At 40.5% G+C, this 46,244-nt stretch carries 38 protein-coding genes, 2 rRNA genes and 2 pseudogenes; 19 read left to right on the plus strand and 23 right to left on the minus strand.

The features are described 5' to 3' along the window. Together BJN41_RS10005 and tyrS are read right to left on the minus strand one after the other, a co-directional pair. A 16S ribosomal RNA gene (locus tag BJN41_RS10005) occupies nucleotides 1–189 on the minus strand; the annotation flags it as partial. 1,440 nt (nucleotides 190–1,629) lie between these two features. Further along, nucleotides 1,630–2,862 carry a tyrosine--tRNA ligase gene (tyrS, locus tag BJN41_RS10010; RefSeq protein ID WP_167562406.1) on the minus strand — a complete coding sequence of 411 codons (1,233 nt, stop codon included), beginning with the start codon at nucleotides 2,860–2,862 and terminating at the stop codon, nucleotides 1,630–1,632. Between the two features lie 63 nt (nucleotides 2,863–2,925). Here tyrS and BJN41_RS10015 point away from each other — a divergent pair, with 63 nt between their 5' ends. Continuing rightward, nucleotides 2,926–4,053, plus strand: coding sequence for an anhydro-N-acetylmuramic acid kinase (locus BJN41_RS10015; protein WP_070154965.1), 1,128 nt, complete (start codon nucleotides 2,926–2,928; stop codon nucleotides 4,051–4,053). Nucleotides 4,054–4,181: 128 nt separating this feature from the next. On the opposite strand, the gene erpA is transcribed toward BJN41_RS10015, so the two are convergent. The 3 genes from erpA to BJN41_RS10030 form a co-directional block, all read right to left on the minus strand. Further along, nucleotides 4,182–4,517, minus strand: coding sequence for an iron-sulfur cluster insertion protein ErpA (gene erpA / locus BJN41_RS10020; protein ID WP_004969742.1), 336 nt, complete (start codon nucleotides 4,515–4,517; stop codon nucleotides 4,182–4,184). A gap of 133 nt (nucleotides 4,518–4,650) precedes the next feature. Further along, the gene (locus tag BJN41_RS10025) at nucleotides 4,651–5,658 is read right to left on the minus strand and encodes a putative solute-binding protein (RefSeq protein ID WP_070154967.1); all 1,008 of its coding nucleotides are present in this window, start codon (nucleotides 5,656–5,658) and stop codon (nucleotides 4,651–4,653) included. Nucleotides 5,659–5,840: 182 nt separating this feature from the next. Continuing rightward, nucleotides 5,841–6,857, minus strand: a complete 1,017-nt coding sequence (locus BJN41_RS10030) for a putative solute-binding protein (RefSeq protein ID WP_070154970.1) — start codon at nucleotides 6,855–6,857, stop codon at nucleotides 5,841–5,843. Between the two features lie 387 nt (nucleotides 6,858–7,244). On the opposite strand from BJN41_RS10030, the gene abc-f reads away from it, so the two are divergent. Next, nucleotides 7,245–9,185 (plus strand): ribosomal protection-like ABC-F family protein, encoded by a 1,941-nt coding sequence (abc-f, locus tag BJN41_RS10040; protein ID WP_019836218.1) that lies wholly within the window; start codon nucleotides 7,245–7,247, stop codon nucleotides 9,183–9,185. A 428-nt stretch (nucleotides 9,186–9,613) separates the two neighbouring features. Here abc-f and BJN41_RS10045 read toward each other — a convergent pair whose 3' ends face one another. The 6 genes from BJN41_RS10045 to dnaA all read right to left on the minus strand — a co-directional run bounded on the left by BJN41_RS10045 (nucleotide 9,614) and on the right by dnaA (nucleotide 17,605). Beyond that, nucleotides 9,614–10,246 carry a hypothetical protein gene (locus BJN41_RS10045; RefSeq protein ID WP_227515233.1) on the minus strand — a complete coding sequence of 211 codons (633 nt, stop codon included), beginning with the start codon at nucleotides 10,244–10,246 and terminating at the stop codon, nucleotides 9,614–9,616. A gap of 567 nt (nucleotides 10,247–10,813) precedes the next feature. Further along, complete coding sequence (locus BJN41_RS10050; RefSeq protein WP_019836216.1) at nucleotides 10,814–11,176, minus strand: hypothetical protein; 363 nt, start codon at nucleotides 11,174–11,176, stop codon at nucleotides 10,814–10,816. Between the two features lie 161 nt (nucleotides 11,177–11,337). Beyond that, the gene (gene gyrB / locus BJN41_RS10055) at nucleotides 11,338–13,806 is read right to left on the minus strand and encodes a DNA topoisomerase (ATP-hydrolyzing) subunit B (protein ID WP_019836215.1); all 2,469 of its coding nucleotides are present in this window, start codon (nucleotides 13,804–13,806) and stop codon (nucleotides 11,338–11,340) included. 45 nt (nucleotides 13,807–13,851) lie between these two features. Beyond that, a complete protein-coding gene (gene recF, locus BJN41_RS10060; protein WP_019836214.1) occupies nucleotides 13,852–14,934 on the minus strand; it encodes a DNA replication/repair protein RecF in 1,083 nt (360 codons plus the stop codon). Between the two features lie 37 nt (nucleotides 14,935–14,971). Continuing rightward, nucleotides 14,972–16,120: a DNA polymerase III subunit beta gene (dnaN, locus tag BJN41_RS10065; protein ID WP_019836213.1), complete on the minus strand. Its 1,149-nt coding sequence runs from the start codon at nucleotides 16,118–16,120 to the stop codon at nucleotides 14,972–14,974. Between the two features lie 108 nt (nucleotides 16,121–16,228). Beyond that, a complete protein-coding gene (dnaA, locus tag BJN41_RS10070; RefSeq protein WP_026438000.1) occupies nucleotides 16,229–17,605 on the minus strand; it encodes a chromosomal replication initiator protein DnaA in 1,377 nt (458 codons plus the stop codon). Between the two features lie 659 nt (nucleotides 17,606–18,264). Between dnaA and rpmH the strand changes: the two genes are divergently transcribed. From rpmH to BJN41_RS15985, 6 genes and pseudogenes are all read left to right on the plus strand, one after another. Beyond that, nucleotides 18,265–18,399: a 50S ribosomal protein L34 gene (gene rpmH / locus BJN41_RS10075; RefSeq protein ID WP_070154974.1), complete on the plus strand. Its 135-nt coding sequence runs from the start codon at nucleotides 18,265–18,267 to the stop codon at nucleotides 18,397–18,399. Nucleotides 18,400–18,430: 31 nt separating this feature from the next. Continuing rightward, nucleotides 18,431–18,823, plus strand: coding sequence for a ribonuclease P protein component (gene rnpA, locus BJN41_RS10080; protein ID WP_070154976.1), 393 nt, complete (start codon nucleotides 18,431–18,433; stop codon nucleotides 18,821–18,823). Between the two features lie 9 nt (nucleotides 18,824–18,832). Next, nucleotides 18,833–19,153, plus strand: coding sequence for a membrane protein insertion efficiency factor YidD (gene yidD, locus BJN41_RS10085; RefSeq protein ID WP_019836211.1), 321 nt, complete (start codon nucleotides 18,833–18,835; stop codon nucleotides 19,151–19,153). A 5-nt stretch (nucleotides 19,154–19,158) separates the two neighbouring features. Beyond that, on the plus strand, nucleotides 19,159–20,922 hold the full coding sequence (yidC, locus tag BJN41_RS10090; RefSeq protein WP_070154978.1) for a membrane protein insertase YidC: 1,764 nt from the start codon (nucleotides 19,159–19,161) through the stop codon (nucleotides 20,920–20,922). Between the two features lie 91 nt (nucleotides 20,923–21,013). Beyond that, nucleotides 21,014–22,369 carry a tRNA uridine-5-carboxymethylaminomethyl(34) synthesis GTPase MnmE gene (gene mnmE / locus BJN41_RS10095; RefSeq protein WP_070154980.1) on the plus strand — a complete coding sequence of 452 codons (1,356 nt, stop codon included), beginning with the start codon at nucleotides 21,014–21,016 and terminating at the stop codon, nucleotides 22,367–22,369. 434 nt (nucleotides 22,370–22,803) lie between these two features. Next, nucleotides 22,804–22,986 (plus strand): annotated as a pseudogene (locus BJN41_RS15985) (DUF1622 domain-containing protein); the annotation flags it as partial. 103 nt (nucleotides 22,987–23,089) lie between these two features. Here the strand turns inward: BJN41_RS15985 and BJN41_RS10105 are convergent. Then, a pseudogene (locus tag BJN41_RS10105) lies at nucleotides 23,090–24,290 on the minus strand (MFS transporter). Between the two features lie 141 nt (nucleotides 24,291–24,431). Here BJN41_RS10105 and BJN41_RS15990 point away from each other — a divergent pair. Together BJN41_RS15990 and BJN41_RS10110 are read left to right on the plus strand one after the other, a co-directional pair. Continuing rightward, nucleotides 24,432–24,563: a hypothetical protein gene (locus BJN41_RS15990; protein WP_264754239.1), complete on the plus strand. Its 132-nt coding sequence runs from the start codon at nucleotides 24,432–24,434 to the stop codon at nucleotides 24,561–24,563. 116 nt (nucleotides 24,564–24,679) lie between these two features. Next, entirely contained in the window at nucleotides 24,680–25,381 is a 702-nt protein-coding gene (locus BJN41_RS10110; protein WP_070155012.1) for a DsbC family protein, read from the plus strand. Nucleotides 25,382–25,549: 168 nt separating this feature from the next. On the opposite strand, the gene BJN41_RS10115 is transcribed toward BJN41_RS10110, so the two are convergent. The 4 genes from BJN41_RS10115 to BJN41_RS10130 all read right to left on the minus strand — a co-directional run bounded on the left by BJN41_RS10115 (nucleotide 25,550) and on the right by BJN41_RS10130 (nucleotide 29,212). After that, a complete protein-coding gene (locus tag BJN41_RS10115; protein ID WP_070154982.1) occupies nucleotides 25,550–25,807 on the minus strand; it encodes a GlsB/YeaQ/YmgE family stress response membrane protein in 258 nt (85 codons plus the stop codon). A 195-nt stretch (nucleotides 25,808–26,002) separates the two neighbouring features. Next, nucleotides 26,003–26,530 carry a hypoxanthine phosphoribosyltransferase gene (hpt, locus tag BJN41_RS10120; RefSeq protein WP_070154984.1) on the minus strand — a complete coding sequence of 176 codons (528 nt, stop codon included), beginning with the start codon at nucleotides 26,528–26,530 and terminating at the stop codon, nucleotides 26,003–26,005. Between the two features lie 216 nt (nucleotides 26,531–26,746). Further along, a complete protein-coding gene (guaD, locus tag BJN41_RS10125) occupies nucleotides 26,747–28,087 on the minus strand; it encodes a guanine deaminase (RefSeq protein WP_070154986.1) in 1,341 nt (446 codons plus the stop codon). Nucleotides 28,088–28,246: 159 nt separating this feature from the next. Continuing rightward, nucleotides 28,247–29,212: a TerC family protein gene (locus BJN41_RS10130; RefSeq protein WP_019836202.1), complete on the minus strand. Its 966-nt coding sequence runs from the start codon at nucleotides 29,210–29,212 to the stop codon at nucleotides 28,247–28,249. A gap of 404 nt (nucleotides 29,213–29,616) precedes the next feature. Between BJN41_RS10130 and BJN41_RS10135 the strand changes: the two genes are divergently transcribed. Continuing rightward, entirely contained in the window at nucleotides 29,617–29,898 is a 282-nt protein-coding gene (locus tag BJN41_RS10135; protein WP_070154989.1) for a GNAT family N-acetyltransferase, read from the plus strand. Nucleotides 29,899–29,902: 4 nt separating this feature from the next. Here BJN41_RS10135 and BJN41_RS10140 read toward each other — a convergent pair whose 3' ends face one another. Then, nucleotides 29,903–30,241: a hypothetical protein gene (locus tag BJN41_RS10140; protein WP_070154991.1), complete on the minus strand. Its 339-nt coding sequence runs from the start codon at nucleotides 30,239–30,241 to the stop codon at nucleotides 29,903–29,905. A 210-nt stretch (nucleotides 30,242–30,451) separates the two neighbouring features. On the opposite strand from BJN41_RS10140, the gene BJN41_RS10145 reads away from it, so the two are divergent. Next, the gene (locus tag BJN41_RS10145; protein ID WP_070154993.1) at nucleotides 30,452–30,925 is read left to right on the plus strand and encodes a BLUF domain-containing protein; all 474 of its coding nucleotides are present in this window, start codon (nucleotides 30,452–30,454) and stop codon (nucleotides 30,923–30,925) included. 1,137 nt (nucleotides 30,926–32,062) lie between these two features. On the opposite strand, the gene mpl is transcribed toward BJN41_RS10145, so the two are convergent. Further along, nucleotides 32,063–33,433 (minus strand): UDP-N-acetylmuramate:L-alanyl-gamma-D-glutamyl-meso-diaminopimelate ligase, encoded by a 1,371-nt coding sequence (gene mpl / locus BJN41_RS10150; protein ID WP_070154995.1) that lies wholly within the window; start codon nucleotides 33,431–33,433, stop codon nucleotides 32,063–32,065. A gap of 240 nt (nucleotides 33,434–33,673) precedes the next feature. On the opposite strand from mpl, the gene BJN41_RS10155 reads away from it, so the two are divergent. The 4 genes from BJN41_RS10155 to BJN41_RS10170 all read left to right on the plus strand — a co-directional run bounded on the left by BJN41_RS10155 (nucleotide 33,674) and on the right by BJN41_RS10170 (nucleotide 37,852). Then, nucleotides 33,674–34,015 (plus strand): DMT family protein, encoded by a 342-nt coding sequence (locus BJN41_RS10155; protein WP_019836196.1) that lies wholly within the window; start codon nucleotides 33,674–33,676, stop codon nucleotides 34,013–34,015. Between the two features lie 224 nt (nucleotides 34,016–34,239). Next, nucleotides 34,240–34,752 carry a 5-(carboxyamino)imidazole ribonucleotide mutase gene (gene purE / locus BJN41_RS10160; RefSeq protein WP_004969800.1) on the plus strand — a complete coding sequence of 171 codons (513 nt, stop codon included), beginning with the start codon at nucleotides 34,240–34,242 and terminating at the stop codon, nucleotides 34,750–34,752. Between the two features lie 14 nt (nucleotides 34,753–34,766). Then, the gene (locus tag BJN41_RS10165) at nucleotides 34,767–35,888 is read left to right on the plus strand and encodes a 5-(carboxyamino)imidazole ribonucleotide synthase (RefSeq protein WP_070154997.1); all 1,122 of its coding nucleotides are present in this window, start codon (nucleotides 34,767–34,769) and stop codon (nucleotides 35,886–35,888) included. A 677-nt stretch (nucleotides 35,889–36,565) separates the two neighbouring features. Next, a complete protein-coding gene (locus BJN41_RS10170; protein ID WP_070154999.1) occupies nucleotides 36,566–37,852 on the plus strand; it encodes a lytic murein transglycosylase in 1,287 nt (428 codons plus the stop codon). Nucleotides 37,853–37,922: 70 nt separating this feature from the next. On the opposite strand, the gene BJN41_RS10175 is transcribed toward BJN41_RS10170, so the two are convergent. The 5 genes from BJN41_RS10175 to BJN41_RS10195 form a co-directional block, all read right to left on the minus strand. Next, on the minus strand, nucleotides 37,923–38,300 hold the full coding sequence (locus BJN41_RS10175; RefSeq protein WP_162164695.1) for a hypothetical protein: 378 nt from the start codon (nucleotides 38,298–38,300) through the stop codon (nucleotides 37,923–37,925). A gap of 140 nt (nucleotides 38,301–38,440) precedes the next feature. Further along, complete coding sequence (locus tag BJN41_RS10180; protein ID WP_070155001.1) at nucleotides 38,441–39,355, minus strand: matrixin family metalloprotease; 915 nt, start codon at nucleotides 39,353–39,355, stop codon at nucleotides 38,441–38,443. A gap of 226 nt (nucleotides 39,356–39,581) precedes the next feature. Beyond that, nucleotides 39,582–41,519, minus strand: a complete 1,938-nt coding sequence (dnaK, locus tag BJN41_RS10185; RefSeq protein ID WP_070155003.1) for a molecular chaperone DnaK — start codon at nucleotides 41,517–41,519, stop codon at nucleotides 39,582–39,584. Between the two features lie 121 nt (nucleotides 41,520–41,640). Next, nucleotides 41,641–42,213: a nucleotide exchange factor GrpE gene (gene grpE, locus BJN41_RS10190; RefSeq protein ID WP_264754240.1), complete on the minus strand. Its 573-nt coding sequence runs from the start codon at nucleotides 42,211–42,213 to the stop codon at nucleotides 41,641–41,643. Nucleotides 42,214–42,728: 515 nt separating this feature from the next. Further along, a complete protein-coding gene (locus BJN41_RS10195; protein ID WP_070155007.1) occupies nucleotides 42,729–43,208 on the minus strand; it encodes a hypothetical protein in 480 nt (159 codons plus the stop codon). 219 nt (nucleotides 43,209–43,427) lie between these two features. Here BJN41_RS10195 and BJN41_RS10200 point away from each other — a divergent pair, with 219 nt between their 5' ends. The 3 genes from BJN41_RS10200 to BJN41_RS10215 form a co-directional block, all read left to right on the plus strand. After that, the gene (locus tag BJN41_RS10200; RefSeq protein WP_070155009.1) at nucleotides 43,428–44,501 is read left to right on the plus strand and encodes an alpha/beta hydrolase; all 1,074 of its coding nucleotides are present in this window, start codon (nucleotides 43,428–43,430) and stop codon (nucleotides 44,499–44,501) included. A 536-nt stretch (nucleotides 44,502–45,037) separates the two neighbouring features. Next, nucleotides 45,038–45,607 (plus strand): peptidylprolyl isomerase A, encoded by a 570-nt coding sequence (locus tag BJN41_RS10210; RefSeq protein ID WP_019836810.1) that lies wholly within the window; start codon nucleotides 45,038–45,040, stop codon nucleotides 45,605–45,607. A gap of 435 nt (nucleotides 45,608–46,042) precedes the next feature. Beyond that, nucleotides 46,043–46,244 (plus strand): 16S ribosomal RNA (locus tag BJN41_RS10215); the annotation flags it as partial.

Raw genomic sequence — 46,244 nt, forward strand, 5'->3', positions numbered from 1 at the left:
TCTCCCGTAGGACGTATGCGGTATTAGCATCCCTTTCGGAATGTTGTCCCCCACTAATAGGCAGATTCCTAAGCTTTACTCACCCGTCCGCCGCTAGCTCAGTTACCGAAGCAACCTCGCCCGCTCGACTTGCATGTGTTAAGCCTGCCGCCAGCGTTCAATCTGAGCCATGATCAAACTCTTCAGTTAAAATCATTTCGAGTTTTATAAGTAAAACTCTTAAACTTGGCTCATCAATTTTCTGACTTAAATTTCGCTCAAATAAACTTCGAGTAATTTAAACCAATCAATCAATGAAATAATTTCGATCAATCAATCAGTAAAAATCCACACAAGTTGTTCTTCATAATCTCTTAATGATCTTAATTTCTACCTCGTCAGCAGAAATTTTAACGCAAAACACTTCTAACAACTTAACCCTGTAAGCTAAGTTCGTAGGCTGTTTCGCGTCGGGATGAGTGCATTCTAGGGGATTTCAAAATCTTTGCAAGCCCCAAATTAGAATATTTTTCACGTATGTATTTTTTTTCTACAAAAATGCTTGGTTTTTTAATTTTTTAGCTATTTTTTCATCAAATTTAAATAAAAACTCCAATCTACAAAGTAAACAGAACTTTTTCATCCATACTTTTGTGGACTCAAATCGGTCAAGTTTTGCAGGCTGTAATCAACGATTGCCAATGTATACAATTCTTTTTGTCTTGTGACATCTAAAAATTTTACATTTAAGTGGCTTTGTTGCACAAAGATTTCATAATTATATGATTTTAAAAGTTTTGATTATTTTTGATCCAGAATTAAATTTATTTAAATCATATGCTTACACATTTATGCAACAAAGCCCATTTCAGTTAAAAGTGCTTTTTGCATGATCCCCAATCATATTGATACATACGGCGTGCATTTATCATTTATTTTATACCTATGTAGTGGTTTTACCGCGAATTAAAAGTTGGTGCTCAGCATTTGAATTAGCGGGTTCTAGTTGACCAGCCTACTTCTCTATTCAACAAATATGGTTCGATGCATCTATATGCACCACTTACAAGAGGGTTTTTCTTATAAAAGTAGCCTTAAAATTCAAATCAGGTTTTAAAAACTTCAATAGACTTCTTGCGTTCGTTAAATTTTTAAATAGCTGAAAGCCATATTTTATGAGGTTTAGGCAATTCAAAAAATTAGATAAATCTATACTTTCGAAAAATTTCTTAATAATGTCTTTATAAAACAAAGAGAAGGAACTTTATATTTTACCTTTAGATATAAACTACCACAAAACCAAAGGCAAAAAAAAGAAAGAGATCTCTCCCAAAATCTCTCCCTCGGAGTTGAATCTATATGCGATCCATATATCGTTATTATAGTTATACGAAAAAAAAGAGTCCCTTGGGGAAGGGACTTGTAAATTGTGGAGCTATAGTTATAAGTACCCTCTAGATCTGTTTTGTACACTGTGTCTAGATGGGTAAATCTTATACATAACTGAGCAAAATTGCAAGATGTTTGGCAAAATTTAAGTGTTGTTTTTATAAGTTTTTTTTTGAATTTACTTATTCATATAATAAATATACCAAACAGAAAATAAAAGCAGACCGAAGCCTGCTTGTATTTCAATCACTTAGAATAGTCCTAGTCCGTGAATGTAACTTTGGCAATTGCTTTTTTACCTGCCTGAATAATATGCGTTGCATTTTCTTTGATCGAAAAACTTGCATCGACTACATTCCAATCTACTTTCACTGCGCCACGCGCCACAGCATCTTTGGCTTGTGCAGCATTTTTAGTTAAACCCGCAGCACGTACAATAGAAGCAATAAATAATTCACCGCCAAATTCAGCACGCGAAATCGTGACTTCTGGCGTACCTTCAGGTAATTCACCTTCGGTAATGATATTACCCGCACCTTTATGGGCATTGACCGCGGCTTCGCTACCATGGAAACGCTCAACCAATTCGAGTGCCAAAATCTTTTTGATTTCTTGAGGATTCCGACCTTCTGCCATTTCTTTAAGCAACACTTCAATTTCATCCATCGATTTGAAGCTGAGTAATTCAAAATAGCGCTCAATCAGACTATCTGGCATGGACAAGACTTTTTGATACATCGCACCTGGTGCATCAAATACGCCAATATAGTTGCCTAAAGATTTAGACATTTTATTCACGCCATCTAAACCTTCAAGAATTGGCACAGTAATACAAACCTGCGCTTCCTGATCATAACGACCTTGCAAAGTACGTCCCATCAACAAGTTAAAGGTCTGGTCTGTACCACCCAACTCTACATCGGCGTGTAATGCCACTGAGTCATAACCTTGTACCAACGGATACAAAAATTCGTGAATCGCAATCGGTTGCTGGTTGTTATAACGCTTGGTGAAGTCATCACGTTCCAACATACGCGCTACGGTTTGCTGCGATGCCAATTGAATTAAATCAGCTGCAGTTTTCGTTGCAAACCATTCTGAGTTAAACACCACTTTGGTTTTATTTGGATCAAGAATTTTAAAAACTTGTTCCTGATAAGTTTTGGCATTTTCTAAGACTTTTTCACGTGACAACGGCGGACGTGTTGCACTTTTACCCGTTGGGTCACCAATCATGGCGGTGTAATCGCCAATCAAGAAAAAGACTTCGTGACCTAAGTCTTGGAATACTTTTAATTTATTGATTAATACCGTATGCCCCAAGTGTAAATCAGGTGCAGTCGGGTCAAACCCCGCCTTAATTTTTAAAGGACGATTCTCTTTTAATTTCTTTAGAAGATCTTCTTCAGAAATAATTTCATGCGTGCCTCGTTGAATGAGAGCAAGTTGTTCTTCAGCCGGCAGGAAATTTGACATCACGAAATCCAAACACATCAGTTATTCAATTTGTGCGATATACTAACACTTTTTCAGCATATTGCAGGCTATAGAATAACCATGACAGCGATCTATATTGGGGTAATGACGGGCACAAGCATGGATGGTGTCGATCTTGTTGCTGCTTCTTTTGATCCACTGCAACTCCACGCTACCCTGACTTTGCCGTTTGATCCCGATTTACGCGACGAACTTATGGCACTAACATTGCCAGGTGACAATGAAATTGACCGCATGGGTAAGGCAGATGTGGCTTTAGCCACCATGATTGCACATGGTATTAACAGCCTGATTGAAAAAAATAAACTGGATAAATCTCAAATTAAAGCGATTGGTTCGCATGGCCAGACCATTCGTCATCGTCCTGAACATGCTTTTACTTTACAAATTGGCGATCCGAACATCATCACTGAAATTACTCAAATTCCTGTAATTTCTGATTTTCGTCGTCGTGACATGGCTGCAGGTGGACAAGGTGCGCCTTTGGTGCCCGCGTTCCATCAAAATTTATTCCAACATCCCAGTATCCATCGGGTAATTTTAAATTTAGGTGGTATTGCCAATGTCAGTTTGTTGCCCGCAGGACAGCCCGAAGCAGTGTCAGGTTTTGACACTGGACCTGCCAATATTTTAATGGATGCTTGGTGTGAGCGTTACACAGGTCAGCCGTATGATGAAAATGGCAATTGGGCGGCGTATGGTCATCCTATTCGCAGCTTGTTAGACCGTTTGCAAGCCCATGCTTTTTTCTCTAAAGAACCGCCTAAAAGTACAGGTCGCGAAGACTTCAACTTGGAATGGTTAGATGAACAGGTTGCCGATTGGCGCAATGATGTAGAATATGACGAGTTAGAAGATAATCCTGAAAATATCCAAGCCACTTTATTAAAACTCACTACACGAGCAATTAAAAAAGCTATTTATCGTTCAGGCATGGATACAGGCGAAGTCTATGTTTGTGGTGGTGGTGCCTATAATTCTTATTTGCTAGAACAATTGCGTTGGCGTTTGCGTAAACATCAATGGACAGTACAAAGCACAGCCGATTTAGGATTAAACCCGACATGGGTCGAAGCCACCGCCTTTGCTTGGTTGGCAATGCGTTTTTGTCAGCAAGTAAGTGGCAATTTACCTGCGGTCACAGGGGCAAAAGGTGATCGTATTTTAGGTACTATGACTTTGGTTTAAGGATGCACTTTTCAACCAAGCCATGAACAAAAAAGCCTTTCCTATTCTATATAGGAAAGGCTTTGATCATTTTGAGTGCATCAATCTACTTTTTCAGATGCTGATACTCAAAAATATTTAAATCACACTTAGATTGAGAATGAAGACCCACACCCACAAGTGGTGGTTGCATTCGGGTTTTGTACCACAAAACGCGAACCTTCCAAGCCTTCAATATAGTCCACTACTGAGCCAACTAAATATTGATAGCTGAGAGAATCGACCAGCATTTTTACATCGCCATTCACAAATTCTGCATCATCTTCATTTTGGCTTTCTGCAAAGTTAAAGCCATAAGAAAAGCCTGAACAACCGCCACCTGTCACATATACACGTAGCATTAAGTCTTGATTACCTTCACTGTCACGCAATTGGCGAACTTTTTTAGCAGCGTTGTCGGTGAGCTCAAGTGCTTGGGCATTCATGATGGATTTTCCTCAGGTACAATTCAGATGTCTTTTCTGCAAAAAGACCACTTATCAAGTATAGCATACTCAATATTGGGACGGTGATGCAGAATTAAAGTGAATTCTGAGTAATTACCTCAAGATTCTCCAATTATTTGTAATTTTCGTCCTGCAAACCACATTCAAAATTGGTTGGCGCTTGTTTACAACGGAATTGCCATAATAATTTCATCATGCGTTTGTCATAAACACCACGTTTGGTTAAGTCAATACGCGATTCACGCATCATTTTCTGATAACCTGGCTGATCTGCTGCAGGCACTTGCATCCAATATTTTGCAGGAATATCAGCTTTCATTTTACCAAGAATACCAAAGGCACGTGGTAACTGCCCTTTGACCCAATCACGTGATTTCTGACCAAATCCTGCAGGGAATTTATCTGGGCGGATAATAATATTACCCGTGACTTGTAAAATTGGATAATTCACAATCGCACCTTTAGTACCTAAACCTTTATGGAGTTCCAAAGGGCGGAATACCGCAGCGGGCGCACCTATAATATCAACCTGACCATTGTTAAATTTACTGCCAAAATTGGTGACATCGGCACTGACTGCTTGCGCACCAATTTGCTGTACCATAATTTTTTGAGCTTGGTCATAATCTAAAACCGCAATTTTTTTTCCTGCAGCTTTGGCGACACTATTAATACTGCGGTCATTCACCATCAAAAAGGCATCACCCACAGGAATGACACCTGCAACTTCATACTGACCATTGCGCATATATTTGGCAAAAGCAGGACTTGCCAAACCTTGCATGACTTTGACTGCCAGTTTTAAATCTGGAATTGYGCCAATTGCATCCAATGAGCCTGTAAAATGGTTAAACTGACGACCACGCATGCCCGTCACACTAATACCATCACATTTTCCTGCTTTAAAATCTTMTGCAATCACGCCTTCGTTTTGACCTACGCGTAACTCAATCTCTGCACCCCAGTTTTTGGCCGCCAATTGATAGTCTTGCATTAAGTTATAGACATCACCGTTTTTACCGACCAAATCGAATACACAGACCACTTGTTTGGCCTGCGCTGCACTAGCGGCTAAAGACAAGCCTGCACCGAATAATAAAGCTTGCGTCCATTGTTTCATTTTATAGTTCCTTCCATTTTTTATTTTTCTGGGCAAAATTGATGCAAACCTTCAATTTTGCATCACTGTTCTTTTATCAAGCTCAGATTAGCGAATTTTAATCTCTGACTGATAGGACTCAATTGACGAATCTTTCAATATAAAAAAACCTAGAAATCTAGGCTTTTTTATTAAAAATCAATCTATTCACCACCTAGTGAACATTCAAAATTGGTTTTTTCGACAGAACAACGAGCGCGTTTTAACACACTCATCATGGCAGGGTCATAAATGCCGCGTTTAGTCATATCCATACGGCCATCACGTAGCATTTTTTGATATTTGGTTTTATCTTCTGCGCTTAAGTTCATTTTATATTTGGCTGGAATTTCACCTTCTAAACGATTAATCATACTCATCGCCTTAGGTAAGTTTTTTACAAACCAATCTCGTGATTTTTGCCCAAAGCCCGCAGGGAATTGTTCAGGACGAATTACAAAGTCTGCGCTCACTTGTAATACAGGGAAATTAAACATTGCCCCGTGATTACCTAAACCTTTGTAGATTTCTAAAGGTTTGTACGCATAGGCAGGTGCACCGACCATATCGACCTGCCCATTGTTAAATTTCGCCACAAAGTTAGAAACATCAGAAATGACGGCTTGCGCACCGACACGCTGCACCATAATTTTTTGTGCATCATCATAGCCTAATACCGCAAACTTTTTTCCTGCTGCTTTTTCAATCGAATTGATATTCTTGTCGCGCACAAAAATGAATGCCGAACCTAAAGGTGAAATACCTGCAACTTCATATTTCTTGCCACCTAAAGTGGTGACCATTTTCGCTGCATTGCGTTTGTCTAAAGCAAAACTGATGGCACGTTGTGCAATCGCATTACTTGGTGCACCACCTAAAGCATCAATTGACCCTGCAAACTTATTGTATTGACGGGCACGCATGGCAGTCATAAATACCCCATCACATTTGCCTGCTTTAAAGTCATTGTCTGCGACAGCTTCATCCTGACGTGGAATTAAATTGACTTCTGCACCCCAGCCTTTTGCTGCTAGCGCCCACTCTTGTGCCATCTGAAAAGATTCACCTGACTTACCCAGTAAGTCAAAGACACATACATCTACTTTTGCTGCTTGCGCCTGAGCACTGAAACCGATCGCTGCGAATGCACTCAATGTTGCGCTGACCCATATTTTTTTCATTGTTTCGATCCTTCTACAGATTTTTTTATTTTTGAGTGTCCGTACACGAAACAAATATTAAGCAAGTTCAAATTAAAAAAATAGAGCATTTACTCGAATTTCATCTGTCAATTCTGCCAAAACCTTATACTGCCTTATTTAAGCGATCATTTTTATTTCATAATTCACTTATATTTTATAGATTTAGATCAAAATAAAGATCATTTCCAACATGCACGTATTTTGTGCTTGTTTACAAAGTCATAAAAAAAGCCTGTTGCTGGATTATAATTTTTAAGCATTACAAAAGAGATTTTTCGCAAATCGCAAATAAAACTAGGCTTATTTTTGTTTTCTGCTGGGCTTCCATTAGAATATGCCCAACTTTTGTTGTGACCAGTAAACACCATGATTCAACTTGACCAAGTTTCTTTACGCCGCGGTGGACGTGTTTTATTTCAAAAAGCGTCTATGCAAATCCATCCAGGCTGGAAAGTCGGTCTTACAGGCGTTAATGGTGCAGGAAAATCCAGTTTATTTGCTGCGCTTTTGGGCAGCTTAACCCCAGACGAAGGTACGCTAAGCCGTCCGCAAGGCTGGACTGTGGCGCACATGGCACAGGAAGTTAAAGCATTGGATTTGCCTGCGATTGATTTTGTGCTGTCGGGTGATGAAGAATACTGGAACATTCAACAACAACTACAACATCCTGAACAATTAAATAATGATCAACTTGCGCATTTGCATGGTCGTTTTGATGAAATTCATGGCTATACCGCACCTGCCAAAGCCGCACAACTCATGGCAGGTTTAGGTTTTATGGCACATCAAAACAGCTTAGCGGTCAGTAGTTTTTCAGGTGGATGGCGCATGCGTTTAAATTTGGCGCGCACCTTAATGAGTCGCTCCGAATTATTATTACTGGACGAACCCACCAACCACTTAGACTTAGATGCAATTTTATGGTTAGAAGACTGGCTCAAAGCCTATGCGGGAACGTTGGTACTGATTTCCCATGACCGTGATTTTTTAGATGCCATTACCGATCATATTTTACATATTGAAAATAGCGAATTGACTTTATATACAGGCAATTATTCAACCTTTGAAACCACCCGCTGTGAACGTTTGGCACAACATCAACAAGCGTATGAAAAACAATTAGAAACTCGTGCACATTTACAAAAATATATTGATCGCTTTAAAGCCAAAGCCACCAAAGCACGGCAGGCACAAAGCCGTATCAAGCAATTGGAACGCATGCAATTGCTTGCCCCTGCGCATGTAGATACCCCGTTTACCTTCAGTTTCCGTGAACCCACCAAAATGAGTTCTCCATTACTGACCTTGGAACACGTCAGCATTGGTTATGCCGATAAAGTGATTGCCAGCAAAATTAACTTACAAATTACTCCGATCAGCCGTATTGGTTTATTGGGGATGAACGGCGCAGGTAAATCCACTTTAATTAAATCCTTAGTGGGAGAATTGGCGTTATTGTCAGGTACTCGCAAAGCCTCAGAGTTGCTCAATATTGGCTATTTTGCGCAGCATCAAATGGATGCTTTGGATGATACTGCCAGCCCGATGCTACAACTATCACGCATTGCCGATAAAAAAATCAGCGAAGCCACTTTACGCGCCTTTTTAGGCAGTTTTGGCTTTAGTGGTGAACGTATGGACACACCTTGTGAAAGTTTTTCAGGAGGTGAGCGTGCACGTTTGGCTTTGGCTTTAATTGTCTGGCAACGCCCTAACGTACTGATTTTGGATGAACCGACCAACCATTTAGATTTAGATATGCGACATGCCCTCACCATGGCTTTACAGGATTATGAAGGTGCAGTGGTATTGGTGTCACACGAACGTCAATTAATTGCCAGTGTCTGTGATGACTTACTCTTGGTTCATGCAGGACAATGCACAGAATTTGAAGGCGATTTACAAGATTATGCCCAATGGTTACGTCAAGCCCGTGCAGACATGCTTAAACAAGGCTCATCTAACACAGCTCCATCCAATCCAAGTCCAGTGATTGAAAACAAAACTAACCTTGCCAAAGTAGATAAAGAAGCGCAACGTAAACTGGCAGCACAACGCCGTGAACACACTCGCCCTATTCGTAAAAATATTGAAAAACACGAAGCGCAAATTGAAAAAATCCAACCGCGTCTGACTGAAATTGAAACCGAACTGGCAGATCCTGCCCTATACGATGCCAACCGTAAAGATGATTTGCTCAAACTCATGAATGAACAAAATGATCTGAAAACCAAATTGGCACAGGCAGAAGAACACATGCTTGAATTGATGATGGAATTGGAAGAACTCGAAAGCAGTTTTGAATAACCATATCGATGAGATTTAACCCTATACAAAATAGGGTTAAATCTCATCATATTGGATAGAAGATACATTGTGTATGTTGCATAGTCATAAACCACATTCGTAACAGCTTTAATCTTTAGTTTAGCTTCACAATCACCATACCAAAAAAACCCTAGTCATTATTTTCACATGCTGAAATCTTTACTCGCCCTGTACTTGTTAAAAACTTCGATAACTCGCTAAGTTAGAGCTTATTGTAGATGCACAAATTGCAGCAGCCGCAGCCATAAAGACTTGTTGCGCGGCACGACTGGAGTATCAGATCCCTCAATCAAACGAGTTTCAGTAGAAACGATTTCCGAAAAATTTAATGATTTTGGTAGCTGAATCGTAGTCTTAGTATTAGCACCTTTATTCACTTCGGCTAACTTAATCTTGAGGTTATTACTTCACTTGATATAAGGGTATATATCAAGCATTGGAAATTTCTTACCTACGTTATGCTCAGCAATAGTGAATAGTTGAGGTTGAGCCAAGAATTTAGATGGAAAAGTAATGGTACTTTTACTATTCAAATTAATTGACTGATTAAACTTTGGATCAATTAGATAATATTTTAGTTCAGGGTTAAAAGGTAACGAAGTACTTGCTACTGGAAAATAGCGCAATACACCATTTCCTTTATTAGTTTTATCTAAAACAATATATAAATTTTKTCCTTGATATTCAGGATCAATTTTTACTGCTTCTTTAAACTTTAAATCACCTTCAATTGACTGTTTAGCTGTAGTCGGTTCAAAGAAAACTTCTCTAATTTTTTCATTCTTTGGAATGAATACATCTGCTATTAGGTGCCCTCTAGTGGTACTGCTATTTACAACAGGTACATCCTTATTAACCTCAGCTTTCCAACAAGCAGTTGCTGAACATAAAGTGAAATTAGAAATACTAATCTCTCCAGCATCATTATTACTAGAAACTGTTAGGTTAACCCTCAAGCGAGACATACTATCTTTTTGAACACCTTTAAATCCTTCTAGGTTTTGGGGTGTAAACGTAGGTGAAACAGCAAAAACAGACATCGATGATACAAGTAAACTCAATGCGAATCGTTTTTTCATTTTTTTCAATTAGTTAATTTAAAAATTAAATATTAACGTTTTTTATTTAATATTTCCTTTAGTGAATGTAATTTAGATCGTTAGCTGCCAATTCTCATTCCATAACTCTTTTTAGGCTCATTTATTTCTTGAATTTGGACACTTGCATTTCTAGTGCTTGCAATTGCTTGGTCAAGGTTGCGTTGTGACATGAAGTCCTGTAACTGATCGCTCAAGATGTTTACATGCCGTCTCTGTGTTTGTTTATTTTTACTTATCAATCCCGCAACATACTACAGTTGTATGAAACTACCTACCCATAATAAAAATATGCCCACATAGCCACCAAGCAAGAAGTTTTGAATTTAAAACTCAGCACAACTTTTAAATTCAAAAATCTGAAATTTAAATTTAAAAGCAAAAACTCGGTTATCCACAGCTCAAACCAACAGTTATTTTAAATTCAAAACCCAAATTAAAGCCAAATCAGCTCATTCTTTCATGGTTATTTTGAGTCATTGAATCTCACTGATTCACAGAAAATCGCTGCTATTCAGCAGCCACTTTTTCCTTACTGATACATAATTCTTGTATTTTCCAGCCCTGAAGATATCGCCAGATTTCTTGAATATACCCTTGATCATCCGCCAAACCAATTTGAATCCGACAGTTAAGTTGCTCACGATCGAACTCATATTCTTCTGATTCAACATTCGGTTTGATCGGTTTCCAGACGCCATTGTTTACTGCATGCTGAATATTGGCATAACGTGTTTCACGATTTTCCACGCGTGATTCTGCTGTATAAACAACTTTAAAATCTTCATCTTCATAGTGTGCTAACAGCTCCACATTGCCAGTAAAAAAGGCATTCACCCACGCATCACGTGCTTGTTCTAATTGATTATCCATCTTAATGATTCCCCTGTATTTTTGGCTTAATGTGGCTCAGCATGACAGAACAATAAGTCAGTTTTATAAAAGTTATTTGGATGAATCATGACAACAACAAAAGCCAAACACAAAAAAGCACTCCGTAGAGTGCTTTTGGTTATGCGGATGATTTTGACGAATTAAGCATCAATATCTGCATTTAAGGCATTTTCTTCAATAAAGGCACGACGTGGTTCTACATCATCGCCCATTAAGCAAGAGAACATGCGGTCTGCTTCAATGGCATCATCAATGGTGACTTGCAACATATTGCGGTTTTCTGGGTCCATGGTGGTTTCCCAAAGCTGTTCCGCGTTCATCTCACCTAGACCTTTATAGCGCTGAATCATCATGCCGCGACGCGAGTCTTGTAAAATGTGTTGCCACACTTGATGGAAATTGTTGACAGTAATTTTACGTTCACCTTTTTCCAAGTATGCACCTTCTTCAAGCAGCGTAAACCAGCTTTTTGAATTCTTCAGCAAACGTGCATATTCAGCTGAACCTAGCAAACCTGTGTCTAGCAAATAAGTATGTGGCAAGTTGTGCACATATACCGTGATTCGTGGCCAATACGTTGCAGATTTTTGACCATCCGCATCTTCTTTTTCAAACTGTTCGATGCTTAATTCAGGACGCAAACTTGGCTGTAATCGTTCAATGCTTTGACGTAATTGCTCGCCCCATTGTTGCACATAGGCCTGATCTGCTGCTTGATCAATTTTAAAGGCATCTAGCTCCAATAAACCATCCAACAGACTTGCAGGATAACGCAGCGTTAAACGACTCAAACTCTTTTGTGATGTTTGATAATCAGCAATCACTTTGGCTAAAGCCTCGCCACGAATTGCAGGTGCATCAGCACTCACATGCAACTCCAGTTCATCAATCGCATTAGAAATTAAATAGGTTTCTAAAGCATCGTTATCTTTGATGTACTGTTCCTGCTTGCCTTTTTTCAGCTTATACAATGGTGGCTGTGCGATATAAATATGACCGCGCTCGACCAATTCTGGCATTTGACGGAAGAAGAAGGTCAAGAGCAAGGTACGAATATGTGAACCATCTACGTCAGCATCGGTCATGATGATGATTTTGTGATAACGCAGTTTGTCTGGGTTATATTCTTCACGACCAATACCACAGCCCAAAGCAGTAATTAAAGTACCTACTTCTGCCGATGAAATCATCTTGTCAAAACGGGCACGTTCCACGTTGAGGATTTTACCTTTCAGTGGCAAAATCGCCTGCATTTTACGGTTACGACCTTGTTTAGCCGAACCACCTGCCGAGTCACCCTCGACTAAATATAATTCAGATAATGCTGGGTCTTTTTCCTGACAGTCGGCCAATTTACCTGGCAAACCTGCAATATCTAGAGCACTCTTACGACGCGTCATTTCGCGGGCTTTACGCGCTGCATCACGGGCACGTGCTGCATCAATAATTTTACCCGCGATAGATTTTGCAGCTTGTGGATTTTCCAACAAATATTCGGAGAAAGATTTATTCATGGCCTGCTCAACAGCAGGTTTCACTTCACTCGACACCAATTTTTCTTTGGTTTGTGATGAGAATTTTGGATCTGGCACTTTGACCGACACAATCGCGGTTAAACCTTCACGTGCATCATCGCCTGACACCACAACTTTTTCTTTTTTCAGGATATTTTCGCTTTCCATGTAGTTGTTTAACCCACGGGTTAGCGCAGCACGGAAGCCTGCCAAGTGCGTTCCACCATCTTTTTGTGGAATGTTATTGGTAAAGCAACGTACGTTTTCCTGATAGGAATCATTCCACTGTAAAGCAACTTCTACGGTAATTCCGTTTTCAGCCTGTGTCGTGAAATGAAAAATCTCATTCAGATGGGTTTTGCCTGCATTGATATATTTCACAAATTCAGACAAACCGCCTTCATAGTCAAAAATGTGTTCTAAATTGACACGTTCATCACGCAGTACAATACGCACGCCCGCGTTTAAGAAAGACAATTCACGCAAGCGACGCGCCAAAATATCCACATTAAAAATGGTTTGGCTAAAAGTTTCAGCACTTGGCCAAAAACGCACAGTCGTGCCTGATTGATCAGTTTCGCCGACCACTGTCAGAGGATATTGCGGATCACCATGACGATATTCCTGTTGGTGAATTTGACCCGCGCGTTTAATCGTTAATTCAAGTTTACTCGATAAAGCGTTGACCACTGACACACCCACACCGTGCAAACCGCCCGACACTTTATAGCTGTTGTCATCGAACTTACCACCTGCGTGCAGAATCGTCAGAATAACCTGTGCCGCAGAAACACCTTCTTCTGGGTGAATATCAGTTGGAATACCACGACCATTGTCAGATACACTAACAGATTCATCTTCATGGATAGTCACCAAGATTTCATCACAATGACCCGCCAAAGCTTCATCAATAGCGTTATCGACTACTTCGAACACCATGTGATGCAAACCTGTACCATCATCTGTATCACCGATATACATGCCTGGGCGTTTACGAACAGCATCTAGGCCACGCAATACTTTGATACTAGAGGAATCATAAGCCTTTTCAATGGTTTGTTCTGTAGTAGAGGCAGATTGATCTTCTGAACTCATGGTTTCTCCCTAGTGAAAAATAGGTCTATCCAAAGATAAAAAAAATTATTGCTCAACAGCCTGCACCGTTCCGTGATCGACCTGAAATAAGCGATAAGGAATCGACAACGCTTGTAAGTGTTGTTGCACGGATTGATGATCTAAAGTGGTAATAAAAACTTGACTACCCAATTGGCTTAATCGTTCAATTAAACGTTGTTGTGCGCTTAAATCTAATTCTGCTGTCAGATCATCTAATAATACCACAGTTTCCTTATTAGACGCATGCAGCATTGCAATCTGTGACAGTTTTAATGCCATAATCAATAGCTTTTTCTGCCCACGTGACAGCACCACATCAGCATCGCCTATTGGGGTTTTTAAGCGTAAATCGGCACGGTGTGGCCCATATTCGGTATAGCGACGTTCCACATCTTTTTGATGATAATTGCACAAATCATTCAGCAAACCTGTTTCGGTATGAAAGCCCGCGCTGTATTCCAAACTAATGTGTAAATCAGGCAGTAAATACTGTAAATCTTGCGCAAAAAATTGCTGCCATTGTTCCACCGCTCCTAAGCGCTGCTGATGCAAAATCTCACCATAATCACTGAGCATTTTATTCCACGGTTCTAAGTCTGACAGACTTAAATGTCGCTGTGATTTAAGCAGACTATTACGCTGTTTTAAGGCACGTGAATAATATTGCCAAGCGTGATAAAACTCTGGTTCCACGTGGAACATCAACCAGTCCAGTAGTTGTCGTCGTGGTTTTGCACCATGATCAATAATATCGGTACTGAGTGGATCAATATGCTGTAAAGGCAAAATTTTAGCCAATTGCCCTTGGGTTGCAACAGGGTCACCATTGACCTTAATCAACTGCTCACCCGATGCCATTTTTTGCATACCAATTTTTTCAGTCAAAGACTGGGCAAATACAATCGCATCTTGGCTGCTGTTCTGAATGTAATTTTTAGGAATATGGGTGCGAAAAGAACGCCCTGTCGCCAATAAATGAATCGCTTCTAAAATCGAGGTTTTACCTGAACCATTTGGCCCATAAAAGACGTTAAACGGCTGCAACTCATGAAGTGCAACCGCTTTTAAGTTCCGAACACGCTCGATATGTAAACGCGTAATATGCATGATTCAGCTAGATTTAATCTTGAAATAAACTGCTCACTTAAACACGCATTGGCATCACAACATAGGTTTGATCTTGATGTGCTGGATCTTGTACCAATACCGATTGGTTGGCTTCGGTCATGGTCATCAATACATCATCGCCATCCAATGCCCCTAAGACGTCCAATAAATACTGTGCATTAAATGACATTTCCAACGGTGAATCGGCATATTGAATCGCTAAATCTTCAATTGCTTCATCTTGTTCCGGGTTATTGGCACGTAATTGTAAGGTGTCCGCACTAAAATTCAGGAATACGCCACGCAATTTTTCATTACTTAAAATCGCCACACGCTGTAAAGATTGTTTAAATACATCATGCGCGATCAGCACGTTTTTATCACCACCACGTGGAATCACACGGCGATAATCTGGGAACTTACCATCAATTAATTTAGTGGTAAAACGCACGGTAATTTCTGCTTGTTCTTTGTCACGGCTTGGGGTGCGAATGGTCACATTCAACAATTCACGCCCAATTAAAAGTGCMAGTTGTTCATCTTCAATGCTCAGCAAACGCTGTAATTCAGCCACAGCTTTACGCGGCACAATGGCTTGAATTAATTGTGTGGCGGTCGAAGAAGCCGCTGTTTCACACAAGGCCAAACGGTGACCGTCTGTGGTCACAGCGCGCAATTGATTTTCATCAATTTCTAGCAAAGTACCAGTTAAATAAAAGCGTACATCCTGCACTGCCATAGCAAACGCGGTTTTTTCAAACAAACGCTTCAACTCACGCTCAGTGACGGTCACTTGCGTGCCTTGAGCATTTTCTGTGGCCAATAATGGATAATCTTCTGCAGGCAAAGTGCCTAACACAAAGCGGCTATTGCCTGATTTTAAAATACAACGTTGATCTTCAGTGATTTGCAAATCAATCAAAGCTGCGCTTGGCAAAGATTTACAAATATCCATCAGTTTACGTGCAGGCACTGTGGTTTCCCCTGCCTGTAAACATGCCCCTTCAGTCAGATTCGTACTCGCAACCAACTCCACTTCCAAGTCAGAACCAGTAATGGTTAAGGCTTGCTCAGTCACCTGAACTTTGACATTGGATAAAATATTTAAGGTATGGCGACGTTCAACCGCTCCTACGACATGTGACAGAACATTCAGTAAGCTTTCTTTCGCGATTTTTAAACGCACGGTGCATTCCTCTAACAACTGAAGATTGGAGTATAAAATAGGTTTTTTAGCAGTGTACTATGCGGCAAAAGCCGCTGCATGGCAAGAACAGAATTTGAGCAAATTCGGTCAACTTTGCAACAATCGTTGTAGGTTTTTATAGTCTTCGTTAAAGATCGGATCTTCTTCACGCAGGCTTTGTACTTTTTCACAGGCATGCATCACGGTACTGTGATCACGCCCACCGAACGCCATACCAATTTCAGGGAAACTGTCACCTGTCAGCTCACGTGCCAAGCCCATTGCCAACTGACGTGGACGCGCATAAATACGGGTACGTTTTGGCCCCACCAATTCTTTGAGTGGAATGCGGAAATATTCACTCACTACCCGCTGAATATTTTCGGTACTGATGGTACGCGCGCGAATTGCCAAGACATCTTTTAGAGATTCACGCACCACATCTAGATCAATTGGGGTGCCTTTAAAACGGGAAATTGCCACCACTTTATTGAGTGCGCCTTCAAGTTCACGCACATTAGCCACCACTTGCTGGGCAATAAATAAAGCACAGTTACGTGGTAAATCCACGGCGCTGCTTTCGGCTTTTTTTAATAAAATTTCAATTCGGGTTTCAATATCTGGCGGTTCCACCCCGACTGATAAACCCCAAGAAAAACGTGACACCAAACGTGCATCCAATTCGGTTAATTCCTTAGGATAACGGTCTGAAGTCAATATGATTTGTTTAGATTCGTCCAATAAAGCGTTAAAGGTGTAGAAAAACTCGACCAAACTGGCTTCTTTACCCGCCAATAAGTGAATGTCATCCACCAATAACAAATCTAAAGAGCGGCAGTTTTTCTTAAATTCTTCGACTTTCCCCTGTTGCAAAGAGCTAACAAAATCCTGCACAAAACTTTCTGCTGTCATATACATGACCCGTGCATTCGGTTTGGCTTGCAACAACGCATTGCCCACTGCTTGCATCAAGTGAGTTTTACCCAAACCTGTTGGGCCATACAAAAATAAAGGGTTGTGCTGTGAAGCCCCCAATTGGGTCAATACCTTGCGACAGGTTTCCGCAGCCATTTGGTTAGAACGACCTTCCACAAATAAGGAAAAGGTAAATAACGGATTGAGTAGGCGTTTACGGCTTTTTGCAGAACTTTCTTCTTTTTCACGTTTAGGCTTGGCCAAAGGCGCAGGGCTAGATTCCAGCGCAGCAGTGGTGGTCGCAGGTTGTTCACTGGCCGATAAAATCGCACCTGGGCGCGAATCGACTAAAATTTCGACCTTACGCACGCGCCCCTCAGACAACTGCTCTGCCAAAATGGTAATCAATTCCAGATGATGTTCTTGAATGTAACGCGTCCAATAAGGATTAGGCGCATAAAGTTTTAGTGTATCTTCAACTTCTTCTGCCACCAATGGGCGAATCCACATTGTAAAGACATTTCCAGAGAGCTCTTGTCGCAAGCGATTTAAGCAGTCCGTCCAAAGCATGTGAAACCCCTATCTAATCCATTTTTAAATTTAAAACGTCTCTCGACCGCCTGAGCGGGTCGCCATTCTAACCAAGTTATCCACATCTGTCATGACAAAATCAGCAAAATCGCTCAAAAAAGGAATCATCAAACCTGAATTTAAATTTAAAACGCGGTGTGGATAAGTTTATCCGCAAGGTGTGGATAAAATATAGCACAAAGTTATCCGCAAAGTATTAAAATCATAGAAACATAGATATCCACAATTCAAAAATTTGTTTTATAAGAGAAAAAGTGAGTTTTCAACAGAAAAATGCGTCTCTAATAGTAATAAATTTAAATTTATAAATTTGAATTTATTTATAAGATCCGTTGCAACTGTGGATAATTCAATCTGAGTTTAAATTTAAATTCAAAACAGGATTTTTAAAATTAAACAGAATGAGCTTGTGGATAATTGTGTGAATAATACTGTTAATAACTTATTAGTCAAGCATAAACAATCATTTATCTTGTGTATACTTTAATTTGTATGGTCAACCAGTCAATTGAGCGAAAACTTGTTAAAAAGAAAAATTTAGGCTTATTTTGCAAGAAACCGTGTTTTTCATTGACAGCTCAAGCAATGAGCACTAAAATCGCGGACCTTTATAGAAAGATCATTTTTGGAGTTTCGATATGAAACGTACATTTCAACCATCTGAATTAAAGCGTAAGCGCGTTCATGGTTTCCGTGCTCGTATGGCTACTAAAGCTGGTCGTCAAGTATTGGCTCGCCGTCGTGCAAAAGGTCGTCACAGCTTAACTGKTTAATACAGTCACGCTGAATCGACTCTTGGGTGTTATGACAACACTTTATGGCTTCAGCACAGAGTTGAGATTACGCTGTGCTGCCGATTATAAAGGTGTGTTTGATGGTGCGCTTTTTAAAGTGCATCAACCCCATTTCTTATTTCTTGCAAAACATTCCGAACTGCCGAATAGCCGTTTGGGTCTTGTCGTTGCAAAAAAGAAAGTGCGTCGTGCACACGAACGAAATCGAGTAAAACGACTTGCTCGCGAAAGTTTTCGCTTACACCAACGGCAATTAAATGACTTAGATATTGTGGTAATGCCCAAAGTTGGGGTAGATACGGTATCTAATGCGGAATTGCATCAGCAATTACAATTTGCTTGGCAGAAGTTACAACGTCTAGCCAAAAAGCATTCAAAAATAGCTCCCTCCCCACAAAAGTAGAGATGGCCAATGGTACGTTTACTGCATTGGTTGATACGTTTCTATCAGATCGCGATTAGTCCTTTATTGGGACCGCGCTGTCGCTATATTCCAACATGTTCTCATTATTCTTTGGAAGCAGTGCATACGCATGGTGCTGTTCGTGGTGTGTGGCTGGCTACAAAACGTATTTGTCGTTGTCATCCGTGGGGTGGTTCGGGCTATGATCCAGTCCCGCCAAAAGTCATTCGTTTTATTTCATTTCAGCAAATAGATTCTCAAACGCATCACATTACTGTACCCTTTCGTGATCGTTTATTGAACCAAAATCACTCTAACCACTTGGGGTAATAGATATGCAACAATGGGCCAGGTTTGCAATTCTCGGGGCCATGTTTGTCGTCGCATATTTGCTCATTTTGGCGTGGCAAAAAGATTATGGAAATGCTGAAACAGCACCGCAGCAAAAAACTGCCGTTGTTTCTCATGAAGTATCTGCAGATTTGCCGAATGGCCAAACGGCTACAGCAGCTTCTGATGTACCGCAAGCAAATATTCCTGCACAGCAAACAACCGATGCCACAGCWCCTGTAAGTCAGCAGCTTATTTCAGTACAAACTGACCTTTATCATCTTTGGATCAATCCAAAAGGTGGTGATATTGTTCGTGTTGAATTACTCAATCATGACAAAAATAAAGACAGTGACGATCCTTTCGTCATGCTGGAAAGCGATGCTAAGCGCACCTATGTCGCGCAATCTGGGTTAATCGGGCTGAATGGTCCAGACAGTAGCCGTAATGGCCGCCCAAGCTATGAAATTGAAAAATCAACTTATAGCTTAGCCGATGCCAAAGAAAGCAAAAATAAAGCGGGTGAAACAGTTAAAACTTTAACTGTCCCAATGGTATATAAAACTGCCGATGGTGTAGAAATCATCAAAACCTTTAGTTTTACTGAAGGTGAATATCCTGTGGTGGTGAATCACAAAGTGATTAACCGCAGCAGCCAAAACTGGCAAGGTCAGATGTTTGGTCAGCTGAAACGGGATAATTCAGACGATCCTGGCAAGTCAGATCAAGGTATTTTTACCTTGGGTACTTTCCTTGGCGGCGCATGGGGGACACCTGAAGAACACTACAACAAGTTGAAATTTGACAATTTTAATGATGAAAAATTGAATGTTGAAGCAACTGGCGGTTGGGTGGCAATGGTTCAGCATTACTTCGTGAGTGCTTGGGTTCCGGGTCAGTTAAAATTGACCCAGGCCGATGGTCAACCGTATGCAGCGAAGTTGGAATCACGTAAATCTAGCGATGAAATGAACATCATTGGCTTTACCTCACCAACCATTAATGTGCCTGCAGGTACCGTGGCAGAAGTTGATGCGACTTTCTACTCGGGTCCAAAAATTCAGTCTGAATTGAAAGACTTAGCGACAGGTTTGAACCAAACTGTGGATTATGGCTGGTTATGGCCAATTGCAAAATTATTGTTTATTGGTTTGCAATTCTTCCATGGCTTAGTGGGCAACTGGGGTTGGTCAATCATCTTATTAACCGTTCTTGTCAAACTTATTCTTTGGCCGTTATCGTCTAAGAGCTATCGTTCAATGGCGAAAATGCGTGTGATTGCGCCAGAAATGCAGCGCATGAAAGAAGAATTTGGCGAAGACCGTATGCGTTTCTCGCAAGAAATGATGGCACTTTATAAACGTGAACAAGTGAATCCACTGTCAGGTTGTTTGCCATTGTTACTACAAATGCCAATTTTCCTTGCCTTGTACTGGGTATTGATGGAATCGGTAGAGTTACGCCATGCACCGTGGTTAGGTTGGATTCAAGACTTATCGGCAATGGACCCTTGGTTTATCTTGCCATTATTGATGGGTGTGACCATGTATGTTCAACAAATGTTGAACCCACAGCCAACAGATCCAATGCAGGCAAAAATCTTCCGCATTATGCCTGTGGTATTTACCGTATTCTTATTGTTCTTCCCTGCAGGTCTAGTTCTGTACTGGATTGTCAACAACTTGATTACGATTTTGCAGCAAAGCTTGATCAACAAAAGTGTTGAAAAAGACCGCGCTAAACGAGAAGAGGCAACTCCAGTCAATTAAGTATGGCTGAGCTGCTGAATAAATCCGCTTAAGATGGTAATCTTAGGCGGATTTTTCTTTGCATATATTTTGAAAGTTTTAGGTGAATTTTATGTATAACCGCAGCACCATTGCCGCAATCGCGACTCCACCTGGCCGTGGTGGTGTGGGGGTGATTCGCCTGTCGGGACCAAAAGCCTATGCGATTGCCGCAGCATTGACCCAAAAAGACTTACCCAAAGCGCGTTATGCAGGTTTTCGCCAATTTTACGATGCTGCCAATGAAGTCATGGATGAAGGGTTGGTGATTTGTTTCCCAAATCCTAATTCATTTACTGGCGAAGATGTGGTGGAACTACAAGGGCATGGCGGCCCAGTGATTCAAAATGCCTTATTGGCTCGTTTACTGGAACTCGGTGCAACGGCTGCCAAAGCAGGTGAATTTTCGATGCGCGCCTTTGAAAATGGCAAGCTAGATTTGGTACAGGCCGAAGCCATTGCCGATTTAATTGATGCCACCTCACAAGCCGCTGCGCGTTCTGCTGTACGTTCCCTGCAAGGGGCTTTTTCTACTAAAGTGAATACTGTGTTAGAGCAGTTAATTCACTTACGTTTGCATGTTGAAGCTGCCATTGATTTTCCTGAAGAAGAAATTGACTTTTTGGCCGATGGGAAAATCCTCAATTTGCTAGATGAAGTTGCTGCTTCGGTGACTGCTGTGCAACAATCTGCGCGTCAGGGACAATTGTTGCGTGAAGGTTTACAAGTGGTGATTGCAGGCAAACCCAATGCAGGTAAATCTTCCCTACTTAATGCCTTGGCGGGCATTGAACGTGCGATTGTGACCGATATTGCGGGTACTACACGTGACGTATTGCATGAAAAAATTACCCTAAATGGATTACCAATTACCCTGACCGATACCGCAGGTTTACGTGAAACAGGTGATATTGTGGAGCAGGAAGGGATTCGCCGCGCGATCAAAGAAATTGAACAAGCAGATTTATTGTTATTGGTTTATGACTTGAGTCAAAACGAAGATCCATTGCAATTGGCACAGCATTATTTTGCTGAATATATTGAACCGAAGCGCTTAATGTTGATTGGCAACAAATGTGATTTAACGGGTGTAGAAGCTGCAATTTCAGATTTTAATGGTTTTAGACATATTACGGTGTCGGCCAAGCAAGAAACAGGTGTTCAATCGCTCATAGAGGCGATTACAGCGCATGCAGGCTTTCAACCTGAAGAAGATACCTTTATTGCACGTACTCGTCATTTAGACGCAATGAAGCGCACGCAGCAGTATTTAGCTGAGGCACGTGAGCAATTGGTGGTCTATCATGCGGGGGAATTGGTGGCCGAGTCGTTACGTCTTGCGCAGAATGCTTTGGGTGAAATCACTGGCGACTTCTCTGCAGATGATTTGTTGGGAAAAATTTTTGGATCCTTCTGCATAGGAAAGTAATCTAAGATTGAGCCAATATTCCAATAAGTTCTAATAAGTTCCAGTGAGAATTAAATAGCATTAAGTTTTAATAACTTAGTGCTTTTTTATTTTTCTGGTATTTACTATATATTGTTAAAAAACATCACTTTGCATATTGTTTTAGTCTCCTTTTCATCATAAGCGCTTGTTCAAATCACCTAAGTCTTTTTAAACCGCAGCATTTAAAGCTATGATGAGAAAATAATCAAAGATTGGCGCTCAATAAAATCCTAAAAGCATGAGATGAAATCTCTGATGGAGATTTTTGGATGTTTGAACTGGTTTTTTTACGTGAAATACTTATTTCTTCGGTTCATTTTCTGCAATTGTCACTTGAAACCATTTCTGTGATGATTGGTCTACTTAAAACTTTATTGGTGCTGGTTTAGTTAAAATCAGGGCGTACTGCACGTTATTGTTTTGGGGATTGGCTTGCGACGGCGCTTGAATTTCAGTTGGCTGCAGACATTTTAGCCACTAACTTAGATCCAGATTTAGATAGCCTGATTAAATTGGCGATCATTGCTGTCATTCGGACTTTTTTGAATTATTTTTTGATCAAAGAGGTAGAGCATCAAACCATCAACGAAAAATAATGGTTGCTAAGTTTGAGATCAAAACAAAAGAATAGTTCCATTTCTCTACAAGGTTTGAATAAGCTCGGTTGATCCAAACCATATCCTGATTTTAGTTTGTCGTTTAGATGAAACTTGATCCTAAAATAGGTTTGTTCTGCAACTGTCGATACCAAATAATGATGTAGCCACACAATAAGCAGATGGCTGTACAAAAGCTAAGTACAGCAGTGGTTAACCCAAAATGATCAGCCAGATAACCCACTGCAATAATTGGCAGAATTGTGCCTAAATAGCCCACAAATAAATAGGTTGACATCACTGCAGCGCGATTCTGTAGATTGGTCATGCTATGGATTAAGCCAAAAGCGCCAATCAATGCTAACCCGTGTCCTATTCCTAGCAGTAGATCACTGACAAAAAATAGAAAACTCCAGTGTAAATACATACATAAACCGAGTACCAATAAACTGAATAACAGTAAATACAGCCCAAAATTTAGGCATTTTTGTGCAGGAATGGCTTTGGAAAAATACTGTACTAATGCTGAAATTAGCAAAATACAGGTGATAGCCAAACCACTGACCAAAGGCCCGTGCCATGGAATAATCATTTGCACAAAAGATGGAGAGAGTGAAGCAAATAAACTAAATGCAGCAAAAACACAGAATGCGGTTAAACCCGTAATGTAAAATTCTGCATGAAAGCGTGGTTCTGGGCGTTCTAATTTTGGGGCAATCGAGAAGGCTTGTGGCGTAAATTCAGGTGGTGCTAAACCTAACAATCCAATAAAACATAGTACTGCACCCAAAATGACTGGAATATATGGACTAAACAAAGGCGCTGCTGAAAATTGCGCCACACCGCCACCGAGCAAAGGACCTAAGCCAAATCCAATTGCGGTAATGACTGAACTGAGCTGTGGTGCATGCGCTTTATGTGATTTAGGGATACTCCACATTAAGCCAATTAACGCCGATGTGGTCATTAGACCTGAAGCAATCCCAATCACAAAACGCCCCAAAGCAAGCCAAAGCGGATTGGTGGCAAACATCGACAGAATCAGTCCGAGAGTGATGATTATTAAACCCAGTTCTAGGGTTTTTAAAAAGCCGATACTGTTGCTGGTACGCCCTAAAAAGAGCAAGGTGGCCAAACAACCGAGCATATAAGACACAAAAATAAAGGTGATATGGCTTGGTAAAAGCTGCCACACTTCCTGATAAATTGGGTACAGGGGGGCTTGCAAGTGCTGTGCCCATCGTGCCAATAATCAGAGCAAGACCGATCATCACAAAAGGATGCCAAGGATGAGAATGAGTCATAAAAAACTCGATTGATGGCTAAACTGTTGAGCTTAGCTCTCAAAAAGTGAGAAATATCACTCAGTGTAAAGACAAGTCTTGAATGTGGTCAAGCCTATTTGTGGTTAAGCATAGCGTTTCTGTAACTTCATAAACTCTATCTTGGCATTGGAAACTGTATACGATTTAGACGCAGATCAAGTCTGCACCGCCCTCGCCATTCATGAAGAAATCGTCCTTATTTCTTTAGAAATTAATCCACCATCAGGCTTGAATGTTCCACGTGAAACCTAAAGCGATGCGTGACTCAATGAGTTGTAGCAATTGGGTAATTTGGGCTTAGAAATACTGAATTCTGTACAACTATTAGCTTAGAATCAGGCTAAATTTATTTTATTTAGATGAAACATATGATTAGACAATTGAGTTTAGCTGTCTTCATGGGATTGTGCAGTGCGGTGAGCATGGCAGATGTTGCAACGGTTAGTAAAAATGTCAAACAACAGCATCCGCAACTGAAATTAGACAATATTCAAGCCACAGAAATGAAAGGTATTTATAGTGCCTCTATGGATGGTCAAGTGGTGTATTTGAATGAAGATGCGCAACATATTTTGGCGGGTTCAATGATTCGTTTAAAGGATCAGCATAACCTGACCAAAGATTTATTAATCCAACAAAATAGTGTCGATTGGAAAAAGTTACCGTTACAAGATGCAATCAAAAGTGTGCGAGGTACTGGAAAACGACAGATTGCGATCTTTTCTGACCCAAATTGCCCATATTGTAAACAGCTTGAGGCTGAATTAAAAAAGCTGAATAATATTACTATTTATACCTTTATTTTGCCGTTAAAAGCGCATTCTGTTGCGCCGTCTAAACAGGTATATTGTGAGAAAAACCCTGCTCTTGCTTGGGAAAACCTGATCACAAAAGCGCAATTGCCTACCAGTCAAAGCAGTTGTGCCAACCCTGTGGAACGCAACATGGCTTTAGCGCATCGTTTAGGTGTAAGCGGTACGCCTGCGATTATTTTCTCGAATGGCTTTAAAGTCATGGGCGCATATCCTGCGGCACAAATTGAACAGATTTTTAAAGAATTCGATCTTTAAGAACGGCTATTTTGATCTGATATTGGCAAATACAGTTATAACATGTATCTCAGAGCAAACCTGAAATTCGTGATTGCAAAGTAGATCTAAAAAACCGCCTCAAATTTGGGCGGTTTTTTATTGAGAGAAGATATTTGTCTGAAAAAATTACAGGAGTTAATATAGGATTTAAGCACGAGATTTTTTCGTAAAAATATTATAAATAAACAGAATAATCAGCGCACCAATGATGGAAGCAATAAAACCTGCGGCAGAACCATCACCATATAATCCCATCATACGACCTGCATAGGTTGCTAATAAAGATCCTGCAATCCCAAGTAAGGTGGTGACAATAAACCCTGCTTTATCATCTCCAGGATGAATTGCACGGGCGATTAAACCTGCAATAAAACCCACCACAATTGCGACTATTAATGACCACATGAGCAGCTCCTTGTTATCTTTGTTTATGTTTTACATCATGTTTCAGACTTATCTTTGCCGAAAAATCGCAAGGAAAATAGTCGAATAATGCTACAGCATGTTGTGTTTTTGTCCTGTTAGATAGATGAAGTGCAAATTGTAGCCATAAAAAAAGTGATCTGAAACGATCACTTTTTAAAGCGTGGCGTGTTTGCTTTATAAGCCAATTTCGCCAATAAATGGAATATGACGATATTTTTGGTCATAATCTAAGCCATAACCGACAATGAATCTATCTTCAATTTCAAAGCCCATAAATTTAACTTCAAGCTCAATTTCACGGCGTGATGGCTTGCTAATTAAGGTACATAGCTCAATTGAATTTGGTTCACGGGTTTGCAAAATTTCCATGACTTTATTTAGGGTGTTGCCCGAGTCGATAATATCTTCAACTACCAAGACATCTTTACCGCGAATTTCACCATCTAAATCTTTTAAAATTTTCACATCACGTGATGATACAGTGCCCCCGCCGTAGCTAGATACAGTCATAAAATCTAGTTCATGCGGCTTGTGAATGGTGCGGCATAAATCTGCCATGAACAAGACAGAGCCACGTAATAAGCCAATTAAAACCAACTCTTTGTCGCTATTGGCATAGTGAGCATTAATTTTTTGACCAAGTTCCTGAACTTTTGTTTGGATTTCTTGTGCAGAAATCAAAACCTGCATTTCAACTGTCATGGGTAGATACCTAAAAAGCAAAAATAAAAAAGGTGTTGACCTGCAACACCTCAAAATATGCTTAATTTTAATATATCTTGCGTGATGTTGCACGTGCTTGCATGGTTAAAATAGCATCATTTTTGTGCAGAATGAGAATCTGAGCGTAACAACAAGGTACAACCGAGTATCAGCATTGCCCATCCTATAGCTTTCATATACGTGGGTTGTGCAGGTTTAGCCACCTGTTGCTGAGTTTTGATCGGGTTGGTAGTAGGCACGTTGTCCATAAATATAGGTCGCATGAATATTACGGTCATCTGCTAAAGTAATGAGGGCAAATAGTGCATCTTCAAGATGTTTGGCACGTTGTTGTCGTAAGCGTTGTAAAGCTGTGGCATTTAAATCGAGCACTACAAAATCGGCTTCTTTGCCTACTTTAAAATTACCTAGTTTATCGTCTAAGTCCAAAGCTTTGGCAGCACCTAATGTGGCGTGATACAACGCTTCAAAAGCAGAGAGTTTTGCCCCTTGCAGTTGTTGCACTTTATAGGCTTCATTGAGGATATGCAGTACATTAAAAGAAGTGCCTGCGCCAATATCTGTACCTAAACCGACCTTCACCTGTCGCTCCCAAGTTTTATGTAATGGGAATAAACCGCTGCCTAAAAATAAATTGGAGCTTGGGCAAAAGGCAATTGCAGAATCGGTATGATGCAAACATTGCCACTCATGCTCTTCTAAATGCACACAATGCGCAAAAACCGAACGTGAACCTGTTAAACCATAGTGATGATAAACATCTAAATATCCATTTTGCTCTGGAAATAATTGTTTGACCCATGCAATTTCATTGTGATTTTCACTTAAATGGGTATGCACATAAACATCGGGATATTCGGCTTTAAGTTGCCCCGCCCGTACGAGTTGTTCAGGGCTAGAAGTGGGTGCAAAACGTGGGGTAATCGCGTAGAGGTTACGTCCTTTTCCATGCCATTTTTCAATCAAGGCTTTAGAGTCTTTATAGCCTGTGTCTGCGCTATCACACAATGCTTCGGGCGCATGCCGATCCATCAGCACTTTGCCTGCAATTAAGCGCATTTGATGTTGTGTAGCCGCCTCGAATAACGCATCTACCGATTCAGGATGTACCGTACAAAACACCAAGGCTGTGGTGGTGCCATTTTTAAGTAATTCCTGCACAAAAAATTGTGCAATCTGATCGGCATAGGCTTTATCTGCAAATTGCAGTTCAGTCGGAAAAGTATAAGTATTCAGCCATTCCAGTAATTGTTCACCATACGCGCCAATCATTTCGGTCTGTGGAAAATGAATATGAGTGTCGATGAAGCCAGGCACTATGAGATGGCCAGGATAGTGCTGGAACTCTGTGTTGGCGTTTAGCTGTGCCTGCCCTTCTTGCCATGAACCAAACCACTGAATTTTGCCTTGTTCACAAATTAACAAGCCATCCCCTATATAACGGACTTGTTCTGAAATTTGATCGGCTTGGCTGACGCAGTTTTTGAAATCAAGAAAGCGACCACGAATTGCGGTGCGTTGTACAGGAGATGGCATAAATAACCTACATTTTTCATTTTTTCAAGAGATTGTACCTTAAATGTAGCTTGCAGCAGTACGATAAAATTTATCGTACGGTAAATTAAAACTTAGCGTAATGAATACAAAAAGCCTTCTCGAAAGAAGGCTTGCAACGATGATGAGGAATGTTAAATTTTATAATGTGGTTTCATGGTGTTTACGACTATGTCGAATTGATAACCACGCAGTGATTGTCAGTACAAGTACAATAAAGCCGAGTGAAATCCAGATAGGCATGTGGAACACATCTAACATCAGCATTTTAAAGCCAATAAATAGCAGAATTAAACCCAGTCCATACGGCAAATAATGCATTTTAGTGGCTGCTCCTGAGAGCAAGAAAAACATGGCACGTAAGCCCAAAATAGCCATAAGATTTGCGGTGAGTACAATAAACGGATCGGTAGTCACCGCAAAAATTGCAGGGATGGAATCCACGGCAAAAATAACGTCAGATGCTTCGACCAAAATTAAAACTAAAAATAATGGCGTTGCCCAAAGTACACCATTTTGGCGAACAAAGAATTTGTCTTGTTGTAGTGTTGGGGTGATCCGCATGTGTTTGCGTAACCATTTCAATAATGCCATATCTTCAATATTGCTGGCTTCTTGTTCTGGGCCTTTTAAGAATTTAAAGCCTGTATACACCAAAAATGCGCCAAAAATATACAAAATCCAAGAGAATTCTTGTATGAACCAAGCCCCAATAAAAATAAAAATGGTTCTGAGAATAATTGCGCCCAGTACGCCGTAGAGTAAAATTTTACGCTGTAAGCCCGGTGGAATGGCGAATGCGGCGAAGATCATCATCCACACGAATACATTATCTATCGCCAGTGATTTTTCCAGTAAATAACCCGCAAAGTATTCCATGACTTTGGTATTGGCGACTTCTAGCCCAACGCTGTGTTTAAGATAAAGCCATAAACCGCCACCAAATAAAGCTGCCACACTGACCCAGGCGATACTCCAATACGCAGCGGTTTTGACTTTGACCGATTCGCCTGCTTTTTGTTTAAAGCCTAAGAGGTCGATAGCGAGCATGACTGCAACAATTGCAAAAAAGACTAGGTATAGCCATAAATTGCCGATAGATTCCATAAAATCTCCCCCATCAGACAACTGGCCACAAAAAAACCTTGACCTATTGTCAGATGATTTCAAACATCTGTAACAACATGATCAAGGTCTTGCCTACATAGCGCGCACTTGAATCAACAAGTAGGTCACTATGCTCAGCGTCCGACTTTTTGCAAAGTGTAATGACGAAACGCTGACACGTTAAAATTATATTTTAACGCTTGGAGGAGGCTACTCCCCTTGTTCAACATAATTTGGGATTAGGACGTTGCCTAAATCTGCGTAAAGCATTACATAATTTTAAATGTTGTGCAATTTATTTTGCACGGTAAATCACTTTAATTTGTATTGTACAAATTCAGCACAATACTTCGTCAAGATTGTGGCAAATTGAAAAAAATAGATTTAGTTTGATAGGTGGACTTATGCAAATTCAACATCAACAAACCCAACGTGGTGGCGAGTTTTTTATTGAGCGAGATGGTCGGCATATCGCTGAAATTACTTATCAATATCAAGATGATCACACTATTTTAGCAGATCACACTTGGGTCGATTCGACATTACGTGGTCAAGGGGTTGCCCGTCAACTATTAGATATTTTGGTCGCCTTTGCACGTGAAAAGCAGCTAAAAATTGTGCCTGTTTGCTCTTATGTTGAGACGGCATTTGAAACGGATACACAATATGCCGATGTTGTGGCTTAAAAAATTATTTTTTAATCGCTATGGTTGAGCTGACCTGTTTTTCTACAAACACTTTTTTAAAGTAGATCAACAGGTAAGGTATTGCATACATTCCAATCAGCATGCTGAATAAGAAGAATTTCAGCATCACCGAATCATTCAGTGCAATACATAAACCACTGATAAGCGCAATACAAAACCAGTGGAAAAAAAATGAGCTCACCCACTGCTTTAAACTTAGCCCTAATACAAAAGATGAAATGAGTATATTTGTTTCTTCATTCAGACCTAAACGGTGAAAGCCAATCAGCATGCAAAAATAAACAATTAATAAAAATGATGTGGTAAGCACGTGTTTGAGCATGACTTTCTCCAAAACTAAACCAAAACCGTACTTTCAATGCAATGTATGTTAAAAGATGCTACACATACACCATAGTGGTAAACGTAGGGTTGAATTGTCAGTCATAAATTACAATTGATTAAAAAATAATCAAAACCACAAAATAATGAGTGATTATTTGAGTCTATTATCTTAATTTCATGACTACTTTTACATTAACAAGAGTGTGATATGTTAATCAGGTTGTGTTACGCGAGTACCCGATCAGAGCATCAAAATGATTTACTCCAAGAAATCAGTGATATTTTGGCAACAGCTCGTCAATTTAATGCTGCACAACACATTAATGGGGTACTTTATTATGCTGAGGGTCATTTTTTTCAGTGTTTAGAAGGTGAACAACAGCAGCTCGAGCAATTATTTGAGCGTATTCAACAGGACCCGCGCCACCGTGATGTCTTTCGCTTCCCTGACCAAATACTTGAGCATGTCCATTTTTCAGAATGGTCTATGAAATATGTGCATAGACATAGTCAAATTTCGAGTTTATTTAAAAAGCTCGGCTTTGATGTTTTTCTACCACATCGTTTGGATGAAAAGACGGTACAGCAATTTTTAGCTTTACTTTTGGATTTAGAACAAACCATCTTGCCTGAAAAATCTCAACGGGGTTATAAAAATAGAGATTATTCAAACTTTTTCTGAATTTAGTTTGTAGGGCATTAGGGTCATTTGCCTCTATCTATTGAAAACGGTTTAAATGTTAAAAAGCCAATCTACAGCATGCAGATTGGCTTTTTTATCATGCAATAAAGTCAAGATTATTTGTCATTAATTATCACTTTCAGGGCTTTTTCATTTGAACTATGTTTAAACATATCATAGGCTTTTTCAAATTCTGAAAATTAAAATGGTCTGTTGCTTATTTTTCTCAAGGCAATTTAGCTGAACAGCAATTTTTTTAGCAGCATGGCTGTCGTATATTGGCATTCACCTAACCCGTGGTGATGGTCAAGATTTTAATCCAGAGTTTGTTTAACTCAAAATTTACGACTTGCCCTTTGTGCGCCACATTGGCAATATGTCTGCCTGCTTTGACGACATTTTGTCAAATATTCCAAGTTGCTTCGGCACTGATAGTTCCATGGCGCAGTCTACTCCACGACCACCTGTAATTTCTAAAATACGTTAAACCGCATCTTCTTCTGCCTAGGTATCATCAATGTTATATCCCATGATCTATCCACCTTCATTTTGGAGTGTGCATAGAGGTGTTTTTGACAGTTTTCACATGTACTACAACGGCTGGCACAAGAAATGACGCCCCATGTCGCCTTTTTTTGAAATTTTTGATTGCTGAACCAACTTCTTCAACCATCCCGATGCCTTCGGGACCTAAAACATAGCCATCAAATTGCCTCACTTGGCAATTACAGTGTCTTGAAATTCTGGGTTTTACCTTGCCAAATGCCTCAGTCAGTACTGCAAATTGTAGTTTTGGTTAGCAATCAAGTCATCTATTGATTGTAAAATTTCTGGACATAGGTGTTCTTCAAAATCAATATGATGGGCGCCGTGGTAGACCGTGGCATTCATTGTATTTGAGATGGTGACTATATTTGTTAGTAATGGTGATGAAAGACATCCAGCAGCCAAGCTGTTGCAATTGCGATACTCGCAGGAAGTTATCTTTCTAAAGTAATAGATCAAGATAATAAGTTACTGAGCAGTATATTTATTTTTAAAAATTATAATATATAAATTTATAATTAATATAGGAATCCCCTAATTTTTGCTAAAAACAGGGGATTTTGAAAGAGATTTCACGTGGTTGAAGCGACTTTAAGCCGTGTGTTGCAAAGCTTGAATGAGTTTTTGATGTAAACCACCAAATCCACCATTTGACATAATCACCACTGCATCGCCCTCACCTGCTTGGCTCACGATTTTTTGAATAATTTCATCCAACGTATTGGCCACCACTGCATGATTGCGAGCAGCCGCAACCACAGGCTGTAAATCCCAGTCTAGACCTTCAGGTTGATACCAAATCACAGCATCCGCCAAACGTGCCGAATCCGCCAAGCCTTCTTTATGACTGCCCATGCGCATGGTGTTGGAACGTGGCTCAATAATCGCCCAAAGCTTACGTTCACCCAAACGCTTACGTGCGCCGTCCAGTGTGGTTTCAATTGCGGTTGGATGGTGGGCAAAGTCATCATAGACTTCAATGCCGCGTATGGTGCTTAATAACTCCATACGGCGTTTCACCCCACCAAAATTGGACAGTGCTGTACATGCGGTTTCGATTGCAACCCCAACATGCTCTGCTGCGGCGATGGTTGCTAAGGCATTGGCGACACTGTGCTGTCCGGTCATATTCCAGCGCACTTCACCTTGTAGCACACCATTTTTCAGGACTTTAAAATGTGAACCATCTGCTGCAAGTTGTTCTGCATACAGTTCCGCTTGTGAATCTGCATTGAGCGAAGTACGTAGCACAGGTGTCCAACAGCCCATTTCTAACACTTCATCAATATGGGTTTCTGTAATTGGGGCAATAATGCGCCCTTCACTTGGGATGGTACGCACCAAATGATGGAATTGTTTTTGAATTGCGGCCAAATCATCAAAAATATCGGCATGGTCAAATTCAAGGTTATTTAAAATGGCGGTTTTAGGGTGGTAATGTACGAACTTAGAGCGTTTATCAAAAAATGCAGAGTCGTATTCATCAGCTTCGACACAGAAATATTTACCTGCACCCAAACGTGCACTTTCACTAAAGCCTAAAGGAACGCCACCAATTAAAAAGCCTGGTTCCAAGCCTGCCTGATCCAAGACCCACGCCAACATGGTGGTGGTGGTGGTTTTGCCATGCGTACCTGCAACGCCCAGTACGTGCTTGCCTTGCAAGACATGATCGGCCAAAAATTGCGGGCCAGAAATATACGGTAAACCTGCATTCAGCATATATTCAACCGCATCAATCCCACGTTTCATGGCATTGCCCACAATCACCAAATCTGGATGCGGCTGTAAATGACTGCGGTCATAACCTTGCATTAAAGTAATGCCTGCATTTTCCAGTTGAGTCGACATTGGTGGATAGACGTTTTGGTCTGAACCTGTGACGGTATGTCCTAAATCGCGGGCCAAAAGTGCCAAAGAGCCCATAAATGTGCCACAAATACCCAAAATATGCAGATGCATTCCGCCTTACTCCACTGCTTTTATAGACACATCACGTATTTTTGTGCTGTTGTCGTGATTAATTTGATTTGAAGCAACGATAGCAAGGGTTTTGGCGAAAAGATAGTGATTCTTGTATCTCATTTCAGAGATTTTTCAGTGCTGAATTTGCGCCAAAGGATGTAAAAAATTTCTGCTTTTGCATTTTTCATGGCAAATAGCTCGTAAAATAAAACTGAATTTTTAAGTTAGTACGACACAATGTCTTCAGCACTTTTACTTTTGGTGATTGCAAACTGTTTTATGACCTTGGCGTGGTATGGCCATCTCAAGTTTTTACCGCATGATGCTCCGCTGTGGCAGGCAATTTTATTCAGTTGGGTGATTGCCCTGTTTGAATACAGTTTGATGATTCCAGCTACCCGTTTGCTGGCGCAACATGGCTGGGCAGTTGGTCAAATGAAAATTACCCAAGAAGTTGTGACTTTATTGGTGTTTGTACCGTTTATGATTTTTCTATTTAAGCAACCTTTTAAACTGGATTATTTATGGGCAGCTTTATGTTTATGTGGCTGCGTGTATTTTGTGTTTCGTGCACCTTAAAGATGAGTTTTACTTCACTTGAATAGCTTTAGGTTCCCCTATTTTGTTTGACTGTTTTCAATTCTTTAAAAATAACCTGATAAAAATAATCAAAAAAGTCGCTTGAGTCGCCGTGTTCAATTTTAACAAGTCGAAAAATCAGTCTATAATGTGGAGTTCTTATTCAAGCTTGGCTTTCTCGCCTGAATTTCTCTTTCCTTAGTTTCGTTTCTGGAATATTTGTAATGAACGCGGCCGCTGCACAAGACGCTCCTCTCGTTGGAATTATCATGGGTTCTCAATCGGATTGGGCAACTCTCGAACACACTGCCAATATGCTGAAGCAGCTTGGTGTCCCATTTGAAGCGGAAGTCGTTTCTGCACACCGTACCCCAGATCGCTTATTTGAATATGCTGAACAAGCGCGTGATCGTGGCATTCAGGTGATTATTGCAGGCGCTGGTGGTGCCGCACACTTACCAGGTATGTGTGCAGCTAAAACTGATTTACCTGTTTTAGGTGTGCCAGTGAAATCTTCAATTTTAAATGGTGTCGATTCATTACTTTCAATTGTGCAAATGCCTGCGGGTATTGCGGTAGGTACATTGGCGATTGGTCCTGCGGGAGCAACCAATGCGGCAATTATGGCAGCCCAAATTTTAGGTTTAACCCGTCCAGAGATTGCACAAAATGTTGTCAATTTCCGTGCCGCGCAAACTGAGAAAGTTTCAAGCAACAATATTCCAGGTCAGGCTTAAGCGGGACAATTACTATGGATAAGACCATCGGTATTTTTGGTGGCGGTCAATTGGGTCGCATGATGGCACAAGCGGCTTTACCCTTGAATATTCAATGTACCTTTTTTGAAGCCAGTCCAGATTGCCCAGCGGCAACCTTGGGTCAGGTTTTTGCCAGCAAAAGCGAAAATAGCCTACAAGATTTTATACAGAGTGCCGATATATTCAGCCTTGAGTTTGAAAATACTCCGTTGGCTGATGTTGATGTATTGATTAAGCACAAAGACTTGCATCCACCACGTCAGGCTTTGGCAATTGCCCAAAACCGCTTGCTGGAAAAAGGCTTATTTGATGAATTGGCGATTCCTGTTGCGCCGTATCAAGCGGTCAACTCGCTGGAAAGTTTACAGGCTGCTGTAGCTGAACTCGGTCTGCCAATTGTGCTAAAAACCGCAACAGGCGGCTATGATGGCAAAGGTCAGTTTGTACTGCGCAGTGCAGATCAGATTGAACAAGCTTGGGCTGAATTAGGCCCTGCAGGCAGCTTGATTGCAGAAAGTTTTGTAACTTTTTCACGTGAAGTATCTATTATTGCGGTGCGTGGTCAAAATGGTGAAGTTAAAACTTGGCCCTTGGCAGAAAACCATCATCACAACGGTATTTTATCGCACTCGATTGTACCAGCACCAAACAGCGCAGACTTACAGCCTGTGGCGCAAGACTACATCACTCGCCTGCTCAATCACTTAAATTATGTTGGTGTATTAACGCTAGAGCTATTTGTCACTGACAAAGGCTTGTRTGCMAAYGAGATGGCACCWCGTGTGCATAACTCAGGTCACTGGTCAATTGAAGGYGCKGTRTGTTCRCAGTTTGARAACCATATWCGWGCTGTWGCAGGKTTACCGTTAGGCTCAACTGAAGTGGTACGTCCAACGGTGATGGTCAATATTATTGGTCAGCATCCCAAAACTGAAGATGTGTTGGCATTGAATGGCGCACATTTGCATTTGTACAATAAAACTGAGCGTGAAGGCCGTAAAATTGGGCATATTACTTTAATGCCGAATGATGCCGCTGAATTGACAGATTTATGCCGCCAATTGGCAAAAATTTTACCAAATCCATTGGCGCTCAGTGCTGATATGAGCTTGTAAATTTAAAAATGACACCAAAGCGCTCATCACGATGAGCGCTTTTTTATACTTTCACGTTTTTATTCTGCCTATTTTTAAGGTGTTCTACCGTTAATCTGTCTAGGATTGACGCTGCACTTTTAGGTTGATTAAGATAGATCAGGCTGAATAAGCAACCATCACCGTAGCAAAGCAATACTTAAAATAAAAATGCGCACAAGTCTGATGGGAAACAGATGATAATTATGAATTCAAAACTTTAAATTCAAATAGCGCGTTTTAAATTTAAAGCGATGCTTCAACTTTGAATTTAAATATCAGAAATGAATTTAAAGATAGATCTGCAGTTTTGAATTTAAATAAAGTAGCGGCTCTTTTGATCTTTAAATTTAAAAAGCTACTTTTAAATTCAAAGTAATACATCATAAATATGCAGTGAATGTCGTGTTTTGTGGATAACTTGGGTTGGTTTAATTTGAATTTAAACTTTTAAATTTAAAAGTCTTATCATGTGTTGTGATTTTGAATTTAAAAATGTGAGATGCCGTACTTGTGGATAAGTGTTTTAAATTTAAAATGAGAAAATGAATTTAAAACTGTGTAAATGAATTTAAAGTTACAGATTTTCATCTGATCTCTGTGGCTGAAGGTGTTATGGTAAAGCCAAGATTTAAATTCAAAACACATCAAAGGGTATTATGCATCGTTTCGCTGTGATTTTTGCGACAGCTGCCATGGCAGCTACTCAGGTTCAGGCAGAACTGATTATCAATGGAAAATCTGTCACCGTAACACCAACGGTCAGTACATCTGCAAATTTTCAACCACAAAACCATTTTCAAAGTTGTTTGGCCAATTTACGCAGCCAAGCCATTGCCAAAGGGGTGAGTGGCAGCAGTTATGATCGCTATACTCAAAATCTCAGCCCAGATTATTCCGTCATTGAGCGTTTAAATTACCAACCTGAATTTTCTACGCCAATCTGGGATTATCTCTCAGGCTTGGTCGATGATGAGCGCGTGCAGGCAGGACAGCAGAAATTGGCACAGCACCGTGATGTGCTCAATCGTGTTGCAGCAGCCTATGGCGTACCTGCAGAAACCGTAGTGGCGGTTTGGGGTGTAGAAAGTAACTTTGGTGCGATTTCAGGATCCTATCCATTATTGCAAGCGCTAGGTACCTTGAGCTGTGAAGGACGMCGTCAAAGCTATTTCCGAGGTGAGTTTTTTACCACCATGCGTTTATTGCAACGTGGTGATGTCACTGAATCACAATTAAAAGGCTCATGGGCAGGGGCGTTTGGGCATACTCAGTTTATGCCATCGACCTATGATGAGTTGGCGGTCGATTTTGATGGTGATGGTCGCCGTGACTTAGTATCTAGTATTCCAGATGCTTTGGCTTCCACTGCTAACTTTTTAAAACGCCGTGGCTGGCAAACAGGGCATCCGTGGGGCTTTGAGGTGAATGTTCCTGCCGGCATGTCGTTAAGTGGAGAAGGGCGACGTAATAAAAAATCCCTCAGTAGTTGGGTCAACTGTGGATTAACTCGTGCAGATGGCTCAGCTTTAATTCAGGGCAATTTGTCGGGCAGTAGTCAGGCTGGTTTAATGGCACCTGCAGGTGCGAATGGCCCTGTATTCTTAGTGTTTAGAAACTTCGATGCCATTTATAGCTATAACGCAGCAGAAAGTTATGCCTTAGCGATTGCGCATTTATCAGATCGTTTAATGGGGCAGTCTGCATTCCGCACCGCTTGGCCAACCGATGATGCAGGTACATCCCGCGCAGAACGCCGTGAAATTCAACGCTTTTTGTTAAGTCGTGGTTRTGACATTGGTGAAGTGGATGGTTTAATTGGCGACAAAACCCGTCAAGCGATTCGTCAGGAACAGATTCGACTCGGCTTAGCTGCAACAGGTCGGGCAGGGCAGCAAATTTTAAGAGCGTTTCGTAATGAAGCGGCCAAACAAATGATGCAATAAGTGGTTGCGATTGCATAAAAAAGGTCTGCGAATATGCAGACCTTTTTAATTTCTGTCTTAAAACAGGTGTTTAAGGTTCAATTTTCACCGCTTCAAGTAAATCAAAAATCACAGTTGTGACATCTTGGCTTAATTCTTTGTTATTAAAAATTTCATAAGCTGAAATGGTGATGTCGGTATCACTTGGCAGCAAACGCTGTTCTTCTTCAATCAGGTGTTCAATTGGTAATAAGGTCTGTCTAACCTCAAGATGCAAAATATCTTTATATTCAATATTTTCATCTTCAAGTTCAATCACTTGCTCATTAAAATACGGCAATAAAATCGAGTGGAGACAAGGTTGAAGCTCAACAATATCAAAAATTTCGATATCACGGCTTTGTTCAATCGTGCTGATGTGGTCATTTACTTCAATCAGGATATGGTAGTAACTCACATGAATCTCCACAGATCGTTCGGGGTTATACAGAGCCTTCACAATAACATGAAATGAGTAAATTTGCTGCCTTTGCACGTGTAAGGGATATGCAACTATCGTACAGGGTGAGGGGAGTTTTGTGTTTTAGTCACTTCAGTTTGCCAAATTGCTTAACGCCGTGCATGGAGTAAATCGAGATCCGCAGGACGCAGTTGGAAATTCTGTAACTGCTGATCTTTTAGCATTGGATACATTAAGGCATAAGGGTCGTTATGGTGTGCTAAACCTAAAGCATGGCCGAATTCATGCGCCAAAGTTAAGCGTAAATCATCTTTAGATTGAAACTCATAAATCCGAATGGCTTGACCATCAAAACTGCCTTTATCAAATAAACGTGGCTGAAAGCGTGCATTAAATTGCTGGATGGATACATCAATGTCCTGATTAAGTTGATTGAGGGCATCGACTTGTTGGTTAAGTTGGTTAATTTGTTGATTAAATTGCGCTATTTCGTATTCTAAACTCCACATGCGTTGCTGGATTTCTTGTTTTTTGGCTGCAAAAATTTCCTGCTGTGAGGAATGTAGCCCACCATTTTGGTTAATCTGTTGTACTTGACGATTGTATTGTTCAAGTTGTTGTTCAAATTGCATTTTTTTGGCATCAAGCTGTTGATTTTTAACTTCAATTTCTTGTTTTAGTGCTTGAATATTTTGGTTTTGATTGTTCCAGTATTGTTGGCGTTGTTGAATGACTGTAAGTTGCTGTTGGCGTTGGTTGGATTCATCTTGACGTTGATCATAAATCAAGTGAATGGCGAGCTTGGCATTTGGATCATATACAAAATAATCCTGTCCCGTCCCTTGTGACCAGATCTGGGTGGCTTCCTGACTCAATTGCAGTACATCGGCATGGCTTAAGCCAAAACGCGGGTCGACTTCAGCAATACGATAACGTAAGCGAGTATCTAAAGGGTGTTGTAAACGATCCAGTGCAGTATTGTGCCGTGTATGCGGATGCTGAATATTTTGATAAATCATCAAGATAGAAAATAGTATGATTGCACCAAACAGAAACAAACGCATTGCTAGCGACATCCTCTTTTGCATTAACTGTAGCCGAAAATAGGGCAGTAACTCAATCGATTTGCGGTTGGCGCATCATTTTGTCTGCTGTATTTGGTTGGGTTTGTAGTTGTCTGTTCTCTTTCATTTAAATCTGCGTCTTAAAGTCAGTGTAACGAGCATTGAAAAGAAAAACCGCGCTGCAATTGCTTGCAGCGCGGTTTCTGATGTGCGTTAAAGCGACAAATTATTTTTTGTCATCTTTGACTTCTGTGAATTCAGCATCTACAACGCCATCATCGGCTTTTTGTTGACCTGCGTCACCGCCAAAGGCATTCTGATCAAAACCTTGTGCACCGCCTTGACCTTGTGCAGCTTCATACGCACGTTGCGTAATTGGCATGATGATGTTTTGCAATGCTTCAGTTTTCGCTTTGATTGCATCTACATCATTTTCTTTGGTTGTCGCTTCAAGCTCAGTGACTGCAGTTTCAATCGCAGTTTTCTCATCAGCAGTCACTTGTTCACCAAGATCTTTGACTGCTTTTTGAGCAGAAGAAACTAAAGCATCCGCTTCGTTACGTGCTTTTGCAAGTTCTTCAAACTTACGATCTTCTTCAGCATTCGCTTCAGCATCTTTAATCATCGCTTCAATTTCGGCATCGCTCAAGCCAGAGTTTGCTTTAATTTGAATTGATTGTTCTTTGCCTGTGCTCTTGTCTTTAGCAGACACTTTCAAGATACCGTCAGCGTTAATGTCGAACGAAACTTCAATTTGTGGCACACCGCGTGGCGCAGGTGGAATGTCACCTAATTGGAAGTTACCCAACAATTTGTTTTGTTGAGCCATTTTACGCTCACCTTGGTAAACTGAAATGTCTACCGCAGGCTGGTTGTCTGCCGCTGTTGAGAACACTTGAGATTTCTTCGCAGGAATCGTCGTGTTTTTCTCAATGATTGGCGTCAACACACCGCCCATGGTTTCAATACCAAGCGTTAATGGCGTTACGTCTAAAAGTAATACGTCAGTTTTGTCACCAGACAATACCGCACCCTGAATTGCTGCACCAATCGCAACAGCTTCATCTGGGTTTACGTCTTTACGTGGCTCTTTACCAAAGAATTCTTGTACTTTTTGTTGTACAAGTGGCATACGTGATTGACCACCCACCAAAATGACGTCAGAGATGTCAGAAGTTGAAAGTCCTGCATCTTGTAGCGCAATTTTACATGGCTCAATGGTACGAGCGACTAAATCAGCAACCAAGCCTTCAAGTTTGGCACGAGTCACGTTCATTACCAAGTGCTTCGGACCTGTTGCATCTGCAGTGATGTACGGTAAGTTAATTTCAGTCGCGTTAGAAGAAGAAAGCTCGATTTTTGCTTTCTCAGCTGCTTCTTTTAGACGTTGTAGTGCCAATGGATCTTGTTTTAAGTTGAAGTTTTGCTCTTTTTTGAACTCTTCAACCAAGTATTCGATCAAGGCATTGTCAAAGTCTTCACCACCAAGGAAGGTATCACCGTTGGTGGATAGCACTTCAATTTGTTGGTCGCCATCAAGGTCTGCAATTTCAATGATCGATACGTCAAAAGTACCACCACCCAAGTCATATACAGCAACTTTACGGTCGCCTTCTTTCTTGTCCATACCAAATGCAAGTGCAGCAGCAGTTGGCTCGTTGATGATACGTTTAACTTCTAAGCCTGCAATTTTACCCGCATCTTTGGTTGCTTGACGCTGCGCATCGTTAAAGTACGCAGGTACAGTAATAACAGCTTCAGTAACTGTTTCGCCCAAATAATCTTCGGCAGTCTTTTTCATCTTTTTCAAAATTTCAGCAGAAATTTGCTGTGGCGCAAGTTTCTTGTCATTCACTTCAACCCAAGCATCACCATTGTCTGCTTTGATGATTTTGTAAGGTACAAGACCAATGTCTTTTTGTACCGCTTGGTCTTCATAACGACGACCAATCAAACGCTTAATTGCGAATAATGTGTTTTTCGGGTTAGTTACAGCCTGACGTTTTGCAGATTGACCTACAAGAATTTCGCCATCTTTGTAAGCAATAATAGATGGAGTTGTACGTGCACCTTCTGCGTTTTCAATTACTTTAACTTTGTCGCCTTCAAGTACCGCTACACATGAGTTAGTTGTACCTAAGTCAATTCCAATAATTTTAGCCATTTGGATGTTTCCTCAAAAATTCTTTTTCAATGTTTTCACTTGTTATTCGATATGAGAGCCAATCAAAATTTTTCAAGTTGTTTGGATGAAAATTTTTTATCAACTCTCGATTTTATAAGGCTTAAGCGCCAACCATCACCATTGCAGGGCGGAGTAAGCGACCATGTAAGGTGTAGCCTTTTTGTAATACGTTGCCAATTTCGTTGGCTTTTGCATTTGGATCAATCCCCACAGCTTGATGCAGGTCTGCATTGAAACCATTAGCTGTATCAATCACCACTACACCATACTTTTCTAAAGTGGTCAGTAGGGATTTTAGGGTCAGCTCCACACCTTCAGACAAAGCCGTTTTTTCATCACCATTGGCGGCAATGGCACGTTCAAGGTTGTCTACAGAATCCAACAATTCTTTCGCAAACTTTTCTAAAGCAAACTTTTTAGCGGTATCTGCTTCACGTTCCAAACGCTCTTTGGTTTTTTCTGCTTCGTAAACTGCATTGGCAGTACGTGCTTTTTCCAATTTTAGGTTTTCTTCAAGTTCGCTCAGTTGTTCTTGTAAAGACTCAACGGAAACTTCTGCTTGCTCAGTATCTTGCGCTGTTTGTTGTTCCGTTTGCGCTTGCTCAAGGTCTTGAGTTTGCTCGTTCTGCTCAGTTGCCATTGATTTACTCCGTTTAAATGGGTTTTTAAACATGTACAGTCCTTTGGCGTCAGTGCTAATGCAAACTGCGTTATTGCTGAACTGCCATGGTTTGAGAAGTTCGTAATTAGCTAAGAAATCGGGGCAGGGCAGATAAAATTCAAGCGTCTTTGCAGATTAATTTTAATTTTGCATTGAACTTTAACTAAAAATAACGTCTTTGCTGCACTTTAATATTGCAAGTGAGGGATAGTTTAAAGCAAAAAGATGCAGCATTATGGTGCTAAAAAGAAGATTTAAATCCTAAAAAGTATTTGATTTATATGGAAATTAATCTATAGCCTATGATTTTTATTTTAGCTTTGATCAAATAACCGTGCTATGGACGTGTTATGTAAGAGCTAAACCAATTATTTTAGAGAAATTAATAATTTATACGCTGCTTATTCTTTGTGCATAGATGCTATATCGCTGTAGATTCTAGTTTATTGTTAGAACTTTTTTTCGGGGCTTATCTAACTTCTGGATAAGCCCTTTTTTTCCTCATTTGTTTAGCTTTACTGCAAGACTTAATCACGATCACGTCTTTGTTCACGGTCTTTACGGTTTTCCTGCCAGCGCTTTTGTTGAGCATCGCGTTGTTGTTGCCAGCGTTTACGTGCTTCCTCACGCTTTTTTTGTTCAGCTTCAAGTTGCTGCTTACGCTTTTGCTCTAGTTGTTTGCGCTGCTGTTCCGATAAGCGTTTACGTTGTTCGGCTAAGCGTTTTCGCTCTTGTTCATAGCGTTGTTGCTGTAATTGCTGTTGTCGTTTTTGTTCCCATTCACGACGCTCAATTTCACGCTTACGACGTTCTAATTCTACCCGTTGTTGACGCTGTTGATATTCCCAACGCTGACGATCATAGTCATAACGTCGATCATCATAATCATGGCAACGTTCATAACGAGGATCATAACGGCCATCGTAGTAACCATCTTCAGGAAATGCGACACAACCTACAGCTAAAAAAGCAGTCGCACATGAAAGTAAGATTAATTTTTTAGTCATGCTCTGCCTCCTGAGCTAATTAGGTGAATTTGTCTGAAACATCAAACATAGACAGCAAGAGTGTCAATGACAATGTCATAAAAGCAGGGTAGCGTATAGCTAATGTGTATGTGTATAACGATTGAAGCACTTTTATAACAAAATGGTCACTTTGCTGTTGATCATGAAGAAATTATGAAGCATGAGGTAAATCATGCAGATATATAAAAAGGAATAGGCATGCAAATTTTGAATTCATCTCTCAAAAATAAATTGTACAAAGGACAAGGTGCTGCTGCACGTGCATTAAATAAGTTACCAAGTCGAGTTCATCATACTTTGGCTCAAGCCTTGGGTTATCCGTATCATTACCCAGACCTTGATCCATTTATTAAATGCATGATGGCGGCACAATTAAAACAAGGAAAAATTGGTTTTATTGGTGCTGACCCTGTGCAGTCTAGACAGGCATTTGATCGACAAATGCAATCTATTCTGAGCACTCCAACTGCGGTCAAACGAGTTGAAGAAATTCGTTTAAACTTGGCCAGTGGCAATATCGCAGCGCGTTATTATCATCCTGCACCCCATAAAAAACTGCCCTTAATTGTGTTTTATCATGGTGGTGGGTTTGTAGTGGGTGGTTTAGACAGCCATGACGAATTTTGTCGCTTAATGGCGGTACATGCCCATGCACAAGTGTTGAGTGTGGAATATCCACTCGCGCCTGAAGCCAGCCCACAGCAGATTATTCAAGTCTGTGAAGATGCTTTGGCATGGGCATATCAACATCGTCGAGAAATGAAAATTTTAAAAAATCGCATAGCGGTGGCAGGCGATAGCGCAGGTGGCAATATTGCTGCGGTAGTTGCACAGCGTAGTGCTCAATCAGCTTATGCACCTAACGCCCAATTTTTAATTTATCCCGCCTTAGACTTTAAGAGCCGCCATCCTTCATTCTTTGCTTATAAAGATGGTTTAGTATTGACGGGACAAGATATTGATTTTGTCACCCAGCACTATGCCACACAGCATCAGGTCGCTTTGGATGATCCAATCATTTCGCCAATTTTTGGCAAATTGAAAAAACTGGCACCTGCTTTTGTGGTCACAGCAGGACATGATGTTTTGCATGATGAAGCTGAAATTTATGCGCATAAATTGCGTCAAAATCAGGTGACGGTTAAATATGTAGAATATTTAGATCAAACACATGGTTTTATTAGTATGACCTTTGTGTCGCGTCGTGCCAAAAAAATTAGCATTGAAATGTGCAAAAATTTTAGAAAATTTTGGGATCGACCACGTAGCTAAATCTTGGGATGTCTTTACTAACCTGTTTCACGTGGAATAATTAAACGACAGTAACGATTTTTGCTTTGGGAAAAGTCAGCTCTAACTCGGGCACGTAAAAACCATAAAAGCTTACCAGTTTTTTTAAATGTCCTAAGGCTGTTGTTCTGTTGCACAGAAGACTCGGTTGAAACGAAATTTTACGAATAGTAGATAAACGACGCTGCGTAAATAAAGGATGATTTAAAATCAGCAGCTCACCATAAGCACCAATAGGGTGAGGGCGATAACCTCCCACATGACTTGAACAAAACGTCCTAAAAAAGAAGGTGTCAAGCCAAAAATAGAGTTTATTTTAAAAATTCTGGATTGAGCCAATAATTTTAAAATATAGGCTTCACCTTGAAGTTGCTACGGTGCTGGACACAGTCGGATCTGATCTGAATTATTTTTATACATAAGTTTTCCAGCGCGATAAAAAATAACCACTGATTTATTCGCATAATCTTATTAATATAGATGCAATGCAAATACAACACAGATGGATTGGTCAGCAAATGTTAAAACAAAGTGTGTTTACCATGGCAGCAATGCTTATCAGCTTCAATACGATGGCAGCCAACACCGTGGTAGAAATGACAACCAGCATGGGCAATATTGAAATCGAACTGTTTAATGATAAAGCCCCAATTTCTGCAAAGAACTTTGAAAATTATGCTAAGTCAAACTTCTATAACGGTACGATCTTCCATCGTGTCATTCCAGGCTTTATGGTGCAGGGCGGTGGTATGGATGCCAATATGCAAGAAAAGCCAACCAAAGCTACCATTCGTAATGAATCAAACAATGGTTTGAAAAATACCCGTGGAACCTTGGCGATGGCACGTATGAATCATCCGGATTCTGCCAGCAGCCAATTCTTTATTAATGTGGTAGATAACGATTTCTTAAATCGAAGTCCACGTAACGCAGGTTATGCGGTATTTGGTCAAGTCACTAAAGGGATGGATGTTGTCGATAAAATTGTGAAAGTACCCACTGGAAACTATGGCATGCACCAGAATGTACCTAAACAAGCGGTAAAAATACTCAGTGTGAAAGTAAAAGAGGCTAGCTCTACAAAATAAGCGGATTTAGATTACAAAAATATGAAAAACATATTTTTAATTTAAAATTATAGGGTTAGTGCGATTTTTGAGTATTTTTGAACCAAAATGGTGCATAAAAATCCAACATTCGTGAAAACAAGCAGTTAAAAGCGCTTGCACGTGTAGGAAATTGCCCTATAATGCACTCATCCCGACGCGAAACAGCCTACGAACTTAGCTTACAGGGTTAAGTTGTTAGAAGTGTTTTGCGTTAAAATTTCTGCTGACGAGGTAGAAATTAAGATCATTAAGAGATTATGAAGAACAACTTGTGTGGATTTTTACTGATTGATTAATCGAAATTATTTCATTGATTGATTGGTTTAAATTACTCGAAGTTTATTTGAGCGAAATTTAAGTCAGAAAATTGATGAGCCAGATTTGGAAGTTTAGATTAAAACTTCAAAATGATTTTAACTGAAGAGTTTGATCATGGCTCAGATTGAACGCTGGCGGCAGGCTTAACACATGCAAGTCGAGCGGGCGAGGTTGCTTCGGTAACTGAGCTAGCGGCGGACGGGTGAGTAAAGCTTAGGAATCTGCCTATTAGTGGGGGACAACATTCCGAAAGGGATGCTAATACCGCATACGTCCTACGGGAGAAAGCAGGGGATCA

The organism is Acinetobacter towneri, from assembly GCF_001758345.1.
In the GTDB taxonomy this organism is placed as follows: Bacteria; Pseudomonadota; Gammaproteobacteria; order Pseudomonadales; family Moraxellaceae; genus Acinetobacter; species Acinetobacter towneri_A.

Coding starts and splice junctions, on each gene's coding strand:
- purE (WP_004969800.1), top strand. CDS start 34,240: ATGAACGCGGCCGCTGCACAAGACGCTCCTCTCGTTGGAATTATCATG.
- BJN41_RS10210 (WP_019836810.1), top strand. CDS start 45,038: ATGTTAAAACAAAGTGTGTTTACCATGGCAGCAATGCTTATCAGCTTC.
- BJN41_RS10155 (WP_019836196.1), top strand. CDS start 33,674: ATGTCTTCAGCACTTTTACTTTTGGTGATTGCAAACTGTTTTATGACC.
- BJN41_RS10180 (WP_070155001.1), bottom strand. CDS start 39,355: ATGCGTTTGTTTCTGTTTGGTGCAATCATACTATTTTCTATCTTGATG.
- dnaA (WP_026438000.1), bottom strand. CDS start 17,605: ATGCTTTGGACGGACTGCTTAAATCGCTTGCGACAAGAGCTCTCTGGA.
- BJN41_RS10115 (WP_070154982.1), bottom strand. CDS start 25,807: ATGTGGTCATTAATAGTCGCAATTGTGGTGGGTTTTATTGCAGGTTTA.
- BJN41_RS10050 (WP_019836216.1), bottom strand. CDS start 11,176: ATGGATAATCAATTAGAACAAGCACGTGATGCGTGGGTGAATGCCTTT.
- BJN41_RS10195 (WP_070155007.1), bottom strand. CDS start 43,208: ATGACTAAAAAATTAATCTTACTTTCATGTGCGACTGCTTTTTTAGCT.
- gyrB (WP_019836215.1), bottom strand. CDS start 13,806: ATGAGTTCAGAAGATCAATCTGCCTCTACTACAGAACAAACCATTGAA.
- tyrS (WP_167562406.1), bottom strand. CDS start 2,862: ATGTGTTTGGATTTCGTGATGTCAAATTTCCTGCCGGCTGAAGAACAA.
- BJN41_RS10145 (WP_070154993.1), top strand. CDS start 30,452: ATGTTAATCAGGTTGTGTTACGCGAGTACCCGATCAGAGCATCAAAAT.
- dnaK (WP_070155003.1), bottom strand. CDS start 41,519: ATGGCTAAAATTATTGGAATTGACTTAGGTACAACTAACTCATGTGTA.
- BJN41_RS10200 (WP_070155009.1), top strand. CDS start 43,428: ATGCAAATTTTGAATTCATCTCTCAAAAATAAATTGTACAAAGGACAA.
- hpt (WP_070154984.1), bottom strand. CDS start 26,530: ATGACAGTTGAAATGCAGGTTTTGATTTCTGCACAAGAAATCCAAACA.
- guaD (WP_070154986.1), bottom strand. CDS start 28,087: ATGCCATCTCCTGTACAACGCACCGCAATTCGTGGTCGCTTTCTTGAT.
- BJN41_RS10015 (WP_070154965.1), top strand. CDS start 2,926: ATGACAGCGATCTATATTGGGGTAATGACGGGCACAAGCATGGATGGT.
- BJN41_RS10135 (WP_070154989.1), top strand. CDS start 29,617: ATGCAAATTCAACATCAACAAACCCAACGTGGTGGCGAGTTTTTTATT.
- yidD (WP_019836211.1), top strand. CDS start 18,833: ATGGTACGTTTACTGCATTGGTTGATACGTTTCTATCAGATCGCGATT.
- rnpA (WP_070154976.1), top strand. CDS start 18,431: ATGACAACACTTTATGGCTTCAGCACAGAGTTGAGATTACGCTGTGCT.
- abc-f (WP_019836218.1), top strand. CDS start 7,245: ATGATTCAACTTGACCAAGTTTCTTTACGCCGCGGTGGACGTGTTTTA.
- recF (WP_019836214.1), bottom strand. CDS start 14,934: ATGCATATTACGCGTTTACATATCGAGCGTGTTCGGAACTTAAAAGCG.
- BJN41_RS10130 (WP_019836202.1), bottom strand. CDS start 29,212: ATGGAATCTATCGGCAATTTATGGCTATACCTAGTCTTTTTTGCAATT.
- mpl (WP_070154995.1), bottom strand. CDS start 33,433: ATGCATCTGCATATTTTGGGTATTTGTGGCACATTTATGGGCTCTTTG.
- BJN41_RS10030 (WP_070154970.1), bottom strand. CDS start 6,857: ATGAAAAAAATATGGGTCAGCGCAACATTGAGTGCATTCGCAGCGATC.
- BJN41_RS10110 (WP_070155012.1), top strand. CDS start 24,680: ATGATTAGACAATTGAGTTTAGCTGTCTTCATGGGATTGTGCAGTGCG.
- grpE (WP_264754240.1), bottom strand. CDS start 42,213: ATGTTTAAAAACCCATTTAAACGGAGTAAATCAATGGCAACTGAGCAG.
- BJN41_RS10140 (WP_070154991.1), bottom strand. CDS start 30,241: ATGCTCAAACACGTGCTTACCACATCATTTTTATTAATTGTTTATTTT.
- erpA (WP_004969742.1), bottom strand. CDS start 4,517: ATGAATGCCCAAGCACTTGAGCTCACCGACAACGCTGCTAAAAAAGTT.
- mnmE (WP_070154980.1), top strand. CDS start 21,014: ATGTATAACCGCAGCACCATTGCCGCAATCGCGACTCCACCTGGCCGT.